57 protein-coding genes (2 of these 57 running past the window's edge) are annotated in these 56547 nt (G+C 57.1%); 19 read left to right on the forward strand and 38 right to left on the reverse strand.

The window, feature by feature from the left end:
* Positions 1–996, reverse strand: partial view of a xylulokinase gene (gene xylB, locus IBT47_RS06800; RefSeq protein ID WP_200559868.1) — the 5' portion only. The gene continues 519 nt to the left of window position 1, outside the view; 996 of the gene's 1515 nt are visible here — the first part of the coding sequence; the start codon lies at positions 994–996; its stop codon lies off the left edge, out of view.
* 3 nt (positions 997–999) lie between these two features.
* Entirely contained in the window at positions 1000–2034 is a 1035-nt protein-coding gene (locus IBT47_RS06805; protein WP_105590991.1) for an NAD(P)-dependent alcohol dehydrogenase, read from the reverse strand.
* Positions 2035–2256: 222 nt separating this feature from the next.
* Here IBT47_RS06805 and IBT47_RS06810 point away from each other — a divergent pair, with 222 nt between their 5' ends.
* The 4 genes from IBT47_RS06810 (at position 2257) to IBT47_RS06820 (ending at position 4511) form a co-directional block, all read left to right on the forward strand.
* Positions 2257–2787 (forward strand): D-lyxose/D-mannose family sugar isomerase, encoded by a 531-nt coding sequence (locus IBT47_RS06810; protein ID WP_200559869.1) that lies wholly within the window; start codon positions 2257–2259, stop codon positions 2785–2787.
* Positions 2788–2896: 109 nt separating this feature from the next.
* Positions 2897–3883, forward strand: coding sequence for a LacI family DNA-binding transcriptional regulator (locus IBT47_RS06815; protein WP_200559870.1), 987 nt, complete (start codon positions 2897–2899; stop codon positions 3881–3883).
* Between the two features lie 39 nt (positions 3884–3922).
* Entirely contained in the window at positions 3923–4048 is a 126-nt protein-coding gene (locus IBT47_RS27225) for a hypothetical protein (RefSeq protein WP_255569889.1), read from the forward strand.
* Positions 4041–4511, forward strand: coding sequence for a pyridoxamine 5-phosphate oxidase (locus tag IBT47_RS06820; RefSeq protein ID WP_200559871.1), 471 nt, complete (start codon positions 4041–4043; stop codon positions 4509–4511). Before IBT47_RS27225 ends, IBT47_RS06820 begins: the two co-directional genes overlap by 8 nt.
* A gap of 1164 nt (positions 4512–5675) precedes the next feature.
* On the opposite strand, the gene IBT47_RS06825 is transcribed toward IBT47_RS06820, so the two are convergent.
* Together IBT47_RS06825 and pqqU are read right to left on the reverse strand one after the other, a co-directional pair.
* Positions 5676–8060 (reverse strand): glucose/quinate/shikimate family membrane-bound PQQ-dependent dehydrogenase, encoded by a 2385-nt coding sequence (locus tag IBT47_RS06825; RefSeq protein WP_200559872.1) that lies wholly within the window; start codon positions 8058–8060, stop codon positions 5676–5678.
* A gap of 168 nt (positions 8061–8228) precedes the next feature.
* Complete coding sequence (gene pqqU, locus IBT47_RS06830) at positions 8229–10337, reverse strand: TonB-dependent receptor PqqU (RefSeq protein WP_200560055.1); 2109 nt, start codon at positions 10335–10337, stop codon at positions 8229–8231.
* 536 nt (positions 10338–10873) lie between these two features.
* Between pqqU and IBT47_RS06835 the strand changes: the two genes are divergently transcribed.
* The 4 genes from IBT47_RS06835 to IBT47_RS06850 all read left to right on the forward strand — a co-directional run bounded on the left by IBT47_RS06835 (position 10874) and on the right by IBT47_RS06850 (position 13836).
* A complete protein-coding gene (locus tag IBT47_RS06835; protein WP_234471760.1) occupies positions 10874–11269 on the forward strand; it encodes a hypothetical protein in 396 nt (131 codons plus the stop codon).
* Between the two features lie 22 nt (positions 11270–11291).
* On the forward strand, positions 11292–12431 hold the full coding sequence (locus IBT47_RS06840; protein WP_200559873.1) for an iron-containing alcohol dehydrogenase: 1140 nt from the start codon (positions 11292–11294) through the stop codon (positions 12429–12431).
* Between the two features lie 63 nt (positions 12432–12494).
* Positions 12495–13271: an SDR family NAD(P)-dependent oxidoreductase gene (locus IBT47_RS06845; RefSeq protein ID WP_105590985.1), complete on the forward strand. Its 777-nt coding sequence runs from the start codon at positions 12495–12497 to the stop codon at positions 13269–13271.
* A gap of 163 nt (positions 13272–13434) precedes the next feature.
* The gene (locus tag IBT47_RS06850) at positions 13435–13836 is read left to right on the forward strand and encodes an RcnB family protein (RefSeq protein WP_200559874.1); all 402 of its coding nucleotides are present in this window, start codon (positions 13435–13437) and stop codon (positions 13834–13836) included.
* 28 nt (positions 13837–13864) lie between these two features.
* Here IBT47_RS06850 and IBT47_RS06855 read toward each other — a convergent pair whose 3' ends face one another.
* The 13 genes from IBT47_RS06855 to IBT47_RS27330 all read right to left on the reverse strand — a co-directional run bounded on the left by IBT47_RS06855 (position 13865) and on the right by IBT47_RS27330 (position 28217).
* Complete coding sequence (locus IBT47_RS06855) at positions 13865–15448, reverse strand: ABC transporter ATP-binding protein (protein WP_200559875.1); 1584 nt, start codon at positions 15446–15448, stop codon at positions 13865–13867.
* 3 nt (positions 15449–15451) lie between these two features.
* Positions 15452–16261, reverse strand: a complete 810-nt coding sequence (locus tag IBT47_RS06860) for an ABC transporter permease (RefSeq protein ID WP_200559876.1) — start codon at positions 16259–16261, stop codon at positions 15452–15454.
* A gap of 74 nt (positions 16262–16335) precedes the next feature.
* Positions 16336–17325: an ABC transporter permease gene (locus IBT47_RS06865; protein WP_200559877.1), complete on the reverse strand. Its 990-nt coding sequence runs from the start codon at positions 17323–17325 to the stop codon at positions 16336–16338.
* A 37-nt stretch (positions 17326–17362) separates the two neighbouring features.
* Entirely contained in the window at positions 17363–18907 is a 1545-nt protein-coding gene (locus tag IBT47_RS06870) for an ABC transporter substrate-binding protein (protein WP_200559878.1), read from the reverse strand.
* 58 nt (positions 18908–18965) lie between these two features.
* Positions 18966–19874: a homocysteine S-methyltransferase family protein gene (locus tag IBT47_RS06875; protein ID WP_200559879.1), complete on the reverse strand. Its 909-nt coding sequence runs from the start codon at positions 19872–19874 to the stop codon at positions 18966–18968.
* 145 nt (positions 19875–20019) lie between these two features.
* Positions 20020–20817, reverse strand: a complete 798-nt coding sequence (locus IBT47_RS27005; protein WP_234471761.1) for a hypothetical protein — start codon at positions 20815–20817, stop codon at positions 20020–20022.
* 322 nt (positions 20818–21139) lie between these two features.
* On the reverse strand, positions 21140–21598 hold the full coding sequence (locus IBT47_RS06885) for an RcnB family protein (protein WP_200559880.1): 459 nt from the start codon (positions 21596–21598) through the stop codon (positions 21140–21142).
* 177 nt (positions 21599–21775) lie between these two features.
* Positions 21776–22207 carry an OsmC family protein gene (locus tag IBT47_RS06890; protein WP_105590976.1) on the reverse strand — a complete coding sequence of 144 codons (432 nt, stop codon included), beginning with the start codon at positions 22205–22207 and terminating at the stop codon, positions 21776–21778.
* 130 nt (positions 22208–22337) lie between these two features.
* Positions 22338–24041, reverse strand: coding sequence for an ABC transporter ATP-binding protein (locus tag IBT47_RS06895; protein WP_200559881.1), 1704 nt, complete (start codon positions 24039–24041; stop codon positions 22338–22340).
* Positions 24028–25791 carry an ABC transporter ATP-binding protein gene (locus IBT47_RS06900; protein ID WP_200559882.1) on the reverse strand — a complete coding sequence of 588 codons (1764 nt, stop codon included), beginning with the start codon at positions 25789–25791 and terminating at the stop codon, positions 24028–24030. Before IBT47_RS06900 ends, IBT47_RS06895 begins: the two co-directional genes overlap by 14 nt.
* An 18-nt stretch (positions 25792–25809) precedes the next feature.
* A complete protein-coding gene (locus tag IBT47_RS06905; protein ID WP_200559883.1) occupies positions 25810–26211 on the reverse strand; it encodes a hypothetical protein in 402 nt (133 codons plus the stop codon).
* 15 nt (positions 26212–26226) lie between these two features.
* A complete protein-coding gene (locus IBT47_RS06910; RefSeq protein ID WP_200559884.1) occupies positions 26227–27282 on the reverse strand; it encodes a hypothetical protein in 1056 nt (351 codons plus the stop codon).
* Positions 27283–27317: 35 nt separating this feature from the next.
* Positions 27318–28217: a helix-turn-helix domain-containing protein gene (locus tag IBT47_RS27330; protein ID WP_146114107.1), complete on the reverse strand. Its 900-nt coding sequence runs from the start codon at positions 28215–28217 to the stop codon at positions 27318–27320.
* Between the two features lie 125 nt (positions 28218–28342).
* Between IBT47_RS27330 and IBT47_RS06920 the strand changes: the two genes are divergently transcribed.
* From IBT47_RS06920 to IBT47_RS06930, 3 genes are all read left to right on the forward strand, one after another.
* Positions 28343–30367 carry a TonB-dependent siderophore receptor gene (locus IBT47_RS06920; protein ID WP_200559885.1) on the forward strand — a complete coding sequence of 675 codons (2025 nt, stop codon included), beginning with the start codon at positions 28343–28345 and terminating at the stop codon, positions 30365–30367.
* A gap of 290 nt (positions 30368–30657) precedes the next feature.
* Entirely contained in the window at positions 30658–31089 is a 432-nt protein-coding gene (locus IBT47_RS06925; protein ID WP_200559887.1) for a hypothetical protein, read from the forward strand.
* Entirely contained in the window at positions 31080–31586 is a 507-nt protein-coding gene (locus IBT47_RS06930; protein ID WP_200559889.1) for an acyl-CoA thioesterase, read from the forward strand. Before IBT47_RS06925 ends, IBT47_RS06930 begins: the two co-directional genes overlap by 10 nt.
* Here IBT47_RS06930 and fabG read toward each other — a convergent pair.
* Positions 31572–32330, reverse strand: coding sequence for a 3-oxoacyl-ACP reductase FabG (gene fabG, locus IBT47_RS06935; protein ID WP_200559891.1), 759 nt, complete (start codon positions 32328–32330; stop codon positions 31572–31574). The two genes, IBT47_RS06930 and fabG, sit on opposite strands and share 15 nt — an antisense overlap.
* A 401-nt stretch (positions 32331–32731) precedes the next feature.
* Between fabG and IBT47_RS06940 the strand changes: the two genes are divergently transcribed.
* From IBT47_RS06940 to IBT47_RS06975, 8 genes are all read left to right on the forward strand, one after another.
* Positions 32732–33949, forward strand: coding sequence for a beta-ketoacyl synthase (locus tag IBT47_RS06940; protein WP_200559893.1), 1218 nt, complete (start codon positions 32732–32734; stop codon positions 33947–33949).
* Position 33950: 1 nt separating this feature from the next.
* Positions 33951–35456 (forward strand): NAD(P)/FAD-dependent oxidoreductase, encoded by a 1506-nt coding sequence (locus IBT47_RS06945; RefSeq protein WP_200559895.1) that lies wholly within the window; start codon positions 33951–33953, stop codon positions 35454–35456.
* Positions 35447–36676 carry a beta-ketoacyl synthase gene (locus tag IBT47_RS06950; RefSeq protein WP_200559897.1) on the forward strand — a complete coding sequence of 410 codons (1230 nt, stop codon included), beginning with the start codon at positions 35447–35449 and terminating at the stop codon, positions 36674–36676. Before IBT47_RS06945 ends, IBT47_RS06950 begins: the two co-directional genes overlap by 10 nt.
* Entirely contained in the window at positions 36676–36933 is a 258-nt protein-coding gene (locus tag IBT47_RS06955) for an acyl carrier protein (protein ID WP_200545495.1), read from the forward strand. The genes IBT47_RS06950 and IBT47_RS06955 overlap by 1 nt, the downstream gene beginning before the upstream one ends.
* A gap of 18 nt (positions 36934–36951) precedes the next feature.
* A complete protein-coding gene (locus IBT47_RS06960; protein WP_200559899.1) occupies positions 36952–37395 on the forward strand; it encodes a hypothetical protein in 444 nt (147 codons plus the stop codon).
* Positions 37392–38276 (forward strand): carboxylesterase, encoded by an 885-nt coding sequence (locus tag IBT47_RS06965; RefSeq protein WP_200559901.1) that lies wholly within the window; start codon positions 37392–37394, stop codon positions 38274–38276. Before IBT47_RS06960 ends, IBT47_RS06965 begins: the two co-directional genes overlap by 4 nt.
* Positions 38277–38391: 115 nt before the next feature.
* On the forward strand, positions 38392–38493 hold the full coding sequence (locus IBT47_RS27335) for a YoaK family small membrane protein (protein ID WP_172606533.1): 102 nt from the start codon (positions 38392–38394) through the stop codon (positions 38491–38493).
* A 461-nt stretch (positions 38494–38954) separates the two neighbouring features.
* Positions 38955–39971: a sensor domain-containing diguanylate cyclase gene (locus IBT47_RS06975; RefSeq protein WP_200559902.1), complete on the forward strand. Its 1017-nt coding sequence runs from the start codon at positions 38955–38957 to the stop codon at positions 39969–39971.
* Positions 39972–40033: 62 nt separating this feature from the next.
* On the opposite strand, the gene lafU is transcribed toward IBT47_RS06975, so the two are convergent.
* From lafU to flgC, 20 genes are all read right to left on the reverse strand, one after another.
* Complete coding sequence (gene lafU, locus IBT47_RS06980; RefSeq protein ID WP_200559903.1) at positions 40034–40927, reverse strand: putative lateral flagellar export/assembly protein LafU; 894 nt, start codon at positions 40925–40927, stop codon at positions 40034–40036.
* Positions 40924–41790, reverse strand: coding sequence for a flagellar motor stator protein MotA (gene motA / locus IBT47_RS06985; protein WP_105590959.1), 867 nt, complete (start codon positions 41788–41790; stop codon positions 40924–40926). Before motA ends, lafU begins: the two co-directional genes overlap by 4 nt.
* 11 nt (positions 41791–41801) lie before the next feature.
* Positions 41802–42497, reverse strand: a complete 696-nt coding sequence (locus IBT47_RS06990; RefSeq protein WP_200559904.1) for a FliA/WhiG family RNA polymerase sigma factor — start codon at positions 42495–42497, stop codon at positions 41802–41804.
* Positions 42498–42506: 9 nt separating this feature from the next.
* Entirely contained in the window at positions 42507–42980 is a 474-nt protein-coding gene (fliL, locus tag IBT47_RS06995; protein ID WP_200559905.1) for a flagellar basal body-associated protein FliL, read from the reverse strand.
* 2 nt (positions 42981–42982) lie between these two features.
* Positions 42983–44128: a flagellar hook-length control protein FliK gene (locus tag IBT47_RS07000; protein ID WP_200559906.1), complete on the reverse strand. Its 1146-nt coding sequence runs from the start codon at positions 44126–44128 to the stop codon at positions 42983–42985.
* Positions 44128–44430, reverse strand: coding sequence for a hypothetical protein (locus IBT47_RS07005; RefSeq protein WP_105590956.1), 303 nt, complete (start codon positions 44428–44430; stop codon positions 44128–44130). The genes IBT47_RS07000 and IBT47_RS07005 overlap by 1 nt, the downstream gene beginning before the upstream one ends.
* The gene (gene fliS / locus IBT47_RS07010; RefSeq protein ID WP_105590955.1) at positions 44430–44813 is read right to left on the reverse strand and encodes a flagellar export chaperone FliS; all 384 of its coding nucleotides are present in this window, start codon (positions 44811–44813) and stop codon (positions 44430–44432) included. Before fliS ends, IBT47_RS07005 begins: the two co-directional genes overlap by 1 nt.
* Positions 44814–44830: 17 nt before the next feature.
* Entirely contained in the window at positions 44831–46147 is a 1317-nt protein-coding gene (gene fliD, locus IBT47_RS07015; RefSeq protein ID WP_105590954.1) for a flagellar filament capping protein FliD, read from the reverse strand.
* A gap of 213 nt (positions 46148–46360) precedes the next feature.
* Positions 46361–47215 carry a flagellin gene (locus tag IBT47_RS07020; protein WP_200559907.1) on the reverse strand — a complete coding sequence of 285 codons (855 nt, stop codon included), beginning with the start codon at positions 47213–47215 and terminating at the stop codon, positions 46361–46363.
* A gap of 182 nt (positions 47216–47397) precedes the next feature.
* Positions 47398–48444, reverse strand: coding sequence for a hypothetical protein (locus IBT47_RS07025; protein WP_200559908.1), 1047 nt, complete (start codon positions 48442–48444; stop codon positions 47398–47400).
* Positions 48445–48453: 9 nt separating this feature from the next.
* Positions 48454–49362: a flagellar hook-associated protein FlgL gene (flgL, locus tag IBT47_RS07030; RefSeq protein WP_200559909.1), complete on the reverse strand. Its 909-nt coding sequence runs from the start codon at positions 49360–49362 to the stop codon at positions 48454–48456.
* A 16-nt stretch (positions 49363–49378) separates the two neighbouring features.
* Positions 49379–50749 carry a flagellar hook-associated protein FlgK gene (gene flgK / locus IBT47_RS07035; RefSeq protein WP_200559910.1) on the reverse strand — a complete coding sequence of 457 codons (1371 nt, stop codon included), beginning with the start codon at positions 50747–50749 and terminating at the stop codon, positions 49379–49381.
* A gap of 2 nt (positions 50750–50751) precedes the next feature.
* Positions 50752–51057 carry a rod-binding protein gene (locus IBT47_RS07040; protein WP_200559912.1) on the reverse strand — a complete coding sequence of 102 codons (306 nt, stop codon included), beginning with the start codon at positions 51055–51057 and terminating at the stop codon, positions 50752–50754.
* Positions 51057–52160 (reverse strand): flagellar basal body P-ring protein FlgI, encoded by a 1104-nt coding sequence (locus IBT47_RS07045; protein WP_200559914.1) that lies wholly within the window; start codon positions 52158–52160, stop codon positions 51057–51059. Before IBT47_RS07045 ends, IBT47_RS07040 begins: the two co-directional genes overlap by 1 nt.
* 10 nt (positions 52161–52170) lie before the next feature.
* Entirely contained in the window at positions 52171–52836 is a 666-nt protein-coding gene (gene flgH / locus IBT47_RS07050; protein ID WP_105590947.1) for a flagellar basal body L-ring protein FlgH, read from the reverse strand.
* 76 nt (positions 52837–52912) lie between these two features.
* Positions 52913–53698 (reverse strand): flagellar basal-body rod protein FlgG, encoded by a 786-nt coding sequence (flgG, locus tag IBT47_RS07055; protein ID WP_200559916.1) that lies wholly within the window; start codon positions 53696–53698, stop codon positions 52913–52915.
* A gap of 21 nt (positions 53699–53719) precedes the next feature.
* Complete coding sequence (locus tag IBT47_RS07060; RefSeq protein ID WP_105590945.1) at positions 53720–54451, reverse strand: flagellar basal body rod protein FlgF; 732 nt, start codon at positions 54449–54451, stop codon at positions 53720–53722.
* Positions 54452–54453: 2 nt separating this feature from the next.
* Positions 54454–55647, reverse strand: a complete 1194-nt coding sequence (gene flgE / locus IBT47_RS07065) for a flagellar hook protein FlgE (RefSeq protein WP_200559918.1) — start codon at positions 55645–55647, stop codon at positions 54454–54456.
* A gap of 11 nt (positions 55648–55658) precedes the next feature.
* Complete coding sequence (gene flgD / locus IBT47_RS07070; RefSeq protein ID WP_200559920.1) at positions 55659–56333, reverse strand: flagellar hook assembly protein FlgD; 675 nt, start codon at positions 56331–56333, stop codon at positions 55659–55661.
* Positions 56333–56547, reverse strand: the 3' portion of a protein-coding gene (gene flgC / locus IBT47_RS07075) for a flagellar basal body rod protein FlgC (RefSeq protein WP_105590942.1). 211 nt of this gene lie beyond the right edge of the window; 215 of the gene's 426 nt are visible here — the last part of the coding sequence; its start codon lies beyond the right edge, outside the window — the gene reads right to left on this strand; the stop codon is at positions 56333–56335. Before flgC ends, flgD begins: the two co-directional genes overlap by 1 nt.

Below are 56547 nucleotides of genomic sequence, written 5' to 3' on the forward strand. Positions count from 1 at the left end.
CGGCTCCGCCTGTTCCAGCGCCTGGTTAAACGATGCCAGGTCCTGATTCAGCAGATGCTGTACGGTGGTCGTCGCCGAGGTCACATTCATGGTACAAATCAGCGGCAGCCAGCCGTTGGTACTGGAGCAGAATCCGGCGATCATCGCGGAATCCGCCACCACGGGGCTGTCAGAACAGGCAAACAGCGTACCGGATGTGCCAAGGCTCATGGTCAGTATCCCGGGCTGGATATTGCCCGTACCGATAGCCGCCATCATATTGTCACCGCCGCCGCTGGCCACCAGCGTACCCGGACGCAGACCCAGTGCAGCCATCGCCCGTTCGCACACTGTGCCCACCGGCCGTTCGGCTGAAATCAGCGGCGGCAGCGCATTCCACAGGCGGCCGCTGTCGTCGATCAGTTCCACCGTGTGGCGATCCCAGCAGCGCTGGCGGATATCAAACAGTCCGCTGCCGGAAGCATCGCCGTACTCGGCGCAGCGCACATCGGTCAGCCAGAAGTTCAGATAATCGTGCGGAAGCAGCACCGTTGCCAGCCGCTGCCACAGTTCAGGATGCTGCTGTTTAAACCAGACGATTTTTGAGGCGGTATAGCCGGTGGCGACCGTCAGTCCAAGCCGATCCAGTGAGCCCTGTTCTCCACCCAGCTGTTCCAGCAGCCAGGCGTTTTCATCGGCGGTACTGGTGTCGCACCACAGTTTGACCGCGTGCAGCACCTCTCCGGCATCATCCAGCGCCACGAAACCGTGCTGCTGGCCGGAAACCGACAGTGCAGCAATCTGCTGCGGGTCCACGCCCGCTGCCACCGTTGCCTGCTTAAAGGCAGCGATCAGTGCGTCAGTCCACCATTCAGCCTGCTGCTCGCGCCGCCCGGATGAATCACTGATCAGCTGATGTGACGCGCTACCGCTACCGAGGAGAGTCCCGCTCTGGTCATCAACAATCACCACTTTGGTACCCTGGGTACCGCAGTCAATGCCCGCATACAGCGCCATGACTTACTCCATTTCCAGCATAATTTTGATGTCGTCAGGGTTACCCGCCGCCGCCCGTTCAAACGCCGCCACGCTGTCGACAAACTTATAGGTTTGTGAAATCAGCGGCTGAACGCGCAGCTTGCCGGAACTGAGCAGGCGCAGGGTGCGCGGATACATATTGGCGTAGCGGAAAATCGTCTTGAAGGTCACTTCTTTGGCCTGGGCCGCCACGATATCCATCGGCGCGGCGTCAATAGGCATGCCAACCAGCACTGCGGTGCCGCCCGGAGCAATATGTTCGCTGATCCCGGCAATCGCTGGCTTCGCGCCGCTGCACTCAAACACCACATCAACGCCGTTGCCGCTGGTCAGGCGCGCCACGGTGGCAGCCAGCTGACCGCTTTTGATATTTACCGCGTGCAGGCCTTCGTAGTTCGCCGCCACCTGGAGTTTTTCATCAAACAGGTCGCAGATAATCACGTCGGAACAGCCGCCCGCCAGCGCCGCCAGCGCGGTCACCACGCCAATAGGACCGGCACCGATCACCAGGGCGATATCGCCCGGCTTGATCGCCGCTTTAGTGGCGGCATGCATACCGATTGCCAGCGGTTCGACCATCGCCCCCTCGGCAAAGCTGACGTTGTCCGGCAGCTTAAAGGTAAATGCCGCAGGGTGGATCACCGTTTCACGCAGGCAGCCGTGGATCGGTGGCGTAGCCCAGAAGCGTACCGCCGGGTCGAGGTTATAGATCCCGGCCCGCGACTGCGCCGACTGCATATCCGGAATGCCCGGTTCCATGCACACGCGATCGCCAGGCTGTAAATGCTTCACGCCTTTGCCGACCGCCAGCACCACACCGGAGGCTTCATGGCCCAGCACCATCGGCGCTTCCACCACGAATGGCCCGATACGTCCGTGCTGGTAGTAGTGCACATCACTGCCGCAGATCCCGACAGAATGGATCTTGATCTCAACATCGGTGTCGCCCAGCTGCTCATCAAACTGACGATCTTCAATGGCAATTTTGCCTGCTTCTGCAAGAACTAACGCTTTCATATTCGGCTCCCGGTGATATCTAAATGGTATCGATAACATTAATATGACAGCGACAATATCGGATTCGGGGTTAAAAATGTGTGACTCCGGTTAAATTTTTGGCTTTTTCATTACTGAAACATCGTTTCGAGGCGGATAATGGCGCATGAGAGGCAATAAAAACGATCCAGGGATCGTTTTTACGATGTTACCGATACCAGTTTTTATCTCCGGAGGAAGATCATGAATACGCGTCAACAGGCCATTGAACAGACCCGCGATTATCTGCAACAGGCCAGCATTCAGCTTACCGAGGCCGAGCAGCAGCAGATTGAAATTGCCACCTTCGGACTGCCGGACTACCCGATATCCGGCCTGCAATTGCTGACCTACATTAATACGCCGCGCTACTGCGCCAAGGAGCTGGTGCTGTTCCCACGCCAGACCTGCCCTGAACATCTGCATCCGCCGTTTGACGGCACGCCGGGCAAACAGGAAACCTTCCGCTGCCGCTGGGGCGAGGTCTGGCTGTTTGTTGACGACGACAGCCTGCCTTCTTCGGCAGGCATCGGCCAGCCGCCGGAAGGTGCGGAACAGTGGTATACAGCAGGAAATTACATTTTGCTGCGACCGGGTGAGCAGTACACTATTGCACCTAATACCCGTCACTGGTTCCAGGCGGGTGAGCGCGGCGCGGTGGTATCTGAATTCTCTTCGGAAAGCCGCGACGATCTGGATGTCTTTACCGATCCCCGGGTAAACCGCCTGGGATAAACGCCTGCAAGGATTGACTCGCTTCAGGTCTGGCGATCTGTCATGATACGGTAATGGTACAAAATGATATTCGAAGAATCAGGAGCACAAATTGCCGCCAGGCCGGAAAATGAAGGCCACGCTGTCGAGCGTTGCCGCACAATCAAACGTCAGTAAAATTACCGTGTCGCGTGCGTTCTCTCATCCGGACAAGGTGCATCCTGAAACGTTGAAGCGGGTACTGGAAACCGCTTCAGAGATGGGGTACGTGGTCAACACCGCCGCGCGTAACCTGCGTGCGCGGGACAGTAAAACCATTGGCATCGTTAACCCGGATATGGGCAATCCGTTCTTTGGCGGGCTGACCCGGATGATGACGCTGGAAGCGGAAAAAGCGGGCTACGATACGCTGATTTTCGATTCCCGTGAGTCGCAAGAGCATGAAAATCGCATCATTGACAAGCTGATTGGCTATAACGTTGATGCGATTGTGCTGTCGGTGATCTCTTCGGATCGCAACTATCAACCTGCCTATATGGCGCAGCTGGAAGCGTTAAATATCCCGGTGATCCTGGTGGATCGCGAACTGGATATCAGTTCGTGCAGCGGGGTGTATATCGATAATCTGGACTGCGGCCTGCAGGCGGGGCGTTATTTACTGGATCGAAAAGCGCAGCGGGTGGTGGTGGTTTCCGGCCCGGAAGATTCCAACGTGGCGCGCGAACGCGTGACCGGGCTGAGCGCCGCGCTGGCGGGTAAAGTCGCCAGCTTCGAGGTGCTGTACGCCGATTTTTATATGGATATCGCCGCCAGCATCACCAGTGATTATCTGCAAAACAACCCACCGCCGGACTTTTTTGTTGGCTGTAACAACCAAATCTCACTGGGGATTATTAAATCCTGCATCGATCGTCAGCTTCAGCCGATGAAAGATGTGTCGCTGTTCAGCATTGATGAGGTTTCCCATGCGGCGATCTACGGCTTTAATTTCCCCTGCATTTCCCACGATCTGCACGAGATGGCCTGGCAGGTGATTAATCTGGCGATTCGCCGCGCGACCGAGAGTGATATCAAGCCCGGCAAGGTGATTGTTCGCGGGAAAATGCTGGCCGGATAAGGACGATATCGGGTTCTTGTCGTCTGCAACGTTAGAGTCATGGCTCATCGCTGGCTTTGGCCGCTGGATGTAAAGAATACGAGTCTTGATGCTGATGCTGATGCTGATGCTGATGCTGATGCTGATGCTGATGCTGAATTTTCACATGGAGTTTTTGATGAGTGACACCTTTTTACCTGAAACGCTGCTGACCCTGCTGGATGGCTCACTGCCGGACAGCCATCTGCATCAGGCGATTCGTCTTTCCAGTGTTGGCAGCAACGGCTGGCCGTATGCGGCGCAGTTGAGCGTGGGGGAGATCATCGCTGTTTCTCCGCAGCAGCTACGTTTCGCCATCTGGCCCGGTTCCACCACCACCGCCAATCTGGCCCGCGACGGGAAAATGACTCTGGCGCTGGTCGATGACGGCGCGGTGATTGAGATTCAGGCGCTGGCGCATAAGCGTGAGGAAACGATTACCGATCTTCAGCTGGCGGTGTTTGATGCCGCCGTACAGCAGGTGGTGATTCACCGTGCGCCCTATGCGACGGTAACCAGCGGGGTGACGTTCAGTCTGAAGGATGAGGCGGGAGCGGTAGCGCGCTGGCGGCAGCAGATTGCGCAGTTGAAGGCGCTGCCTGGTGATTGATTGTCGCTGATGAAATCGGTTCGGTGATATTGTCGCTAATAGGCTGGTGTGGGGTTCCCAGCCTCTGCCGGAGCTTCAGGTCGGGCGGACCTGCGATTTTGTCGCTGATAAATCCGTGCCGGGTTCCCAGCCTCTGCCGGGGCTTCCGGTCGGTCCTCACGTCACGCGCTGCGTGATGCCTTCGGTTACAGCATCTGGCCGGTCGGACCGGCGAAGACGTGTCATCCCTGACCCGACTTCGCCTGACGCCAACGTCCATGTTGGCGTCTCCTGGCCATCTGCTTCCACCTCAGCGCTGCGGATTGCCCGGCATCCCCGGCAGAGGCTGTGCACCTTCATTTCATTGTTATCGCCGCCCGGTAAACGGTTCAGGCTAGGATATTCAGCATTGCAGTTCAGCGACCATGAGGTGAAAGGAGACCAAAGAGTTTCAGCAAATACCTTCTGGCCAGAATGCAACCAAGAGCCGCATCACCGATTTTCGTCTGAACACATCAATGCACAAAACAGATGCTTTCCTATATGAAGACAGCACCAAAGTCACGGCGCTGACGGGTTACTGCCACAACGGGTAAGCCGCAGCTCCGAACGTAGAGAAAAAACCGGGACTCATCCTTCAAAAAACACAGAAGTCAGCAAGCAGGCTGGTTGTGCCACCGATCGGGCAATCCGCAACACTGAACGCAGAGAAAAATCAGGACTCATCCTTCAGAAAACACAGAAGTCAGCAAGCAGGCTGGCTGTGCCCCCGGGCGGGCAATCCGCAGCGCTGAACGCAGAGAGGAAAGCCAGGACTCATCCTTCAGAAAACACAGAAGTCAGCAAGCAGGCTGGTTGTTCCCTCGGGCGGGCAATCCGCAGCGCTGAACGCAGAGAGGAAAGCCAGGATTCGCCCACATGGACGTGGGCGAAAGGCACAGCCGCGCAGGACGCGCGTCTGTGCCGGTCCGGTAGGCTGACGAACGAAGTGAAGGAACCGCAACGCGGCGCGAGGACCGCCCGACCGGGGGCACAACCAGCCAGCGTAGTCACAGCAGTCACCGTCAGCACAGTCACAACGGCACCGATTTTCCAAAACCGCAGATAAAAAAAGGCGACCGTAAAAACGGCCGCCCTCAACGCTATCTCAGAAGCGAACCCTCAGGCCCGCCCCGAATAACACGCTTACTTACTGTCCGGCAAAGCATAAGCAATCACATGATCGCCCATCTTCGTACCAAACGAACCGTGACCACCGGCCACAATCACCACGTACTGCTTACCGTTCACTTCATACGTCATCGGTGTAGCCTGGCCGCCCGCTGGCAGACGCGCCTGCCACAGCTGCTCGCCGTTAGACACGTTAAACGCACGCAGATAGTTATCGGCAGTCGCCGCAATGAAGAACACGTTGCCGGCAGTAGAAACCGGGCCGCCCAGCATTGGCATACCCATTTTAAACGGCAGCGGAATCGGTGAACTATCGCGCACCGTACCGATACGTTTTTTCCACACGATATCGTTAGTCTTCAGGTCAATCGCTGAAATGTAGCCCCATGAAGGCTGCTTGCACGGGAAGCCCAGCGGAGACAGGAACGGATTCAGCGTCACGCCGTACGGTACACCGTACTGTGGCTGAATACCGGACTCGCTGCCGGTGCCGCCTTTATCGTTCTCGTCCGGCTCCATCGGATTACCCGGACCGCGCGGTACCAGACGGGAAACGAACGGCAGCGCCATTGGGTTTGCCACGGCAACCTGACGGTCGGTGTCAACGGAAATACCGCCCCACTCGAACATCCCCAGGTTACCCGGGAACACCAGCGTACCCTGCTCGGATGGCGGGGTGAACGGGCCTTCATAACGCAGCTGATGGAACATCACGCGGCAGATCAGCTGATCGTAGATAGTGGCACCCCACATATCTTTACCGGCCAGATGCTCTTTCGGACGGAAGCTCAGCTCAGAGTAAGGCTGGGTTGGAGAAAGGCGATCGCCCTTCGCCGGGCCACCCGGCACTTTCATCTCAGGAGCAGGAACTACCGGCTTACCGTTACGGCGATCCAGTACGAACAGGTCACCGGTTTTAGTCGGCACATAGATAACCGGAACTTTGTTGCCGTTCTTATCATCAATGTCCGCCAGCGTTGGCTGAGCCGGAACGTCCATATCCCACAGATCGTGATGCACGGTCTGGTAGAACCAGGCCAGCTTGCCGGTAGTCGCATTCAGCGCCAGCAGACCGGTAGCAAAACGTTCCATTTCCGGGGTACGGTTACCGCCCCAGATATCCGGGGTAGACACGCCAATCGGCAGATACACCAGGTCCAGCGAGGCATCATACGCCGCCGGTGCCCAGGAGTTTGGCGAGTTCGGCGTGTAGTGCTGATCCGCTTCCGGCAGCAGGTTTGGATCTTTAGCACCGGTATCGAAGGCCCACAGCAGCTTACCGGTCTTCACGTCAAAACCACGGACAACGCCGGACGGTTCTTTGGTGGAGTAGTTATCGGTCACTGCACCGGCCATCACGATGGTGGTTGGTGTCACAATCGGTGGTGAGGTTGGCTCATAGCCGCCCACTTTGTTGAACGGCATATTGCTCTGCAGGTTCAGCTTGCCGTTGTCACCAAATTCCGCACACAGTTCACCGGTTTCGGCATCCAGCGCGTACAGGTTACCGTCGTTCACCGGCAGCAGGATGCGGCGTGCGCACAGCGCAGGCTTGGCACCCGCTGGCAGCGCGGCGGCTTCCGGGGTCTGGTAGTAAGACACACCGCGACAGGTCACGTGCTGGAACGTCGGGTCAGTCTTCATTTTCGGATCGAAACGCCACTTCTCTTTACCGGTCGCGGCATCCAGCGCAAACAGCTTCTGGTGCGCAGTACACAGGTAAAGGGCATCACCGATTTTGATCGGCGTTGCTTCGTTAGTGATTTCACCCGGATCGGTTGCGGTTTTCAAATCGCCGGTCTGGAAGTCCCACGCCTGCTGCAGCTCGCCGACGTTCTTATCGGTGATCTGCTTCAGCGGAGAGTAACGGGTACCGCCCTGGGTGCGGCCATAGGCAGGCCAGTCACCGGCAGCAACGCCGTCAGCGGAAGGCGCAGGCTGTTCAACCTGGTCAGCGCTCAGCGTGCCGTTCACTTCCTGCGGATCGTTAAATACCGAGTAGGCCAGCACGATAACCACAAACACCAGCACGCCAGCCAGCGCCGTGCGCGGGAAGGCGCCTTCGCTGCTCAGGCCACGCCAGATAAACGGCAGAACCAACCACAGGCCGAAGAAGAAGGTCACATCCAGACGCGGAGTCAGCGCCCAGAAATCCGATCCCACTTCCCACAGCGACCAAATGGTGGTGCCGAGCAGGAACAGTGCGTACAACAGTAACGCTGCGCCACGGCGGCGGAACAGCAAAAAGGCGGTGATCAGCTGAATCACACCGGCAATAATGTAGTAGAGCGAACCGCCCAGTTTAGCTAACCAGATACCGCCAATTAACAGATACAGGCCGCTGAGTACGGCAAATATCGTCGTCAACAGGATCAGGATCCTTGATGCTTTACTTTGCATAATTTGAACCTTACCAATATTTAAAGTCGTCGATTAAGCGTAAGCCTAATCTTTAAAAACACCCGGTTATTGTTTAGCCATCCATCCGGTGTGTTCTGACCCGCCGCTGCCGGTGGCATTAGCGGGCCGTTTTGGATCCGTTGCCGTTAAACTTCCGGCGTTAAATCATCAGAACTGATAAGCCAGCGTCGCGCCACCGCCCCAGTTGCGTCCGGGGGCCGGTTCGAAGTAACGACCGTTGCCTTCGTTAACAATCACCGACCCGACGTACTGGCGATCGAACAGGTTATCCACCCGGCCGAACAGGTCCAGCGACCAGCGGCTCCAGTTAAAGCGATAGCCGGTGTTCAGGCTGGTTACCGCATAGGACGGTGCCTGAGCATCGTTGGCGTCATCGGCCTGGATATTGCTTAAATAGCGAATATCCGCGCCGGCGTGCCAGCCGCTTTCTGGTGCATATTCCAGCGAGGCGTAGCCCATATTGCGGGCGATACCCGGTAAGCGATTACCCGCCGGGGTGCAGCTGCCGCTGGCAGAACAGGTTTCGTTGCGGTAGGTGGCATCCAGCAGCGTCCACGCCATTTTCAAACGCCAGTCCTGGGCGAACTGCTGATCGAAGCCCAGCTCCAGGCCACGGCGGCGAGTTTCCCCGGCATTTTTATACACCGCACGACCGTACTGGCTCTTATCCACCACCAGCTCGTTGTCGGTGTTGGTCTGGAAGATGGCGGCGGTCAGCAGGCCGTAACCGATGCGGGTTTTGCTGCCGATTTCAAAGGTATCGCTGGTGGCCGGTTTCAGCCCAAGGTTCAGGCCGGTTTCGCTACCGGACGTTGAGCGATAGGAAAGCTCGTTGATGGTCGGCGTTTCAAAACCACGACCGGCGGAAGCATAAAGATTCCACGCATCGGTCACCGCATAGTTGATCGAACCCATCGGCAGCAGCTTGTGATAGCGCGCGCTGCCGCTGTCGTCACCGTTGCCCTGAGTAATATAGTAGTCGGTAGAATCAAAACTGACCGTGCTGTAACGCAGACCGGCATCCAGCGTCCAAGCGGAAGAGAGCTGCCAGCTGGTTTGCAGATAGGGGTCGAGATTCCACATGGTGTTTTTCTCGTTGCGGCGCTGATCCCCTTTCTCACCGAACTGCGGCACGTTGTTCACCAGGTTGTAGTTCTGGAAGCCCTGACGGCGCTCGGTCATGGTTTCATAATCCAGGCCGGCAATCAGCGAAACCGGCATCGATCCCAGCTGGTCGTCATGCTTCCAGCGGGTATCAATCCCCTGGTATTTACGTTCCAGCACGATCACGCCGCCCGGATAAGCCGCGTTCTGCTGCGTCGCGTAAGGAATGGACTGATACTGCGTGGTGTGGCGTTCGCCGTGCCACGTGGTCAACGTCAGCTCGTCGTTATCGCTCATCTGGCGCTGGTAGCGCAGGCCAATCTGAGTCTGGTCAAGGCTCTTGCGCGTGTTGTACTGATCGCCGCGAGGCGACTGCTTCGGATTGGCTTTGTATTCGGCCTCGCTCAGTCCGCCGGGATCGTTAGCATCAACCGATACGCTGTTAAACATCAGCGTCAGGGTGCTGACATCGTCCAGCCGCACGCCGAGTTTGCCGTTACCGAGGCTTTTCTGCGTACCGCTATGGTCGCGGAAGCCATGGGTGGTAAAACGGGAACCGGAAATGGTGTAGTTGACGTCACCGGCCTGAGTACCGTCGCCGGTTGCACCGCTGGCCTTAACGCTGTTGCGCCAGGTGCCGTAACTGCCGAAGTAAGTGCCTGCTTCCAGCGTGGCGGGCTGGCTGCCGGTGGTGGTGTCAATATTCACCACGCCGCCGGAGGCGTTGCCGTAGAGCGCCGAATACGGGCCGCGCAGCACTTCCACTTTGCCAATGGAATTGATATCGATATTCGAGGTCTGGCCCTGGCCGTCCGGCATGGTAGCAGGAATGCCATCAACGTAGATGCGCACGCCGCGTACGCCGTACATCGAGCGGCTGCCGAAGCCACGCACTGATAATTGCAGATCCTGTGCGTAGTTCTGGCGGTTCTGAATTTGCAGGCCCGGCACGCTGCCCAGGCTTTCAGACAGGTTCACCTGCGCCGTGCTGTGGCGCAGATCGTCGCCCTCCACCACGCTGACGGCGGCAGGGGTGTCCAGTTCGGACAGACCATTACGGTGTTTGATGACCATCAGGGTGGAATCCTGTCCCTGAGCGGCCGTTGCAGAGGTTTGCGCAAAGCTGACGGCTGTAGGAGCGATGAAGAACATCGGCGTCAGCAGCAATACAGAGGTTTTATTTTTATTCACTGGAAAGATTCGGAGTTAACAAGCACCAAAAAACGCTCAATCCCATACCAGAATCCCCACGCCGCAAATTGGATGCGGCCAATGAGATCAGCCCGGTATTCCCGGAATAAGCACCTGCCTTCCCTGACGCGCTGATGCACAGCCACCACAGAGAAGACTCGCCAAAAAGTATATAACTCCTTGCGCAATCTGCCCGTAAACCGTGCCGTGCTGCTTTCCCTGCCCTCCGTCCGGAGGGATATGTGACAGTAAGAGGGGGATTACATCGCCATCAATGTGATATCCGTCACAAAAATCGCAAGGATTGTAGCACTCATTAATTCTTTTGCGAACTATTGTTAACAAAATCACAGAATCGATTCCGCATATTGTTACATAGTGGAGGGTTATTCAGCGGAAAGTGTAAATTTACCGTCGTGCGCAATGGCTTTCGCCCGGTACAACTGCCGCGCTATACTCGCGCTATACTAAGGATCCCCCAACCGACAGGATGCGTAATGCCGTACTCATGTCTCAGGCCGATGCCACTGCGCCTTTCCGCTGTTCCGTTTTTACGTCCGCTGCCTGCCGTACTGGTTCTGCTGCTTGCCGCCTGCTCTTCTGACTATAAAGGGGTGGAATGTAACGGCCAGCGTCAGAGCCTTGAAGGCCAGCCGCTGGGTAATGTGCAGGGATTAGTCGTTGACCGCTTCAACTCTTTTTCCGTCACCCTGCCCGATTTAACGCTGGACAGCGGCATGCTGCAGTCCACCAATCGCGAGCTGTATATTCCCTCCGCCGTCACCCGCGACGGCTGGCTGGCGCAGCGTATTTCCGATCGGCAATTCAGTATTATCAATTCACCGCAAAATCAGATGATCACCTTCAACTGCCCGGCACCCGGGCAGCTGTAACCCTAAAGGCCCCAGTCCGTTTATGAATACCAGCCAACTGATCGCCAATCGTCAGACCTTCTTCGGCAGCGGCAGCCTGCAACAGCTACCGCGCCTGCTGACTGAAACACCTTTACCTACCCTGCTGTTCTGCGGCAGTTCTTTCTTGCGTAGCGATGCCTGGAAAAACCTGGAGCATCAGGTACAACCGCTGCTGGTCGGGATTGAAATTGTGCCGCACGAAGCATCACCCGGTGAGATCGACAGCTGGGTGGCGCGCTGGCGCGGCAAAATCCAGCGCGTCGTCGCAATTGGTGGCGGCAGCGTGCTGGATGCGGCGAAAGCGGTGGCGGCGCTGAGCCAGCATCCGCTAAATACGCTGCGCTATCTGGAGAAAGTCGGCGACACGACGGTCAGTGGCGCAACCCTGCCGCTGATCGCCGTACCGACCACGGCAGGAACCGGCAGCGAAGTGACGCAAAATGCGGTTATTACGGATAAAGCAGAGATCAAAGTAAAAGCCTCGCTGCGCCATCCCGAATTTGTTCCGCAGGTGGCCATTCTCGATCCCGACCTGCTGCGTGGCGCGCCGGATAACGTGCTGGTTTGCTGCGCGGTGGATGCTTTCACCCACCTGTTCGAGGCGTATCTGTCATCAAAGGGTAATGCGTTTACCCGTCAGACCGCCATCAGCGGCATGCAGGCCTTCGTGCGCGGCTGGCCGCAGCTGACCGAAAGCGGTTCTCAGGGCGATAGAGCACGTGAGCAAATGATGCTGGCCTCCTGGCTTGGCGGCCAGAGCCTGAGCATGGCGGGGCTGGGGGTGATCCACGGTATTGCCGGGGAGCTGGGTGCCATCAAAGATTACCACCACGGCAAGGTCTGCGGCCGTCTGCTGCTGCCGTTCCTGACTCTACTGGACGAAAACCCGCATCCGCAGCAGGCGGTATTGATGCAGGAGCTTAACTTCGCGCTATTCCAGCAGAACAGCGAACAGCCCGCAGAGCAGCTAAAGCAGTGGCTAATGGCTAACGCAGGCCTGGCGTTCTGGCAGGATCTTCAGCCCCTCTCGGTGGATGAGGTTGACTGGATTCTTTCGCGTTCCAATAGCAAGAATTCCCTGGTCAGCTACAGCCGCGAACAACAGCACTGGATGCTGGAACAGGCTTATCGCATCGGGTAATTCACAGAGCCGCTGAATCGTGTCTACACTTATTCTCCTGACCTAACCGCACAGGAGATTGTGATGAAGATTGATTTAAGCGGCAAAACCGCCATCGTCACCGGTTCAACGAAAGGTATCGGTAAAGGTATTGCTCAGGGGCTGGCAAAAGCCGGAGCACGAGTGGTGATCACCGGGCGTCATCAGCAGCAGGTGGATGAGCTGGTCAAAGAACTGGGCAATGGGGCACGAGGCCATGCTCTGGATCTGGGTACCGCCGACGGATGCAGCGCGCTGCTGAACGCCGAACCGCAGTGCGATATCCTGGTCAATAATGTCGGCATTTTCCCCGGTGGCGACTTCTTTGAAACCGACGATGCGCTATGGCAGAACATCTGGGATATCAACGTCATGTCGGCGGTGCGCCTGAGCCGCGCGTACATGCCGAAAATGATCCAATCCGGCTGGGGACGGGTGGTGTTCCTCTCCTCTGAATCCGCCATCAATATTCCGGCAGATATGATCCACTATGGCGTTAGCAAAACCGCTTTGCTTGCGCTGTCTCGCGGTCTGGCAAAAGCCGCCGCAGGCACGGGTGTGACAGTCAATGCGGTGCTGCCCGGGCCAACCCTGTCCGATGGTTTCGCCGAAATGTTTAAGCAGGAAGTGGCCAACGGCGCGAAGCTGGAAGATCTGGGCGTAGAGTTTGTGAAGGCCAATCGTCCAACGTCAGTTATCCAGCGAGCCGCCAGCGTGGAAGAGGTGAGTAACATGGTGACTTACGTCTGCTCACCGCTCTCCTCCGCCACTTCCGGTGCCGCATTACGGGTGGATGGCGGCGTGGTCGAAACACCGTTTTAACCCCTCTTGCAACGCTGCCGGTGGTGGCGTTGCAGTTTTGCGTAAAGACGAATTAAAAAAACCGTTAAACCCACACTCTTCAGATTTTTACCCTTGTTAGCGACCCGCCCGAAGGCCACATTCCTTTTGTCTGAACACTGATTCAACCGAAAGGAATAACAAGATGAAAAAGACCCTGATTATGGCTTTATCCGTAATGATGATTGCCAGCAGCAGTCTGAGCGCCTTTGCCCAGGGGCCGGACAACGGCCGCGACGCACAGCAGCAGCCAATAAAGCACCAGCAGCAGAAACAACAGCAGGGCAATGGCGGGCAGCCGCAGCAGAATCAGCACGCCAACGGCGGCCAACCTCAGCGCGAAAACAACGCGCGCCAGCAGCCTGACTTCCGTAAGGGACGCCCTCTGCCGCAGCAGTATCGCGGTGCAGGCTATCAGGTTAACGACTGGAAAAAACACGGTCTGAAAGCACCACCGTCAGGTCATCGCTGGATGAACGTGAACGGCAACTACGTGCTGATTGCTATCGCTACTGGCGTGATTGCTTCGGTGATTGCCCACCAGTAACGACCATAGGCTGCGCCGGACAGCGGAGCTATGCCACCGCACCAGCCTCTTCCAGCCAGCCCACGCGCATTTCAGGCACCGCCCGCAGCAGTCGGGCGGTGTACTCGTCCAGCGGCGCGGTAAACACCTGATCCAGCCGCCCCTGGCGCACCACCTTGCCGTGGCGCAGCACCATCACCTCATCGGCCACCGCCTGAACCACATGCAGATCGTGGGTGATAAACAGCATCGACACGCCGGTTTCTTCCTGTAGCGATTTCAGCAGGGCCAGCACTTCGCGACCGACCAGCGGATCGAGTGCGGAAGTCGGCTCATCGCAGACAATCAGTGCCGGATCGACCGCCAGTGCGCGCGCGATACAGACGCGCTGCTTCTGACCACCGGACAGCGCGTGCGGATAGCGATCCGCCAGCTGCGGCGGCAGGCCGACCTTTTCCAGCAGTTCGCTGACTCGCGCCTGCCGCTGCAGCGGCGTCAGCGTGGTCAGACAGACCATCGAGCGCGCAATCTGCACGCCGATGGTGAGCCGCGGATTCAGCGCGGTGTCCGGGTGCTGATGGATCATCTGTACCGACTGGAGCTGCTGGCGGGAACGCTGGCGCAGTGCAGCAGGCAGCAGCTGGCCGTTAAAGCGCACACTGCCGTGCGCGGGGGCAACCAGCCCGCAAATCAACCTGCCCAGCGTCGATTTCCCGGCACCCGACTCGCCAATCAGCGCCAGAGTCCGGCCCCGCCCGATGGTCAACGAGACGTCGTCCAGCACGCGGTTGGCCTGATAATCAACGGAAATCTGCTCGGCGGTCAGCAACGGCAGCGTGGTACTGCGCGGTTGATGCGGTTCTCCGTGGCTGTGCAGCAGATCGCGGGTATAGGCCTGCTCAGGCGCGGCCAGCAGCTCGGCGGTGTTGCCGCACTCCACCTCACGCCCGTGGCGCAGCACCATAATGCGCTGGCTGATTTGCGCCACCACCGCCAAATCGTGGCTGATATACAGCGCAGCGACTCCGGTCAGGCGGATCACTTCGCGGATCGCCTTCAGCACTTCCAGCTGGGTGGTCACATCCAGCGCGGTGGTCGGTTCATCAAAGATAATCAACTCAGGGCCGGCGCAGATCGCCATTGCGATCATCGCACGCTGCAGCTGCCCGCCCGACACCTGATGCGGATAGCGGTGGAAAAAATCCTGCGGCTGCGGCAACTGTAGCTGACTGAAAATCTCAATCGCCCGCACTATCGCCTGCTGACGATTCAGTATCCGATGGCGAATAGCCGCTTCGATCACCTGCTCGCCGATCTTTTTCGCCGGGTTAAACGCCGCGCTGGCCGACTGCGCCACGTAGGCAATTTTCGCGCCGCGCACGCCGCGTAGCTGGCGTTCGGAAAGCCCGGTCAGCTCGCGCCCGGCAAAATGGATTTTGCCGCCGCCGAGCTTCATGCCAAAACGGAAATGGCCGAGGATCGCCTGACCGATGGTGGATTTCCCCGCGCCCGACTCTCCGATCAGCCCCAGCACCTCGCCCTTTTTCAGGGTGAAGGAGATATCCTGCACCAGCACGGCATTCCCGGCGGTGACCCGCAGCTGCTCAACGCGTAAAAGTGGTTGTTGGCTCATGATTTACTCCTGCCAGCTGCGGGTGTGGTGGCTTAACAGCCAGTCGGCAACGCTGTTCAGCGCGATCGCCAGCAGCGCGATGGCCGCACCGGGGATCAGCGCGGCCCAGACGCCAAACAGAATGCCGTCTTTATTATCCCGTGCCAGCCCGCCCCAGTCGGCGGTCGGCGGCTGAATACCCATGCCCAGGAACGACAGCGCAGAAAGGAACAGCAGGATAAAGATAAAGCGCAGCGCAAACTCCGCGATCAGCGTGGTAAGCGCATTTGGCAGGATCTCGCGCCACAGCACCCAGCTCAGGCGCTCACCGCGCAGCCGGGCAACTTCAATAAACTCCTGCGCCGCAATATCCACCGCCAGCGAACGCGCCACGCGCAGCACCCGAGTGGATTCAAGGAAACCCAGCACCAGCACGATCACCGGAATGGTTTTCGGCAGCATCGCCAGCACCACCAGTGCAAGAATAAGCGTGGGGATCGCCATCAGAATATCGTTCAGCCTGGAGATCAGCTGGTCAACCCAGCCACGGCAGAAACCGGCCAGAAAGCCGAGAAACGTCCCGATGGCAAAGGCCAGCAGCGTTGCTACGGCGCTGACGCTCAGCGAAGTACGGGTGCCCCAGATCAGTCGGGAAAGCAGATCGCGCCCCAGGTTATCGGTCCCCAGCCAGTTTTCCGCCGTGACCCCGCTCCATGCGCTGCCCACTACCTGGTCTGGCGCATACGGCGACAGCCAGGGGGCGAAAATCGCCACCAGAATAAACAGGCCCAGCCCGATCACACCGGGCAGCACCGCAAATTTCAGCCTAAACATCCACATCAATTCCTGGTTAGCCCCGGCAGTGTGCACCTTGCTGCACCACCGGGGGTAAAAATTATACCTGCCGCTTAGCGGCTGTGGCGCAGGCGCGGGTTAGCCAGCAGCGCGACGACATCGGCCAGCAGATTCAGCAAAATATAGATCCCCGCCAGTAGCAGGGCACAGTCCTGAATCACCGGGATATCACGCTTGCTGATACTGTCGACCATATACTGCCCCAGGCCAGGGTAAACAAACACGTTTTCAACAATCACTACGCCGACCATCAGCCAGGCAAGGTTTAACACGATAACGTTAATTATCGGCCCCCAAGCGTTTGGCAGCACGTGTCGGAACAGGATCGCTGAAGGCGACAGCCCCTTCATCAGCGCCGTATCTACCCAGGCTGCATTCTGCGCACTAACCAGCGCGGCCCGGGTCATATTGCTCATATGGCCAAGGATCGCCAGAATCAGCGTCATGCACGGCAGTGCGATGGCCAGCAGTCGGTCGCCAAGCGGCATATCGTCGGAGATGCTGCTGTTGCTGGGCAGCCAGAACAGCGTGATGGAAAATATCAGAATCAGCAGATAGCCGGAGAAAAACTCCGGCAGCGATACGGCAGCGCGGGTAAACAGGCTCAGCAGCCGGTCCAGCCAGCTGCCCTGGTAACGGGCGGACAGAAAGCCGATCACCAGCGCCAGCGGTACGGCGACGATGGCGGTGAAGAAGGCCAGCGACAGCGTGTTACCGAGCCGATCCAGCAGCACCGGAGCAATTGCCTCCCGGCTGGTAAAGCTGTGGCCAAAATCACCTTGCAGCACGCCGCCCAGCCAGCCCAGATAGCGGCCCAGCGCGGGCTGGTCGAGGCCCAGCTGCTCGTTCAGCGCTGCCACCGCCTGTGGCGTTGCGGTCTGGCCGAGGATCGCCGTTGCCGCGTTGCCGGGCAGCAGCTGGATGCCGATAAAGATCAGCGCCGATACCACCAGCAGCATCACCACACCGGCCAACAGCCGCAGCCCGATTAGTTTTAACAGGGGAAGGTGCCCCTTCCCCTTTGTCTCACGCAAATTACTCAAAAGATATCCTGCAACCTGAAGCTGAACCGGGAAGCCGTTAGGCGAACCACACTTTTTCCGCCGCGCGGTTGCCGCTCATAGTGAAGCCCGGAATCGCGACAAACCCGTTGATTTTGTTACTGCTGGCGTCCAGCGAGTCGGCATACAGCGGAATGATTTCGCTGCCCTGCTCCACCAGCATCAGCTGAATGTCGTGGTAAATCTGACGGCGCTTCTGCTCGTCCTGCTCGCCACGGGCAGCGTTAACCAGCTGGTCAAACTTAGGCTCTTTCCACTGCGACTCATTCCACGGTGCGTTACTGGTAAACACCAGCGACAGCAGCGCATCCGCCGTCGGGCGCAGCGACCAGTTTGAGGAAACAAACGGTTTCTTCATCCAGACGTTATCCCAGAAGGCATCATCCGGCACGCGCTCAACCTTCAGAGGAATACCGGCACGAGTGGCCGAGTTTTGGTACAGCTGGCCGGCATCTACTGCCCCAGGAAAGCCGGATTCGGCGACCGACAGCACCAGCGGGCCGGAGAAACCGGTTTTCTGCCAGTGGAATTTGGCTTTTTCCGGGTCGTAAGGGCGCTGGGGAATGTCTTTCGCAAAATACTGGCTGGACGGGAAGATCGGGTTGTCGTTAGCCACGGTGCCGTAGCCGCCCAGCACGGTTTTGATAATCTGCTCGCGGTCGATGGCGTATTTCAGTGCCAGACGCCCGTCAAGGGTATTAAACGGTGCCGCCGTTGCCAGCCCCGGGAAAGTGAAGATCTGGCTGTCGCGCGAGCGCTGCAGCTGGATGTTCGGCATATTCTTCAGGCGGTCAACAATACGTGGGTTAACGCGGTTGATAATATGCGCCGAGCCGCTGGCCAGCGCCGCAACGCGCGCGGTGGAATCATTCATCGCCAGCGTTTCCACGGAATCCACGTGGCCGCGAGCCGGGTTCCAGTGGTTCGGATTACGCTTCACCAGCGTACGCACGCCCGGCTTGAAGCTTTCCAGAATAAAAGCACCGGTCCCGATGCCTTTATCAAAATTCTCGTTTTCTGCGGTAATGGCGAAGTGAACGTCGCTGAGCAGCGCAATAAATTCCACGTTCGGCTCTTTCAGCTTGATCGTCACCTGATTTGGGCTGGTGGCTTCCAGCGACACAACCGGATCGAGATAGCCTTTCACCGACGAACTGGATTTTTCATCGCGATGGTGGTTCAGCGAATAAATCACGTCTTTCGCCGTCAGCGTGCGGCCATCGTGGAACTGCACGCCCTGACGGATATTGAGCACCCAGGTTTTGCTGCCGTCGCTGGTTTCCCAGCTCTCCGCCAGCGAGGGAACAATCTTGCCGTTTTCATCGACTTCCGCCAGGCAGTTAAACAGCTGGGAACCGACGAAATACATATAGGATTCGAACCAGAACGCCGGATCGAGGCGGTCGGTGCTGGAAGCATTATCCATACCGACAATCAGATGGCCGCCTTTTTTCGGCGTGGTGGACGGCGCTTCAGCCGCCGTTGCAGCAGTAAATGGCCAGCTGGTGCAGGCCGCAGCCACCGAAAGCGCTCCGGTGGTTTTAATAAAGTCGCGACGATTCATATTGTGTTTCCTGGTTTTAATTTGTTTTTATTGGTTTTATCTGTCGTTGCCGTAGAGATTACTTCAGCGACGCGGCCAGTCGACCGATATGCTCGGGACCGATACCGCAGCAGCCACCGACCAGCGTCGCGCCAGCCGCCACCCACTCCTGCGCCCAGTTCAGGTAGCCTTCAGGGTGCGTATCCTTGCGCAGGGCGCTCAGCCCTTCATTAGCGCCGCCGCTGTTGCTGCCGTGGTCAAAGGCGTTAGCGTAAACGCCAATGCCGATATCCGCACCCAGCTGCTCACGCACGGCTGCCGCCTGCTTCACCGCAGAAGACATCACCTCAGGGTGGCTGCAGTTGAACAGCACATTTTCTACGCCCAGCTCAATCGCCCTGCTCACCGCCGCGCCCACGCTCTCACCGGAGCGTAAGGTGCTGACGGCATCGTACAGCTCAGGCTCGTCCTGCAGGGTAAATGAAAGCCACAGCGGCTGGGGCTGACCGGCAAGCACGGCATGGATGGATTCTGCTTCCGCAATCGAGCTAATCGTTTCACCCAGCCAGAGATCAACGTAAGGTGCCTGAGCGGCGACCAGCACACGATGGATCGCCTGCGCCTGCTGCTCATTAAACAGATCGGGACGATAAGAACCCAGCGCAGGGGGGAGGCTTCCGGCAACACGCACCGGGGTAATGATATCGGCAGAATCAGCAGCCTCACGGGCCAGCTGGCCGGCAAGTGCAGCCAGGCGAGCACCATCATTTGCAAAGCGCTCTTCACCAATATGGAAGGGGACAACTGCGTAGCTGTTAGTGGTGATCGTTTCAGCCCCGGCCGCGATATAGCTGTTATGGACCTCACGGACGCGCTCCGGCGCTTCATACAGCGCCAGTGCAGACCATTCCGGCTGGCGGAAAGGTGCACCGATGCGCGCCAGTTCACGCCCCATGCCCCCGTCCAGAATTTTTACCCGCTGCGACATTCGGTTGTTCCCGTTAGCAAATTTCGAATGACAGCATGCTACATAAGTTGATGGCTACATGTCCAGACGTCTATACGCTGAAGTACGGGAAAGTTAAGTATTAAATGCGCTCAAAGCGGTTCTCAACCCGTATCCGCCACGCTTGTTAAAAAAGGAGTTTCGCCAGCCCCAGCCCCAGGCCAAGAACGCCAACCTGCGAAGCCACGACCCATTTGGTTTGCGTCGCCAGCGAACGGTGAAGCTCCGTCCGTAAACCCTCAAACTTGTTTTCCAGGTTCAGCAGATCCGCTTTGGTGGTGTAGTTAGATTTAATCACCGCCACATCCGATTTTAGCTCCGCCATATCAGTCTGCAGCACGTTGACATCCGCCTGCAGTACGCCAACGTCTTTCTTCAGACCCATCATATCCGTTTGCAGGACAGCGACATCTTTCTTCAGTCCCGTCATGTCCGTCTGCAGCGCACTAACATCTTGCTTCAGCACTTGCATATCCGTCTGCAACACAGCCACGTCCGTTTTTAATCCGGTCATATCCTCCTGCAGTACGCCAACATCTTTCTTCAAACCCGTCATATCCGTTTGCAGCACAGCCACGTCCGTTTTTAATCCGGTCATATCCGCCTGCAGTACGCCAACATCTTTCTTCAACCCCGTCATGTCCGTCTGCAGCACGGCGACATCCGTCTTGAGCACAGCCACATCCGTCTTTAATCCGGTCATATCCGCCTGCAGCACGTCAACATCTTTCTTCAGCCCCGTCATATCCGTCTGCAACACAGTGGCATCCGTCTTTAACTCTTTTACATCCACCTTCAGCACGTTCACATCGCTTTTTAGCGTGCTGACATCCGCCTTAATAACCGTTACGACCTCTTTCACCGCGGTCACATCCTGCTGCAGCGTATCGGTGTTTTTTTCCAGCTTAACTACGCGCTCAACCATGGCATGTCCCTTTTCCGGTTGGTGATAATTTCATCTGTGGGGATCGTAAGGTAAGCAAATATCGGCTGGCAATATGCCAAAAGGGAATTTTCTGCGGGCCGTCTCGGGAAATCGGGATGTAACGATATGCAATCCATCATTTTGAAAAATATGAATAAGATGAGCCTGTAACATGTTTCTGTATCAAGTGTGGCAGACGTTTTTTTGTCGTCGGTGCGGGATGAAAGACTGGGGTTGGCGATAACGCAAAGCGTCTTTTGTCACAGAAATGATGCCCCGGAAAGTAAAAAACCGGCGGCAGCGGCCGCCGGTCAGAATCAGCTTAGTAGTGGCCTAAGGCACTGCCCAGAATGATCGAGGTGATCACGCCGGTAGCGGCGGCAATCAGCACATAGTTGCCGTCAATGTAGCCCCAGTACGCGCCGCGCGGCGGCTCATACAAACCGCGGCGATGCCAGTCATCCACCCGGTAGTCGTTACCGCGGAAATGTGGCGGCAGCGGCTGTCCGCGACGGAAGTCGTGGCCGTTCCAGGCAAAACGATCGCGCTCTGCCGGGCGGAAACGCTCATGATTATCGCGATCGGGTCCACGATTGTCATGACGATCCGGGCCGCCGCGATCGCTGCGATCGTGACGATCGCCCCGGTCAGGCTGGCCCCCACCCTGCTGATGCCACTGACGTTCCGGACCATTTCCCGGGCCGTCAGCGTGCGAGAAGGTGGAAAAGAAGCTGCTTGCGGTTAATACGCTAAGAACCAGTGCCAGTGTTGTTTTTTTCATCTTGATGCCCTCAATTTGCTCACGACCTGCATACTGTCGTTACCCAGCAATATCGGGCATCCGTCAACACTTCCCTATCTCCCGAACTCCTAATTCCGCCGGATTAGCGGATCTTTTTCTCGGGGCTTACGCATTCTTAACACTGTGGATAAATTATGGATAAGCCCCGTATCCAGACTAGTTTTCCAACTGATAATCGAGGGTGATTTCGGTACTCAGCAGCTTAGAAATCGGGCAGCCCGCTTTGGCCTGCTGAATGATTTTATCAAATTCATCTTTCGCGATACCCGGCAGCTTCACCTTGCTTTGCAGCGCCACTTTGGTAATGCCAAAACCGCCATCGACTTTATCCAGTGAAACGTCGGCCACGGTATCAATACTCTCAGGCGTAAACCCGGCCTCGCCCAGCATCAGCGACAACGCCATTGAGAAGCATGCCGAGTGCGCGGCCCCGATCAGCTCTTCGGGGTTGGTGCCGGGTTTGCCTTCGAAACGGGTATTAAAACCATAGGGCTGATTATCCAGCGCCCCACTCTCCGTTGAGATAGTACCTTTACCGCGCTTGATATCGCCTTCCCAGTGCGCCTGTCCTTTCTTATGAATGGTCATCGTTATCCTCCGGTTGGTTTTCACAGCTACCAGTATAGTCACTGACTCAGCACCCGCCGAGAATCGATCCGCTTACAGAACATTCTGGTGTGGAAAATCACCTGATTTTCCCGCACGCTAACGAGCCGGTTTACTCCTGCTCCTGCCACATGCGCCGATAGATCCCCCCCTGTGCCAACAGTTGCTGATGGCTACCGCGTTCGACAATCTGCCCATGTTCCATGACCAGAATCTGGCTGGCGTACTCCACGGTGCGCAGGCGATGCGCGATGATCAACACCGTGCGGCCGCGTGCCAGACGGGTCAGCGCCTGCTGAATATCCGCCTGCGAAAGCGGGTCGAGCAGCGCCGTCACTTCATCCAGCAGGATCACCGGCGGGTCTTTCAGCATCATGCGGGCAATCGAAAGACGCTGCCGTTCACCACCCGACAAACGCTGTGCCCCTTCTCCCAAACGCGTGTGATATCCCTGCGGCAGCTGTTGGATAAATCCGTCGCAGCACGCCTCACGGCAGGCGGCCATCACGTCGTCTTCGCTGGCATCCGGCCTGCCAAGACGGACGTTATCCAGCACCGAGCCGTCGAACAGCTGCACATCCTGGAAGACGTAGCCGATACGCTGATACAGTGCCCGGGTGCCGATCTGCGCCAGTGGCACGCCGCCGAGCGAAATTTCCCCCCTTTGAGGTTCATAGAAGCGCCCCAGCAGATGCAGCAGCGTGCTTTTACCGCTGCCAGACGGACCAACCAGCGCGGTGACGCTACCTTCAGGCACAGCAAATGAAACACCCTGAATTGCCGGCTGCCGGTCGTAGCTAAAATGCACATCGGTAAAATCGATCGCATTGCTTTCCGGCAGCGGCACGCTGTTCTCTTCATTCAGCACCGGTTCGTCCATCAGCGCGTCCAGTCGCTGCTGCGACTGCCGCATCACGCTCATCAACGTGAAGTAGGCGGCAGCATCCAGCAGCGGCTCCAGCACTTTGATCGACACCAGTATAAACAGCAGCCAGGTCAGCGGATCGAGTGCCTGCTGTTGCAGCAGTCCTCCCGCCACGATAAACAGCACCACCAGTCCCAGTTCGGTAAACAGGCGGAACAGCTGCACCGCCCCGGCCCCCCAGGCTTCCAGCCCCATGCTGGCGCGGCGGATTTCACCGAACGCGTCGTCGAGCTTCGCCAGCATGCCCTGATGACGGTGGAACAGCCGCAGCGTTTTAATTCCGCCGATAAACTCGATCAGCAGCCCGGACACCCGCAGCAGCCGCTCGCTCTGCCGATGAGTGCCGCGCAGTAAGAACCGCGATCCGCCCCACAACAGCAGTACTGCCAGCGGCAGCGGGGCAATCAGCGCCAGCGTTAGCGGCACGTTGATCGTCAGCAGGATCAAGACAAAAATCAGCGCGGTGCCGATCCCGGTCACCACTTCCGGCAGCAGATGAGAAAAAATCTGCTCGACCCGCATCATATGGTCGGTCAGTAGCTGAGTGGTGGCCCCGAGCCGGTGGCGCTGAAAGTAACCCAGCGGCAGCCGACGCAGCTGTTCCGCCGCCGCTTCGCGATAGCGCTGCATCACCTCGTAACTGCCAATAAAACAGTAAAGCTGACCAAAGTGGGAACACAACAGCTGAACCAGCAGGCAGGCCAGCAGTGTCGTCAGCAGCTGCGGCCAGTACTGCCAATTGCCTGCTCCGGGACTTATGTCGCTAAGCGCCAGCCAGGCAATAAACAGTGGCGCAACGGTACACAGCTGGGCTATCAGCCGCAGCAGCATTCCGGTCAGCACCTGACGGCGGCCTTCCGCACTGCGCTGAAGCGGACTAAGCATTGACATGGGTATCTTCCTCACGGCGGATTTGCCACTGTGCCAGCTGAGACTGGCTGTGCCACATCTGTTGATAAATCCGGTGCTCACTAAGCAGTTGCTGATGCGTTCCGCATCCGGTTAACCGCCCCGCCTCCATCACCAGCAGACAGTCGGCCTGCTGAACGGCGAACAGCCGGTGAGCGATGGTCAGTACGGTAACCGTCGGGCGCTGATGGCGTAGTTCCCGATAGAAGGCGGCCTCGGTGAGCAGATCGGCAAAAGCGGTGGCCTCGTCAAGGATCAGCAGCGGCGTCTCCGCCAGCAGAGCGCGCGCGATGGCGATACGCTGGCGTTCACCGCCGGAAAGCCGCGCCCCGCCCTCGCCGATTGTTGTCGCCAGCCCCTGCGGTAATGCCTCAACAAAGGCTCGCCCCTGAGCAATTTCCAGCGCCTGCCACAGCTGTTCATCGCTGGCCTGCGGCTGAGCCAGGCGCAGGTTGTCGGCCAGCGAACCTTTGAACAGAAACACCTGCTGGCTGACCACCGCCAGCAGCGAGGCACGTGTAGCATCATCGATATCATCCAGCGCCATGCCGCCCAGCGTGACCGTCCCGCTCGTTGGCGGCAGCATCCCCGAGAGCAGCCCTGCAAGCGTCGATTTTCCTGCGCCGGATGGCCCCACCAGCGCATAGAAACCGCCGGGTTGCAGCGTCATATTCAGCGTATCAATCACCGTGCGCTGCTCGTAGCTGAAGCTCAAATCGCGGGCGATTAGCGTAATACCGCTCTGCGAAGTCACCGTGGCGGCGGAATGTCCCTCTGAGGCATCATCAAGAAACGGTGCCATCCGGCTCAGACCGGCGAACAGTTCACGGATCAGCGAACCAAAAAAGGTCACGCGCAGCAGCGGTTTCAGCAGCCCGCTGCCGAGCATCAGGATCAGCAGCAGCGCAGAAACCGACAGTGTTCCCTGGCTCACGCGCCACAATCCCAGCGGCAGCAAAATAAAGATGCTGGCATTCAGCAGCACCACAAACAGCGACCAGGCAGGAACCGCTCGGCGGGTGAAACGTACCACCAGTTGGTGATAGTCTCGCAGGCTGTCGTCCAGCAGGCGGAAAGAACGCGCATCCTGGCTAAACGCCTTCATCACCGGGATACCACGCACATACTCCACAATCGCCGAATTCAGGCGCTCGGTCGCCAGGTGATAGTCCCGGCTACGCTCGGCCATACCGCGCAGGCACAGACGCTGGGCGACAATTGCCAGCGGCACGGTCAGCAGCGCCGCCAGCGCCATTTTCCAGTCCAGCCAGAACAGAAAAAGTGCGGCAATCAGCGGACTGAATAACGCAGAGATCAGATCGACGGTGTGGTGGGCAATAAAGTCCTCCAGCCGCTGCACGTCGTTCATGATGATTTTGCGCAGGCTGCCTGCGCTGAAGGGGGCCAGCTGCATCAGCGGCAATCGTGTCAGAGCTCGGGCGATGCGCAGGCGGGTGTGATGCAGAACGCGGAAGGCGGCCAGATGGCTGAAATAGCCCGCCAGCGAAGCCAGCAGATATTTACACACCAGCGCCAGCGCCAGCCAGCCTCCCAGATGCAGCAGCGAACCGCCCTGCTCCAGCACGCCCACCGCCCGCCACAGCAGATACCAGGGCAGTAGCTCCAGCAATACGCTGCTGGCAGAGATCGTCAACGCCAGCAGCAGCGTTGATTTTTCAGCAGCAAGAAGCCGCCGCAGCGTCAGCAGCGGTGATACCGTTTCAACCGTCATAGTCTGTCCGAAGTGGGGTTAATTAAGATCCTGCAGCCAGCGTTGCGCCTGCTGTTCCGCCTGCTGCCCGCTGGCAACAACTTCGTAGGGATAGGGTATGGTGCGGGTGGTCAGATAGCGCAGCGCTTTACGCCACAGCGAACGGCGCTTAGCCTCATCCGGTTCGACCCGAACCGCGCCCCGGCAGTAGCGCTGCTGGGCAGCGCGCGTTTCGCTGCCCCATTTCTTATACAGGCGAAAGAAGTGGGCGGAATCTTTCGGCAGCTCCACGCCGCTGAAAATCAGCACGAACGGCTGCTGACGATCGAGCACCGCCTGCAGCGCCGCGATGTGCTGCGGTGCATCCTCATCCGCCACGCGCTCGGGCATCACATAGTGCACCAGCGGCCAGGCGTGCGTATCAATAACAGGTTCAGACATCTCAGACCTCTGCAGCTAACGAAAAGAAGAAGGATCGTAACGAGCGACAAACAGCCGCTGACCGGTGAACGCCATCGGTGAATCCGTCTGCGGCCAGCTTTGCAGCAGCGCAAAGCCCGCCTGGCTCAACATCTGCTGACAGCGATGCTCACAGTGCGCTTCCAGCTGTCCGACACGTGCGTGAGCCTGGACCGCCGCAGGTGTCACCCAGTGCAGCGGCCGCTCTGCGGTATTCTGTAGCAGCATCAGCACCGCACCCGGAGCCAGCCAGGACCGCAGCTCGGCCAGCAGATGATCAGGAGAAGGCTGATTGAGCAGGTCGCTCAGCACCACCGCATCATGCAGGCTGTCGCCGGGCAGCTGGTCTGCCAGTGAGCGTTCGCTATCCAGCGGCACCACCGAGGCGGCGACGCGGGTAAAGCAGTCCTGCAGGCGCGGCGGCGTATGGCCCAGAGCCAGCAGGCTGGGAACGTCGATGCGACTCTCGTCCAGCAGCAGGGGCAGCACGCTGACGGCGATTCCGGCAAAATAGTCGCTGATAATTCCCGGCAGATGCAGCAGCTGATGCAGATTCAGATCCGGCCGCCAATCCTTCGCCAGCGACGGCGCGCGAAGCCAGTCTTCCATCTGCATTGAACGACTGAAGAGCGCATCCGCCAGCGGCGTTGCATCGTCCAGCCAGTTCATTAGCTGCCGCAGGCGATGCCGTGCATCATCAATGCGCTGTTCCAGCTGGTGCTCTGCGGGCGCACACGGTGACAGCGTCCAGATGTCATCGTCGTGGCTGTCCAGCAGCCCCTCATCAAGTAAGTGCAGATGCCAGCGCTGTAGCAGTTCGTCGAAGCAGGGGGCAATCCGCAGCTGCTGACGGCGATCGGCAATCTGCCAGCGATCTTCTGCACAAAATTCCAGCCGCATCAGACTGTGCAGCATCAGCAGCGGAGCCAGGCTTTCGCTTTCGGCGAGAAACGCCGCCAGCGCGGCGCGGCGGCGATCGTCAGGCAGCTGCCCGGCAGCATGGCTTCCGGCACGCAGCCATGCGGGCTGCGGTTGATTGATCTGGCTGTTCATCTCTACTCCCGTGCGGCTAAATGTGTCGTGGCGGTTCAGCCCGCCATGCGGACCTGCTGACAGCTGCTGCGATAGCGCCCCGGCGGCTGACCATACTGACGCTGGAAAAATCGCGTCAGGTGGCTGGCGTGGGCGAAGCCGCAGCGCAGGGCGATATCGCTCAGCGGCAGCGCGCTCTCTTCCAGCAGGTTTTGCGCCAGCTTTAGCCGACACTCAATCACGTAGTTCCATGGCGTGATGCCAAACATGGCGCGGAAGCCGCGTTTAAACGCCATCAGGCTCAGCCCGGCGGTGCGCGCCATTTCTTCAATCGACAACGGTTCGCTGGCCTGCTGGCGGATGACATCGCGGGCGGCAATCAGCCGCTTACGCTCGCGGCTGGGCAGCCGGGATGCCGTCGGTAGCGGACGCGCTTCCTGCTGCGTTTGCAGCTGCCCTAACGCCAGCCACAGCGCGTTCAGCGCCAGGCTTTCAAGATGCAGTGCAGCCAGCGGCGAAGCTTCATTCCATCCCTGCTGAATCGCCATCATCGTCGCCTTCAGCGGTTCGGTTAGCGCTGCGCTAAACACCTTCGGCTCATCACCGGGCACTCGCAGGCCGCACTCTTCCACCAGCGAGAGCAGCTCCGGCGAGAAGTCGACGATCAGCAAATGGTAAAAGTGATGCCGTGGGAAAAAATCATAGCCCTGGCAGCGGCCGCTGGCGCAGGAGAGCCAGAAGCTGTCCGCGCAGTAGTGCTGAATCGCCTGCCGGTTGAGGCGGAACCATCCGGCCCCCTCGCACATCATCACCAGCGACAGGTGAGCATCGCCCTCCCCGCGCAGTTCCAGATCGTCGGCCAGCGTGGCCTGTACCGAGGTTAAACGGATCTTCGGCGTCAGCTGCCAGCGCCGCATTCCCGACGTTGGCAGTTTAGCCAGCTGTGAATCAGACACAAGGCCCTCCGAGTGATAATGATTTTTATTTAGCTTTATCGTGCAATGTTCGTCCGTACTGTGCAACCGTTTTTCGGCGGCGCTCACGTAAGCTCGATTTTTTCTTTACTCACCGGGATGCCTCTATGCTTGTCTTGCGCCTTACTCCTTTGGTCATCAGCAGCCTGCTGCTCAGCCCCCTCGCGCTGGCCGCAGGTGCCAACGACTCACCGTCAGATACGATGCTGGTCAACGCCAGTAAACAGTCACCGGACTCGGCTTCCGCAAAGAACGTTTCCTCGGTGAAGGTCAGTGCGGAAGAGCTGGCGCAGGCCAACGTGACGCGCACCGACGAGCTACCCAAAGTGCTGCCGGGCCTGACGATGGGCAACAGCGGCAGCCTGATTTTCCAGTCGGTGTCGCTGCGCGGCATCTCGTCGGCGCAGGACTTCTATAATCCGGCGGTCAGCATTTACGTGGACGGCGTTCCGCAGCTGTCGACCTATGCCATGCAGGCGCTGGGCGATGTGGAAAGCGTGGAGATGCTGCGCGGCCCGCAGGGAACGCTGTACGGCAAAAGCGCGCAGGGCGGGATTATCAACATCGTCACCCGAAAACCGGATGACACACCGCGCGGCTATGTGGAAGGCGGCATCGCCAGCCGGGACGGCTATCACACCAAAGTGAATATGAGCGGCCCGCTCGCCCCCGGCCTGCTCTACGGCAGCGCCACTCTGCTGCGCCAGGTGGATAACGGATCGATGACCAACCCGGCGACCGACAGCGATAATCTGGGCGGCTCGCGTACCAATCTGGGCGATTTCCGACTGCGTCTGGCACCGGAAGACCAGCCGTGGGAAGCCAGCGTGGCGGTTAGCGAAGAGTGCACCCACGCCACCCAGGACACCTATCTGCCGTACGATAATGAAAAGAGCCGCACGCTGGAAATCAGCGACGGCAGCGGCGATCCCCATCTGCGCCGCTGCACGCATAGCCAGTCGCTGAGCACACAGTACCGTACCGACGGCTGGCTGTTCAGTCTGATCGGTGCCTGGCAGCAGCAAAACTATCAGCGTGAATTCCCCTATTCGGCCTATAACGCCAGCCTGCCGGAACGCTGGAATCAGGACACCCAGGAGCTGCGCGCGGCCACCTTCGGCGGTAACACGCCGGTGGATATGGTGTTTGGCCTTTACCGCCAGAACAGCCGGGAAACGGTGGACTCCGCCTACACTTACAGCGGCGTTCCAATCAGCAGCACCCGTGGCTGGACCGCCAACGAAACGCTGGCCGCCTATAGCGATCTGACGTGGCACCTGACCGACCGCTTCGACCTCGGCGGCGGTCTGCGTTACTCCCACGATAAATCCAAAACGGATTATAACGGCAGCAGCATGGGCTACGGCTGGGGTGACAAAGGGAAAACCCGCGACGACAATCTGCTCGGCCAGGTATCGGCAGGCTGGCAGTTTACCCCGGAACTGCGTGGCTATGTGCGCGTGGCCCAGGGCTATAAACCGGCCGGGTTCAGCATCCAGCCGACGCCGTTAGTCAGCGCCGCGCCTTACGATGCAGAGAAGTCGATTAACTATGAAATCGGCTCCCGCTACGAAGGCGACGCTCTGCGGGTTCAGGGCGCGCTGTTCTACACCCACACCAAAAATCTACAGCTCTATTCCGGCCCGGTGGGCTATCAGAGCCTGAGCAACGCCGGTGCCGCCGATGCGACAGGGGCTGAACTGAGCGCGAGCTGGACGTTCACACCGGGATGGTCCTGGGATGTTAACGGCAACTGGGTGCGTTCCGAGTTTACCGGCGACAGCGAACTGTATGCCGATAACCGCGTGCCGTTCGTGCCGCGCTTCAGCGCCGGAACCAGCCTGAACGGTATTGTTGATACGCCGTGGGGCGCGCTGACACCGCGCCTGGCGCTGAATCTGGTCGGCGAGCACTATTTTGACGGTGATAACACCCTGCGCCAGGGCAGCTATGCCACTACTGATATTCGCCTCGGCTGGCAGGCGACCGAGCTGGTGAATATTGCCGCTTATATCGACAACCTGATGGATCGCCGCTACCGCACTTACGGCATCGTGCAGAACGGTTCGGCCTACGCCCAGGTAAACAATGGACGTACTGCGGGTCTGGATGTCCGGGTCGATCTGTTCTGATTGATAACTCACGGGGTGGTGATGTGTCCACCCCGTATTATCTCATCATTAATTTCAACCCCAATTCCAATTCCAATCCCAACATTTATTATCATTTACTTATAATTAGAATTACGCATTAAATATCAAACAACTCCAGCAATCACACCGCTTCCTAAAAAATGATTCACACTTAGTTTCCAAAGAAAATATCCAACCCTTACAAAATAATGAAATCTCACCACATGACATAGGGCAATAGCCTAATATAGATATCCGACGCCATTTCACGACAAAAAACAGATTATCTGATGAGTATCATTGACAAGACTGTCTGCACCCAAAGGGAGAAGAAGATGCCCGGATTATCCGAAGAATTATCCCGCTTTGTCGTTTCACCGCCGCAATTAATTTGCCGGGAAGGCGAGCCGGATAAAATGTACTGTAGTTTTATTTTAACGGCTGAATTTTCCGGCTTTTGCGGCCATTTTCCCGATAACCCGCTACTGCCAGGAATCGTACAAATTATGCTGGCCCGCTACACCGCTGCCGCAGGAAAAAGTGCGCAGCTGGCCGGTGTTAAACGCTGCAAGTTTTTACATCCAATAAAACCGGGTGAAACGGTGTCCGTTGCCGTTAAACCAGGCCGCCATACTGGCGAATACCAGGCGGTGATTTCCAGTAATGAGATAGATTGCACAAGCCTCGTTTTCGAACTGGAGCATACCGAGGCATGGCAATGACGCGATATCCCTATTTTGCTTCATCGCACTGCCTTGACGGCAGTGCGGCACCTGCACCGATTGAATACAGCGTGAAACGCATCGTACGTTTTGACGAAGTGGACTCGCTGGAAATTGTCTGGCACGGGCACTATGCCAGCTACTTCGAAGATGCGCGCGTCGCGCTGGGGGAACATTTGGGTATTGGGTATTCCACGCTTTATCGGGAGCAGGTTCCTGCGCCGATTAAACAACTTTTTGTTAACTATCATCGCCCGCTGGCGTTTGCAGAACGCTGCCGGATAGTCGCTCGCCTGCACTGGAGTGAAGCGGCACGGATGAACATGTCTTATAAAATTATTAACACGCAGGGCGAGACGGTCGCAACGGGCTTTAGCGTGCAGATGTTTACATTAAAATCGGGAGAGTATCTGACCCAGCAGCCCGACTTCTATGCCGCATTTTGTCAGCGCTGGAAGCAGGGTCAGATCCCTCCGATGCTATCAGCCGGTAAATAATCCACCGTTAACGCCAATCACCTGGCCAGTAATATAGCTGGCCCCTTCAGAAGCGAAAAAGCTGACAACGGACGCCACCTCCTCGGGTTCGCCAACGCGGCGCAGTGGAATCGTACTGCTAATGCTTTCCAGCGGCAGCGCCGATGTCATATCGGTACTGATAAACCCCGGGGCCACGGCGTTAACCAGAATATTGCGGCGCGCCAGCTCAACCGCCAGTGAGCGAGTAGCACCAATTAACCCGGCCTTCGCAGCCGAATAGTTGACCTGGCCCGCAACGCCGGTTTGCCCGGCGGTGGAGGCGATATTGATAATACGGCCCCCCCGCCTGCGCTGCATTGCCGGCAGCACGGTCGAGGTCACATTGTAAAAGCCCCCCAGATGCACCTGCAACACACGGTCCCACTCCTCACGCGTCATCATCGCCAGGACCTTATCGCAGGCGAAACCGGCATTATTCACCAGCACCGCAGGCGCGCCGAACTGCTCGATCAGCGGCTCCAGCACCTCACGGCATTGTTTGGCGTCAGAGACGTCAAAAGGCAGTAATCGACACTCCCCCCCGGCAGCGACGATTTCATCACGCAGCGCTTCGGCAGCAGCGTGCTCACGGCGGTAGTTCAACCAGAGTGAAAAACCCTCTCCGGCCAGCCTGCGCGCAACTGCAGCGCCAATTCCCCTACTCGCTCCGGTCACCAGAGCGACGTGGCACTCTGGCCTCTGTCGTGTTGCCGTTGTATCCATGTTAACTATCCCCTTCGTATATAAACCAGGGCCTATAAGCTACTCGATAATCATTTTAACTCTATTTAAAATTAAAAAATTATTACATTAGAATAATAATATTCATTAATTAAACACCACGGAAACATAAAAAATCACTTTTAATAAACGTAGCATTAATAATTAAAATGAAAAACGGCATCAAACGGTAAGATGCCAAAACAATATCTATTAATGATAAAGCACTTTAAACGATAACGAAATAGAGCCTTTTTAACATCTGGCACTTAAGAGCATATTGCCAGTACGGATTACTTGCAGACGTAAGCATATCCCCACGTCGGATTGCGGGGGTTCTATTGTGAATAGAATGATGCCTTGCGCATCGTATTAATATTCCATCATTCGAACAGGGAGTGGATATGTTACACCGTGTTGCTATTACAGGATTAGGTATTGTTTCCAGTATTGGAACCTCAGTCAGTGAAGTCACTGATGCGTTGTATCACGGCCGTTCTGGCATCGTCATCGATCCTGTACGGCAGGATTTAGGCTTTAATTCACCGTTAACCGGTGCAATAAAAAACTTCTCTCCCCGTTTTCCGCTAAACCGTAAACAACGTAAAACCACGCCGCAGTTCGTTGAATGGGCTGCTGAAGCCGCATTTTGCGCTCTGGATGATTCCGGCCTGTCACCCGATGACATTCGTAACGACCGAAGTGGATTGATTTTTGGCTGTGACTCCAGCGTCCTGGCCGGTATTGAACAGGCCAACCGCCTTGAAGAGGTGCGTGATACGTCACGACTGGGCAGTGGCCTGGTATTTCAATCGATGACCTCCACCACCACCATAAATCTCAATGCCATTCTGGGTACGCAGGGAGCAAGTTGGTCAATCAGCGGTGCCTGTGCCAGTAGCGGACACGCGGTGGGCCAGGCCGCAGACCTGATTATGCTTGGGCGCCAGGATCGCATCATTTGCGGCGGGGCGCAGGAAATCAACTGGCAGGCCACCTGTAGCTTTGATGGACTGGGCGCGTTTTCAACCCGCGTTGATAGCCCGCAGTCAGCCAGTCGGCCGTTTGCTAAAAGCCGCGACGGGCTTGTACCCGGCGGCGGTGCCGCCGTTTTAATGCTGGAACGCTACGATCTTGCCGTTGCACGCAGAGCACCGATCTGGGGAGAAATTCTCGGTTACGGCTTCTCCTCCGATGGTGAAAATATCGTCGCGCCGAGCCGAACCGGGCTGGGCCGCGCGATGCGTATGGCGCTGAAAAATGCCGAACTGATGCCGCAGGATATTTCCTATCTTTGCGCGCACGCCACATCGACCCCTCTGGGGGATGCGATGGAAGCCGGCAATATTCTTGATATTTTCGGCGAGCGCGGCGTGCCGGTTTCTTCAACCAAATCCATGACCGGGCACGAATTATGGATGAGCGGGGCCGCACAGGTGGTGTACAGCTGTCTGATGGCAAGGAACGATTTTATGGCCGCCAACATTAACTTTGATGGCGGCGATGAAGCGACCTCGCATCTCGACATAATCACTGAAACCCGCCAGCAGCCGTTGACTTCAGCACTGTGTAATTCGGCAGGCTTTGGCGGCACCAACTCCAGCCTGGTAATAGGTTTTTAATATGGCCACCAGACCTTCAGCCGTGATTATCGGGGCGGGCGCTTCAGGAATGGTGTCTGCGCTGCTACTCGCCATGCATGGTTATCGCGTGTCAATCGTCGAGCGAGCGAAAGAACCGGGCGTCACTATGCGCGGCTTTCTGAAAAGCCGAGTCTACTTCGAAAGCGGCGTTCATTTTGTCGGTGAACTGTCGCCACACGGCGTGTTAACCGCCTATCTGCGTTACCTGGGCATACGCGATCTGCCCAGTGTCGAGTTCGATCGTAACTGCTTTGAAACCGTGCGTTTTTCCGATCGCGGTGACTTTTCGCTGGCTGCCGATTACGACAAAATGCTGGCCGGACTCTGTGCCGATTTCCCGGCAGAAAAAGAGGGAATTCATCGCTATATGGCCAACGTTAAGGCCGCCTATTATTCCTCTGCTTTTCACACGCTACAGGGCTCCCCCATCAGGGATGAAACCGATCCTCGATGGCATATCTCACTCCAGGACTATATTGCCGGCTATATCCGCGATCCCTGGTTACAGGCCCTGCTGGCGATCCCCTGCCTGTACCATGGCGTTTCTCCTGAAAACGTCTCCTTCCTGCAGCACGCCCGCGTGGCAGGGACGCATTTTGGCGGCGTTCGTACCTTTACACAGGGTGGGCTGTCGCTGGTTAAGGCGTTCGAACAGCGCCTGGCTGAAGAAGGCGTAGTGCTGCACTGTAACCATAGTGTCGTGCAGATCCACTGCAAATCCGACGGTACGCTGAGCGAGGTCGAACTGGATAATGGTGAGCGTCTGGGCTGCTCTGTCGTTATTTACACCGGGCACCCCGGTTTTCTGCCGCAGATGCTGCCAGAAAAAGCGCTGCGCCCGACGGCAGTGAATCGCATGCATCAGCTCTACGATGGGATGTCGGCACACCTGCTGTATCTTTCCGGTGGAACCGAGCCGCCGCTGCTGCTCGACAAAAAGAATTTCCTTTACTGTCAGCACGCCCGGTCATTTACCGAGGCTTTTAAACCTCTCCATCGGGGTACTGCAGGGCCTTTTTATATTATGCCGGGTCCGTCAGTGCTTAACCGCGAGAGTGGACAATTTGATTCCGTTGATTTTGTCGCGGCGATCCCCTGCGACGCAGCGGAATACCGCGCGTTTTATGGTACCGGCAGCGGCAAGCGCCCTTCCGCCTACCGGGCGCAGAAAAAGCAGCGTCTCAAAGAGCTTTACGCCTCATTGTGTCGGACTGTCCCAGAAATCGAGGGATTGAGGCTGGTAGACGGTGCCACTCCCGCAACATTACAAAAGTATCTCTATTCACCGGGCGCGGGAATGTACGGCGTAGCACACGATGTAACGCAGTTTAATCCGCTGCCGGTGACTCGCGTTGCTGGCCTGTTCGTGGCTGGCCAGGCGGTGACCGGCCCGGGGGTGATGGGCGCGACGATTTCAGCGTTTCTCGCCTGTGGCTATTTGCTGGATCACCAGAATCTACTGAACGGAGTCAGAGCATGCCGTTAAGAAGAGTCGTTATCACCGGTGTGGGTGCCGTATCTCCTTTCGGTGCCGGTGCTGAGAAAATGATGGCCGCCTTAACCCGTGGTGAATCGGGGATCGGCCGCCTGCCGCAGCACGATTACAGCGATACACAGGACGTGCCGCAAGTTGCCGGGCGCGTCCCGCGCCTGGACACAACCAGTATTCCACGCCGTCATCGTCGCACGATGTCCCCGATGTCCTGCTGGAGCCTGCTGGCCGCAGAGGAAGCGTTGGCACAGGCTGCCTTTCCTCGCGAACGACTGTCCGATCCGCGCTTTGGCGTTATCGTGGGTTCAACAATGGGCAGCATTGATACCTGGCGTTCTATTTTTGAAAACTACCTGGTTGCCCGTCAGTTTGCCGCCGTTAAAGCGCGCGACTTCTTCCGCATTATGGGCCATTCCGTCGCGTCAAATCTGGCGCAGGCACTGGATATTACCGGCCGGGTGATGGCAGTAACATCAGCCTGCGCCTCCAGCGCCCAGTCGATCGGTATGGCCTATGAGGCGATTGCCTGCGGCCTGCAGGATGCGATGCTGTGCGGCGGAGCCGATGAATTCCATCCGCTGACGATTGCAACATTCGATCATATGGCTGCCGCTTCAAGAGGCTTCAACGAGCATCCTCACGCCACGCCACGTCCGTTTGATCAACAGCGTGACGGCGTGGTCTGTGCAGAAGGCGCCGGGATACTGCTGCTGGAATCCCGCTCAAGGGCCCTGGCGCGAGGCGCGACGATTCTGGCAGAAATTACCGGATTTGCCTCCGCCAGCGATGTGTCGAGTATTGCTAATCCTGACCCGTTCCCGCTTCGCCGCTGCATGCAGCAGGCACTGAACAACGCCCAGATCCCGGTAGATGCCTTGAGCTACATTAACGCCCACGCCACCGGCACACGGTTAGGCGATATCGCCGAAAGCGAGGCGATTGCCGGGCTGTGCGGAAAACTGGTCCCGGTGTCCAGCCTGAAGGGGCATCTGGGGCACACCATGGCGGCCAGTGGCGCACTGGAGCTTATCGCCTGCATCGGCATGCTTCAGCAGGGGGTACTGATCCCTACTCTCAATCTTGATAATCCCGATGATCAATGCGACAGCATTCGACACGTCAACGGGCTCACCACTACGCCGGTGCAACACGTACTGAAAAACAGTTTTGCCCTTGGGGGCATTATTTCAACCCTGATATTAAGGAAAATATGATGGATAAGAACGCACTGAAGGAAAAAGTTAATCAGATCCTGGCTGAGGAATTTGAACTGGAGCTGAGCGATCTGCATCCGGAAGCAAAGCTGTACGAAGATCTGGGACTGGACAGCCTGGACGCTGTGGATATGGTCGTCGCCTTCGAAAAAGCGTTTGCTATCAATATTGGTAAGAATACCGAGCTGGTTAGCATTAAAACGCTCGGTGAACTTCAGGAGTTTATCTTAAAAACTTCAATGGCTCAGGCAGTCTGATTATTACGAGGAGCACGGATGATATTCCCCTTATCGGCGCAGAGCCTGATCCCTCATCGCGAAGGAATGTGTTGTATCGACAGTATTCTCAGTATCGAGGGGCCGCGAGTACAGGCATCCGTAAAACTGCACGCCGATCATCTGTTGTTAGATGAAAACGGTACGCTCGACCGCTGCGGTTACATTGAACTTGCGGCTCAGGCAGCCTGTGCGTTAAAGGGTGTCGACGCCGCCAAAGGCCGGGAGTCTGCAACTGCACTGCTGGCCTCGGTCAATAATTTTCAGCTCTTTGACGATGCAGGAACAGGAGAAACGCTGCTGATTTCTGTCGCCATTACGACTGAACTTGCTGACCTGTCCATGCTGGAATTCAACGTTGCCTGCGGGCAACGTTTACTGGCCCGTGGAGAATTAAAAGTGTTTTATCAGGCAGATAATGAACGGAGTATCACTGCACAATGACCACTGCTATTTTTCACCGGGGAAGCCGTATCGCCGTGCTGTTAATTCACGGTCTTACCGGTACGCCAAAAGAAATGGACTCCATCGCGATGCGCCTGCATCGCTATGGATTTACCGTTTCTATTCCCGTGCTGCCGGGCCACTGCTCGGATATGAACGCGTTGTTAAAAACGACCCGGCTGGACTGGCTACGGGAAATCGCCGCTGAATATAAGCGGCTGACTGGCGAAGGCTACCAGGTTTTCGCCGGTGGCCTGTCTGCCGGAGCATCGATGGGGATTATTCTTGCCCATCACTTTCCTGATATGCGCGGGCTGGCGCTCTACGCCATCACGCTGAAATGTAACGGCTGGGCGGTATCAAAATTCTCATTTATGCTGCCGCTGTTACTTAAAATCCCGCTGTTCCGCAACAACTATCACTTTCAGGAAGCACCGCCGTATGGCATCAAAAACGAACAGCTGCGCGAGCGTATCGTTCTGAAACTGCAAAGCGGGGACAGTTCGGCCGCCGGCCACACCAACACACCCGGAGTGATGCTGCGCGAGGTGTTGCGCCTTGCCGGTGAGGCAAAAAAAGTGATGCCGACAACCCGAGTACCGGCCCTGTTAATCCACGCACGTGAGGACGACGTGACAGATATTTCCAATTCCCGTTACGTTGAACGGCACTACGGTGGTAAAACCGAATTTATCCAACTGGAGGAAAGTTATCATCTGGTGACCATCGATCAGGAGCGTCAGCAGGTAGCAGAGGCCACCGCGCGCTTCTTTTATCAGCAGTTGGACGAGCATGAACGCCAGCAGCTTGCCGCGTCCGCACGCAAGAAAATCCCGGGTATCGAATCGCAGCCGGAACCGGGGGGTAATCTGAAAAAGTAAGCGGTCAGGCTGTTTTCAACGATCGTCAGCAGCGGCGCCTGTGCTATCATCGCCGCCAGCGCGCCGTTTCACGAACGGTGCAACTCTCTTTCAGCCCCTTCAAAGGTATGCAGCCGTGAATAAAAGAGCGATAGCCCCTACCGTTATCTTTATTGCCGCAATGGCGTTTTTGGTATGGTTTATCGCTTCCGGCGCGGCAATGCCCGGCAGTCAGTAAGCAGGATCGGCAAGCTGGTTGGACCAATATTGAATGGCACAAATCTGATAACGCCATTAATTAACACAATATATCTGCGTTGATACCTGTACGTATTGATCATTGCGTGTATAAATTGCATAATTTTTTTCATCTGTAATTATGCATTTCTGAATGCGTTTACGCTTTTTTTACCAAATAAAGTCGATTTGCTCCGGCAGTTGAGCTGGAAAATCATAACACTGATGTTTATCACGTGCAGATTGCCCCGCTATCAGGACAGCAGGCGCTTACGGGTCGTTATAATTACGCCTGTCATTATTTGCCGTTTTATAACAAAACTTACTGAATTTAGTGAATTTAATAACGTTATACGCTTCCGCATATTCATATATATAGCGAGAAGGCAGCACGTTTTCTATTTGTAAATTTAGCCTCTGCTTTCAGGGGCATGCTTGACCTCACTACCAGGAAAAAGATCTATGTCCGAAAACTTGATTGAACGTATTTCAACGGCGCTGGGATCGGAAAGAACGCTGGAAGGTTTTGTGCGCCAGCTGCTGGAAATGCTCGAACTGGTTACCGATATGGAATCAACCTACCTGACGCATATTGATGATGCCGAAGGGCTTCAGCATATCCTGTATGCCCGTAACACGCAGAAAATGCAGATCCCCGAAGGTCTGTCGGTGCCGTGGCAGGATACGTTGTGCAAACGCGCGATGGAAGATGGCCGCAGCTTCACCAACGATGTACCCGGCGTTTGGCCCGATTCTGAAGCCGCCAAAGCGCTGGGTATCACCACCTACCTCAGTACGCCAGTCATGCTGGGCGACGGCTTGTTATACGGCACGCTCTGCGCCGCCAGTGCGCAAAGCCACCCCCTGTCCGATCGTGCGGAACAGATTATCCACCTGTTTGCCGAACTGATCGGCCAGTACATTCGTAAAGAGCAGCTGCTGCAGGAGCTGCGCGAAGCCAACGATGCGCTGACCGCCGTCAGTATGACCGATGAACTGACCGGGCTACCCAATCGTCGCTCGGTCTTCAACCATCTGCCAAAACTGTTTGCCGCAGCGGCCATTGAGGAACGATCGGTACTGGTGGCCTTTGTCGATCTCGACGGTTTTAAAGCCATTAACGACAGCTACGGCCATGAAAGCGGCGATCGGTTCCTGCAGTCTATTGCCCAGCGGCTACGCCAGTTTGCCGGGCCGGAAGATATCATTGGTCGCCTGGGCGGGGATGAATTTATCATCGCCAGTCTGGGGCCGCAGATCGACGCCGTCAGCGACGATCACGTGCAGACGTTTAAAGCACAGCTGGCTGAGAAAATAACAGGAAGGTATGAGCTTCGCGGCAATCTGATTGATTACGGCGGGGCCAGTCTGGGGGTCATCGCGGCAAATCCGCTGGCCTGTACGCCGGACCTGGCGGTCCACGATGCGGACAGCAGCATGTATCAGGATAAAATACGCCGCAGACACGTACAGCATTAAAAAAACCGGCGGCAAATTGCCGCCGGCTGAGCCCAGCTTTCTGACTCAAGGCACTGACAGAATCACTGCAGGCGTTCGGCAATCGGTTTAACTACCTTGACGCCGTTACGCCCGTAAAATTGATACAGCGTGTCCGATGCCGACTGGGTCAGCACCATGATTTCGATACGGCGGTTACGGGCCGACAGCGGGTTCTTCGGGTCCAGCAGCATGCGATCCGCCATCGCGTTCACCTGTAGTACTCGCTTCGCCTCCAGCCCTCCTTTTTCCAGCACCGTTCTGGCCGCCAGCGCGCGATCGCCGGACAGATTCCAGTTGTTGTATCCGGCGTTATCACGGTAGTTAGCCGCGTCGGTATGGCCGTTGATGATCACTTTGTTATCAATACGGTTAAATACCGGGGCCAGCTCGCTAAGCAGCCGAGTAAAGAAAGGGGTCATCTGCGCACTCCCGCGTTCGAACATCACCCGATCGTCGTCGTCCTGCAGCAGAATACGCAGGCCCTGCGGGACTTTTTCCAGCGACAGATTACCCTGCGCGTTTAACTCCGCCGTGATACGGGCTATCGCCTCACCCAGTTCATTGAGCTCGCGATCCGAACGCGACAACACATTTTCCAGCGACTCCGGCTGCGACGCTTCCTGCTCCGCGGATTCGTTCGCCTCGGCGGCTTGTACAGGCAGGCTGGTCATAATGGGCGCAGGACCGGCAATCGCCGTCGGATCGCTAATCGGGCTGAATACCGTGCCGTCAAAAATCGAGGTCCCGTTCAGGTTAGCGACAATCTCCTGCCGCTCCTCTTTTGACACCGCGCCCACAATCCACAGCACCATAAACAGCGCCATCATCGCCAGCGTAAAGTCAGCGAAGGCGACCTTCCACGCACCGGTATGCACGCCGTGATGGGCCTTTTTGCCACCGCGCTTAATAATGGTGGTATGCGATCCCTTCTTCATTCTTCAGTCTCGTTCATGGCGTTCACCCAGCCGTCCAGCGTGGCAAAGGTCGGCTTACTCTCCAGCGACAGCAGCTTACGCCCGGCGTCAACCGCCAGCAGAGTGGGTTTACCGGCCACGTGGCTGACCAGCACAGTACGAATACAGGAGAAAATGGTCATACGTTTACGCATGCACTGCTCCATCGCGTTAGCCAGCGGGTCCATCAGGCAATAGCAGAAGAATACCCCGAGGAACGTCCCCACCAGCGCGGCGGCCACCTTCAGACCGATCAGCGCAATCGAGCCGTCAATCGACTGCATGGTAATAATGATCCCCAGTACCGCCGCACAAATACCGAATCCCGGCATCGCTTCCGCCGTACGCTGTAGCGAACGCGAAGGCACCAGCATCTCCTCTTCCACCGCTTCTATTTCCGCTTCCAGAAGCCCTTCCATTTCATGCTCGTTGATTTTTCCCATAGCCATCAGCCGGAAGTTATCGGAAATAAAAGTAATAAAGTCTCGGTTCTTTAAGATCAGCGGATACTTCTGAAACAGTGAACTGTTTTCCGGAATATCAATATGCTCATCCAGCGCCTTCAGGCCGCCGTCCTGCACCAGCTCCAGCAGTTCGTACATCAGCATTAATAGCTGACGCTGAAATTCCGCATCCTGCTCATCTTTTCCTACGGCAGATTTAATCTGCACCCACATGGCTTTTAATACATGCTTCGGGTTGGCAATAACCATCGCCCCCACTCCGGCCCCGAGAATAATAATTAATTCACCTGGCTGCCAGAATGCGGAAATACGTCCGCCGGACATCATGTAGCCGCCAACCACGCAGCCTAAAACCACGATTAATCCCAATAGTTTCTGCATTTTATTTTCCTTTAAAAAAAGGCTTTAATTTTTTCACTCATCTTTTTATTCAACTGGCAGACCCGTGCTTCGGTTAAATCAAGAACTAAAGCGATCTCTTTCAGGCTGATTCCCTGCTGGTAATAAAGATTGAGAATAATACGTTCGCGCTCATCAAGACTGGTTAACGCCAGCGTCAGCGTTCGCTGAATATTCACCTCGTCTTCCAGTTCACGCCCGGCGAACGCGGCGGTCTGACCACCACCCTCGACGGAGAGGATCTCGTCCAGGCTTTCCAGCGCACAGGCCGAGTCCAGCTGCTGATGTTCCAGCCAGGCTTCGGGGCTCAGTGCAAGCTGCTGACAGATTTCCTCATCCGTCGGCTCCCGTCCCAGACTGCGGGTGATGGCGCGGATACCGTCATTGATTTTGTGCGTTTTCTGCCTCAGCGTACGAGGGCGCCAGTCGTGTAAACGGAACTGATCGAGTACCGCACCGCGTACACGCTGCATGGCGTAACCTGCAAACTGTTCGTCCGGCTGGCCGTAACGCCGCAGCGATTCCAGCAGCCCCATCAGCGCCACCTGTTCGATATCTTCACGATCCATCATACCGTTAGCCTGAGGGGACAGCTGACGAACGACTTTCTTCACCAGAGGCAGCCACTGCTGCATAAAGCGGCTCTCTTCGACGGGTGACAGCGCCGTAATATCAGTAAAAGTACTCATGGCGGTTTATCACTGGAAGACCATTTTAGAAATGGTCACGTCGTCAAAAGGAATGGTGACATTGATGTTATGGAAAGCGGACTGATAGCGTTCCATCATCAGCGATCGGAGTTCCATCACCGTCATACTGCGCACCTCGCTGTAGTCCATCGACGTCAGCACATCTACCGCGATACCTTTAATTTTCGGCAACAGGTTTTCCGCTCTTTGCGACTGTGCTTCATCGTGCGTAGTCAGTGCCAAATCCAGCAGCAGATAGCGCTCTTTAACGCTGTTGCTTTTCAGGGTGATGACCAGATTTTTAATTTCAACGAACTGTAGATTTTTCTTATCGTCTGCCGGTTTTGAAGAAAAGAAAGAACTGCTTTCGCTGTTATCAGATTTATTATCCAGATACCTTGAGCCAGCCAGAACCAGCAGCGCGGTGATAATTGCCGCGACCAGCATCAGAATAAAATTCAGTATTAACGTCTTTATATTCATAATTAAACCATTGTCAGTATTGTGCCGTCGGTGCCACGCTGCTGCGGGGTCACCTCTTCGTTATTATTTGCAATCGCCGTTTCCGGCCGATCGCGGTGTCGCTGTTGCTGGCGGCTATCACCGCTCTGGGTCGACACCTGTACGTTCACCTGAACGTTGTTCTGCTCACTGAGACTGGCGCGCATTTCATGGCTGACCTGCTGCAGTAAGCGAGTAACTTCAGGCTGTGCTGCCTGAATCTGAACCTGTAGTTTTCCCGACTCGAAATGAATTGAGATATCCATCTTCCCCAGGTTAGGGGGATCGAGGCGGATCGTCGCTTTCTGAACGCGCCTGTCGATCTGCATTTCCAGTCGTTCGGCCAGCGCCTTTTGTAACGCTTCAGCCTGCTGTTCGGGGGCAGACGGTAAAGCGATCGTCGGGAGTTTTGTGCCGTTTACCTCCCCTTTCAGCAGCGTATTGACCAGCGGCGGAGCAGCAGGTAGCAGCGTGCTTTCTGCCACAGAAGGCTCGCGATCGACACGCAGCATCTGCTGTACCGATTTACTGGCCAGCATCGCATCGGCGGATGTGACCAGCTTTTTCGGTATGTTATGCAGCGCGAACTCCGCCACATCGGCCTCTGAGCCTGCGGTTTGCACCGAGGAGGATGGCGTAGCGAATGACGGCATGACCGTTGAAGTACCGCGGCCCGCTGCCGGTAACGGTGCCAGCACCATCGCTTTCGCTTCCGGCTGCGCCAGGCCGCTTAACGGTGTTCCTCCCGCCAGCAGATTGTTTCTCAGCAGTCCGGCGCTCCCCGCCTGCAAGTTCAGCGTGGAAATATCGCCGCCGTCACGCGGCGAAGCGGCTGCCGCAAAACGCACAGACAGAACCGCGCCGTCTTCCACCGTCTGGGCAACCGGCGCTGCCAGCAGCAGATCCAGCAGCTGCTGCGGGTCGCTGTCGGCAGCCGCAGGCCGGGTATCCTTGTCAGCCGACGGTTCGACGATCTCACCCTGCGGCGGGAACGACGGCATCGTCATCGGTGGCAGACTTGCCGCCAGCGATGCGCCAGGCCGAGCTGAAACAGCAGGCTGCGGCGCGATGCCGGTTAACGGCGTGCTGGCCAGCATTGATGCCCCCGCAGCGGCAGAGATCGTCGACATTATTCATTCTCCTCATGGCTTTCTGAGAACAGCGCGTAGGCCTGCAGCCGCTCCCGGTTTTGCTGAAACTGCTGAATTTTCATTTGCAGCAGGTCATGCTGTTCACGGCAGGTTTTGGCTACCCGCAGGTGGCTGCGGCGAAGCTGATCCAGATCGTCACGCAGCGCATCCTGCAATCCCTGCTCGCGAATCGCGACCAGCAGCTGGCTAATCCGCGCATCAATGCGACGGATCTCATCCCAGCTTTCATCGGCCGCCGCCTGCTCCAGCGCCTGCCCCAGTTGAAGAATGCGCCGATCCATCACGCCCCCATCCCTTCCCAGCCTTCCTGGATATTGCGCAGAATGGTCTCCACCTCGGTTATCTGTTCGACGGAAAGATGGTGGCTGGCGTCATACAGGCGATACACGCAGTAGTCGTAAAGCCCGGCCAGGCGCAGAGCCAGATCGCCGCCTCGCTCGTAGTCGAGGGCGCTGGTTAACGCGTTGAGAATATCGATGCACTTGTTGATGCTCTCCGCCTTGCGCTCAAAGCGGCGCGCCTGGATATGGCCTTTGGCGCGAGTCAGCTCATCCATCAGGCCGCTGAACAGCATCACCACCAGCTGGTGCGGGGTCGCTGCGGCGGTACGGATTGCCAGATCCGCATCCTGATACTGCGTAAAGTCGTTAGAATTTCCGTACATAACTGTCTGTCAAACTCCTAGAAAAATTGCCCCATCGTCTGGTTCATTTGCGCGATGATGGTTTTCATATTGGTGAATTCCTTCACATAACGATTGAAGGTGGTCTCGTAGCGCGTCTGGATCTGCGCATCCTTGCGGCTCAGCTGTTCGCTTTTACGATCCAGACTTTCCTGGCGCTGCTTCAGGGTTCCCTTAGTCCCGCTGAGGAAAGTGTCCAGCGCCTCTTTTTCTACCCGCTTCAACAGGCCGGTATTGCCGTCGAACAGCGCATTAAACGCATCCGGTTTCTCTTTCAGCGCCTCTTCGAACAGCTTGCCGTCCAGCTTGAGCTGTCCCGATTTGTCCGGCGTAATGCCGAAATCCGCCAGCTTCGCGCCGTTAAATTCGGTGCGCAGCAGGGAGTTCAGTTTGCTTTCCAGCGCGTTGATCCCGGAGTCACCGGCCAGCGCGCCGCGAGCGACGGTACCGTCGCTGTTGCCGCTTTTGGTCAGCTCGTCCAGCTGCTTGCGCAGCTTGTTGTAGGCATCAACAAAGGTATTGGCCTGTTCGCGGGTGCCGGTCGCATCGTTATCAACGTTGATAATCAGCGGCTCGTCATCGGCGGTTTTGCGGATCACCGTCAGCTCAACCCCGGGAATGGTGTCCTTAAAGGTATTGGTGCTGCTGGTGAAGGTCATCGCGCCGTCGCCCATGGTGATCACCGCATCCTTCGCCGTTGAAATCTGCGTGGCCTGAGTGGTCAGTTGACCGTGCAGCGCGGCATCATCGGCGGTCAGGGTGACGGCGTTGTCAGCCCCGGTTTTATCGCTGCTGATCATCAGAATGTTCTTGCCGTTCTGCTTCACCAGCGACGCCGTTGCGCCCGAGTTACCGCTGTCCGCGTTGATTTTGTCGCGCAGTTCCGCCAGGTTGCTGACGGAGGACATATCAATGTCGACCTCTTTCTCACCAACGCTGATTTTCAGGTTACCGCTGGCGGCGGCGATATCCGCATCGGTCAGGCTTTCGAACGCTTTCTGGTCGGCACTGGCCGTCTCTTTAACGTTGATGTTGTACAACCCTTTTTTTGCGCTGCTGCTGGCGCTGAGCGAAACGTAACCTTCCTGGCTGGCAGTGGCGCTGTTTTTCACCATGCCGCCGCTGCTGCCGCTCACCGCCAGCCCTTTCAGCGCCGACTGAAAATCGGTCAGGGCGGTCTTCAGCGTGGTCAGCGCTTTCTGCTGCTCTGAAACCCGGTTCTGCTGATTCTTCAGCTGCGACTGCTGTGCGCTGATGCTGGCCATCGCCAGCTGCTGGGCGATGGTTTGCGGATCAAAACTGTCTAGCCAACTCATTCTTGCCTCTCGTCGCCAGCTCTGCGGCTGACAAAAAAATCGTGTTTATACGCAGTTAATAGCAAACTGCGTGCCAACTTTTAAATTTGTTATTTTTCATAATGTTAAAAAGAAAGGAGGAAGAATTATTTCCGCAAACAGCGGTACATAATTTCCGCCAGAGGAAACAAAAACACCGCTACGTGAGCGGTGTTTTTGATTATCAGGAGGGGATTAGCCCAGCATGCCCAGAACCATCTGGCTCATGCCGTTAGCCTGCTTCAGCATCGCCTGGCTTGACTGCGTCAGCATCTGGTTACGCGTCATGTTAGTGGCTTCGGTGGCGAAGTCCGCATCACGGATAATGCCCAGGTTGACGTTGGTGTTGTCCTGCATGTTGGCCAGGTTAGCCGCGGTGTGACCCAGACGGTTAATGTTGGCACCCAGAGAAGAACGCATTGAACCGACTTCTTTAATGGCGGTGTTCAGTTCGTCAATCGCCGTGTTACCACCGGTTGCCGAGCTCAGATCGGAAGAGAGCAGCGTTTTCAGTGAATCAGTCACTTTGGTCATATCAGCACCGAAATCCACTTTCAGTGTTTCGTCAGTGCTGGCACCGATCTGGAACTGCAGTTCCTGGGTCAGCTTGCCGGAAACGTTGCCGCTTACGGAAGAGAGCAGTTTCTCGGTGCCGTAAGAGGTGTTGCTCATGATGTTTTCCAGTTCTGAGTTCAGTTCACCGAACTCAGAGGTGATCGCCGCGCGGTCGTCATCGCTGTTGGTGTCATCCGCAGCCTGGGTAGCCAGATCTTTCATGCGGTACAGGATGTTGTTCACTTCATCAAATGCACCTTCTGCGGTCTGCATCATCGCAGTAGCTTTGGCGATGTTCTGCTTAGCCACGCCCATACCGTTTGACTGCGCCTGCAGACGGGTTGCGATTTGCAGGCCCGCTGCGTCATCGGCCGCTGAGTTGATGCGCTTGCCGGTACCCAGGCGCTGCATTGCAACGTTCAGGCTGCCGGTGGCTTTGTTCATTGCGTTGGTCGAGCTCATTGAGGCTGCGTTGGTGAAAATAGAAAGTGCCATGATTTTTTTCTCCTTGAGGAATCACCGTGATTCCGTTTCCAGTACCTGAGATAAGCGGCAGGCCCGTGGAGATAATTAAGCGCGAGGGGAAAAAAAAGTGAAAAAAACCGGAAGTACCAAATTATTTTCACAAAAACATAAGGTTATAAGAAACCGGGGCCGGTAACGACCCCGTAGTGAAGTCAGGCCGCCGCCAGTACGTTACGAACCCGCGCACCCTGAACGTTGGCCTGGCCCGCCAGCGCCTGCGATACGCTGCTAAAATCCGCCTTGCGCAGCCGGGCGGCAACGTCTTCCGCTGCCTGCAATGCCGAAGACGGACCGTTAAAGGTTGCCATGCTGTCAATCCGCTGCTGAACCCGGCCACGTGTTCCCTGTAGCGTACGGCGCTGGCGGGTGACGGTTTCCAGCGACTGCTCAAGACTGCCGAGCAACGCGCTGCCGCTACCGGGTACGCGCACGAGCTGCTGCAACGTCTCCTCCAGTCCGTTTTCCGCCTGCGGCTTCAACGGGTAAAACTGCCCCTGCGGATAGCGTTCGCCGCTACCCTGCACGCTGAGATGCTGGCTGACCTCCGGCCAGCGCTGCTCACCCACTTCAAAATTGAGCTGGCCGCCGCTGAGCTGTCCATGTATACCCCACTTACCCAGCGCCTGATTCAGCCGCAGCAGATTTTGCTGCGGCGAGCTGCCGTCCAGTTCCGCAGCGCTGATCGCCCGCTGGCGGCCTGCGAGGGAAAAAGTCAGCACTTCCGGGCGCTCGTCGTGCAGCAGCGCAGCGCCGTCCTGCAGGTTGAAATTGACCTTTGGCTGGCTTTGCAGGCTCAGCTGAAGCTGGCGATCGACTGCGCCCCCAGAAAGCGATTCGCGCTTCGCCATCAGCTGTTGCAGTGTTTCCGCCTGCTTCACCACTTCCTCCGCCGGTACCCGGCGGGTAATCAGATGATTAAGCTGGAGCAGCTTTTTTTCCATCTCCAGCAGGAAACCGTCCGCCTGCTGCACGGCGGTAAGCTGCTGGTTAAGCTGCACGTTATAGCGCAGCGGCTCCGAGGAGATTAACGGCCGGTCGGGATACGCCAATGCCGCCGCTTTCTGCGCGGACTGACCAACCGGACTGACGGCCGCTGCCGCCGATGAACGGGTTGTAAGCTCGGCTTTCCCGGCGGTGGCGGCAGCGGTGCTGAGCGTTGTCGGGGCTGCGGCCCCGGAACGAGGATTTACCTGGATCATGTGGCTGTCTTAAATCAGTGAGAACAGCGAAAGCTGTTGGATTTTAGTGTAGCTTTTCTGCGCGCCGACCGTGGCGTTGTACAGGCTGCTCAGTTCAATGCTCGCCTCATACATATCCAGCTGCGTCAGGCTTCTCATCACCGTATCGGTGACCACGTTATTGTCGTCGTGGATATCCTTCAGCAGGCTCAGCCGGTTCTGCCGACCACCCAGCTCGGTATACAGCGCGCCGACGTTTCCGTGCGTCTTCTCAATGGCGTTAAATGCCGACTGCATGTCCCCGAAATAATCCGCGGGAGCCAACGTGCCGTCCTGCATTTTCGTCACAACGTCCTGCAGAGTGTTCAGCATGGCGAGATCGTCGCCGAAAGCGGCGGCCAGCGCTGTCGTCACCTGGATTTCCTGTCCGCTGGAAACCAGCGTGCTGGCGGTGTCATCGTTGCCCTGATAAGACCATGTTTTACTCTCTTCATTAAACACCACCGGTTGCTGGCCGGTTTTGGTGCCGGAATACAGGTAACGGCCATCCTCATCGCGGGTATTCACCAGGGTGATGGTGGCTTCCAGCATCGATTCCAGCTCTTTACCGTAGGCGCTGATTTCTTCCACCGACAGCGTACCGCCCATCGCTTCCTGGAGTTTATCTTTCATCGCCAGCAGCTGCTGCTCGCAGCCCTTAATGCTGCTCTCCTGGGTGGCCAGATTACCTGACAAACGCTGAATATTGGTCTGATACTGGCTAATTGCCGACTGCTCCCGCCGCAGCTGCGCCAGTTGAGAACTGGCGATCGGATCGTCGGACGGTTTCAGAATGCGCGTTTGTAAACTGATCTTGTTACGCACGTCAAACAACTTGCTGTTGTTGCGGCTAAGATTCAGTATGACGCTGTTAGAAAAACTCTGACTGCTGATACGCATAATCGCTCCCTCTGAATCAGAACAGTGCCAGCAGATCGCTGAAGATCCGATCGCCGGTTGAAATGACTTTCATGTTGGACTGATAGTTTTTGGTGTAGACGATCAGATTGATCGCTTCCTCGTCTTCCAGCACGCTGCTGTAGTTACTGCGGTCATTTTCCGTCTGGGTTAACAGTGAAGATGCGGCATCCAGCGCCGCCTGATTATCCCGGCTTTTTGTCGCGACAGTACCGACCAGTGTGGCGCTGGCGTTGGAGAGCGTCGTCTCGCCCATTCCCGGGATGTCCATCGCCATGTTGCCGATTTCAATCAGCTTCTTCAGGTTGTCGTTGTTACCATCAGCGTCCGGCAGGCTTGAGAACGCCAGCTCATCCCAGCTGATGTCGGTCAGCTGCAACATACCGTTCTGGTTAGCCGGATCGAAGCTGAAAAGCGGTTTGCCCGGATTGCCGTTGCGATCGAACCCTGCCGCAAGCTGGCTGTTAAACGCCTCGGCCAGCGACTGCGCCATGCCCTGCACTGAGTTTTCCATTCCGGCCAGCGTTTCAGTTTCATAGTGATGTAGACCGCCCAGCGCGCCGCCACAGTTCATATCGACCGGGAAAGTGGTATTGGAAAACGCCAGCGACAGGCTGTGACTGCCGTTGCTTTGTTTCATCTCCAGCTTACCCGCCGTGCTGCCGCTGACTAACGGCTGCCCGCTGTTCAGCGCGACGGTGTAGCTACCGTCGCTGGTTTCATTAACACGCACGTCAACGAAGCTGCTGAGCTGCTTAACCAGCTCATCGCGCTGGTCGCGCAAAATGCTGGTATCACCGCCCACCGCTTCGGATTCGGTGATTTTCTTGTTGTAGTCGGCAATATTACCGCTCAGCGTGTTGATGCTACCGATGCTGCTCTGCTGCTGGCTGCGGATATCGCTGTGCTGCTTGTTGATAAACTCCTGCAGCTTATTAAAACGGGTCGCCAGCAGCTGCGCATTGGACAATACATCCTGACGCATTGCCTGACTTTCCGGCCTTTCCGTTGCACCGCTTAAAGCACCGAACAAATTATCCAGTCCGTCGCCCAGTCCGGAGGTTTCCGAACCGATCATGGTTTCCAGCTGGCTGAGGTAATTCTGCGAGGTGGCATAAAAGTTGCCGCCGCTGGTCGCCCGCCACACCTGGCCGGTCAGAAACGGATCGGCCATGCGGCGGATGCTGGTCACCTCCACGCCGCTGCCGCTGTCAAAGCGCGACTGGCCCATTGGACCTATCGCCATCTGTTCAACACGCTGGCGGGTGTAGCCCGGCGTGGCGAGGTTGGCGGTGTTCAGCGCGGAGACGTTCAGCTGAGTTTGTGCGGCCCGCATCCCGCTGTAGCCAATATTGAATAGAGAGTTCATCGTTACCCCGTGGTGATGTTGTCTGAAAGCTGCTGAATTAACAGCCCGGCAATACCAGTTGTACGCTGGCTGGCCAGCTCCTGCGCCAGCGCATCGTCATAGAAATCACGCAGCGTGCGTGCTTCCCGACTGTTGAACAGGCCGTCTTCTCCGGCGAGCGCGTCCACGCTTTTACGCATCTCCTGCAGCATCTGGCGCAGAAACATCGCTTCAAATTCGCCTGCAGCCTCTTCCAGGTTTTTCGGTTTAACCCGTGCGGTAAAATCACCCGCGCCCCGCGGCAGCGGTGTGCTGATTGCATTCACCATCAGATCACCACCAGTTCGGCGTCCAGCGCCCCGGCTTCATGCAGCGCCTGCAAAATCGCGATGGTGTCATCCGGGGATGCGCCCAGGCTGTTAATGGTATTCACAATGCTGCGCAGGCTGGTGCCCGCCGGAACCATCACCATCTGTCCCTCGCCGCGACTGACGCCGATATCACTTTCCGGCGTGACTGCCGTTCTGCCGCCGCTGAGCGCACCGGGCTGGCTGACATTTTTTGACTCGCTGATGGTGACGGTCAGCGAACCGTGCGATACCGCCGCCGCACGTACCACGATGCCTTCGCCCATCACGACGGTGCCGGTACGGGCGTTGAATACCACGCGGGCAGGCTGTTTCCCGGCGTCGATCTGCACTTCCTCCAGCATCGACATAAAGGCGACGCGGGCGCTGGCCTCTTTCGGCGCGTTCACCGACACATTGGTGGCGCTTTTGGCCTGAGCGGTGCCGTTACCAAAGCGCTGGTTCAACGCAACGGCAATATTGTTGGCGGTCTTAAAGCTCGGGCGCTTGAGGTTAAGGTAAACCTCGTTGCTTTCAACGAAATCGCTGGGGATCTCGCGCTCCACCGTTGCGCCGTTGGGAACGGTGCCGACGGTCGGCGTATTAATGGTAATACTGGAACCGCTGTCGCCGCTGGCTTTAACGCCGCCAACCACCACGTTGCCCTGTGCCAGCGCATAGACTTCACCATCCGCACCGCGCAGCTGAGTCAGCAGCAGCGTGCCGCCGCGCAGGCTTTTGGCATCGCCCATTGATGAGACGGTGACGTTAATGGTCTGGCCGCGCGCGTACATCGGCGGCAGCGTAGCGCTCAGCGCCACGGCAGCCACGTTCTTCACCTTCGGATCAATTTTCGTCGGCATCTGCACGCCGAACTGGCGCAGCATATTGGTGACCGACTGGTTGGTGAACTTCACCTGGTTGCGATCGCCGGTGCCGTCCAGCCCGACCACCAGGCTGTAGCCCACCAGCTGGTTGCCACGAACGCCCTGCACATCGACCAGCTGGTTCAGCGGCTGCGCCAGAAGCGGTGCTGTTACGCCGAACAGGCCGGTCAGCAGCAGAGGTAATAAATAACGAAACATAATCAAAACCTTAAATCGGGAATAGCGGATGGTTGAAGAAGCGCGTCAGCCATCCGGCGGAGTTCGCGTCGCTCAGCGCGCCGCGACCGGCATAGGAGATACGCGCGTTGGCGATACGCTGTGAAGAAACGGTGTTATCACGGCTGATATCTTCGGAACGCACCAGGCCGGAGACGCGCATATATTCGTCCCCCTGGTTCAGCGTCAGCCATTTTTCACCGCGCACCACCAGTACGCCGTTGGGCAGCACCTGATGTACCGCCACGGTTATCGATCCGCGCAGCATGTTTTGCTGGGCAGAGGTGGCGTTGCCGTTGAAATTGCGATTGCCGGAGAGCGAACCGCTGAGCTTATCCAGCGTTTTACCGGCCACGGAGGGCGCGCCCAGCTCCACATCGTTCTTTTTGCCGAAGTTGGTTTTCGCCTGTTTGCTCGACTGGGTGGACTCGTCCAGCAGCAGGGTCAGAATGTCGCCCACGCGGTAGGCCCGGCGATCCTGAGTCAGCGACCAGTTGTAGCTACTTTGATAAAGTCCACCGCCGCGCACGGTGGCGGCTGGCTGGCTGAAATCTGACGGCGGCGCAAACTCGGCGTCATCTTTCTGCACCAGATACGGCGAACTTTCACAGCCGCTCAGCAGCAGTAACGCCGCCAGCAGCAGAAGATTCTTGTTCATTTTTTTTCCTGTCAACGCAGATATTTTTCTTTTAATTGCGGGCGGAAAGCGCCTTTCCGCACCGTGTGATTACGGGTTACACCTGCTGGTTAAGGAACTTCAGCATGTCGTCAGCGGCCGAGATCATTTTTGCGTTCATCTCATAGGCACGCTGTACGGTGATCATATCGACCATCTCTTCCACCACCTGCACGTTGGAGCCTTCCAGCGCCCCCTGCTCCAGTTCGCCAAACGCCTCTTCACCCGGCACGCCTTCAAAGGCTTCGCCGCTGGCGGTGGTTTCGCGGTAGAGGTTACCGCCCGTCGCTTCCAGCCCGGCCGGATTGATGAAGTTCACCAGCGTGATCTGCCCCAGCTCGGCGGGTTCGCTTTCACCGCCGACCTGCGCGGTCACCGTGCCGTCTTTAGCAATACCGATGCTCTTGGTGCCCTGCGGCAGCTCGATGCCCGGTATCAGCGGCAGCCCCTGAGCGTTGGTCAGCACGCCGTCGGCATTGATGCGCAGGTTTCCGGCGCGGGTGTAGGCAATATCACCGTCCGCCGTTTCCACCTGGAAAAAGCCCTGACCGGTAATCGCCACGTCCAGCTCTTTCGAGGTCACCTGGATGGAGCCGGTGGTAAAGGATTTCTCGGTGCCGAGGATCTTCACCCCGCTGCCGAACTGGATACCGCCGGGAGTGTTGTTGTTCTGATCCAGCGCCACGCCCGGCGCACGCTGGGTCTGATAGAACAGATCTTCAAAGACCACGCGATCGCGCTTAAAGCCGGTGGTATTGACGTTCGCCAGGTTGTTGGAGATGGCGCCCATCTTGGCGTCCTGCGCCGCCAGCCCGGTTTTACTGACCCATAATGCGGGATTCATAATTGTCGTTCCTTCTTCTGATTAGCTGCCGCGGATCAGTCGGTTGCCCGCCTGTGCCAGGGTTTCAGCCGCTTTCATCATTTTGATTTGTGCTTCAAACTGGCGGCTGAGCGATACCGTGGCCACCATTTCGTTGATCGCCGAGACGTTGCTGGTTTCCAGATGTTCACTGGCGACCTGCACACTCTCACTGCGCGGTTCCGTACGACGGGTGCTGACCAGCAGACCGTCATCGTTTTTACGCAGGCGGTTGGCGGGAACATCCACCAGCTTGATGCGATCCACATCCATCGCCGCATCCAGATCGCCGCTTTCGGGGATCACCGAGATCGTGCCGTCATCGCCAATTGCCACTTCGGAAAATGGCGGCAGCTGGATCGGACCGGCTTCGCCCAGCAGGGGTTTACCGTTGACCGACAGGTTGCCCATCTCATCAATATCGATATGGCCGTTGCGGGTATACACCTCACGACGCCCTTCGCGCAGGGCGATAAGTCCATCACCGCGAATACCGATATCCAGCTCGCGCCCGGTTTCTTTCAGTGCACCGTTGGCCATATTGATGCCGCCGTTGGCGCTGTTGACCTGGTAGCGGCTGTTGTAGCCGTAGCCCGCAACCTGCTGGCTGTTGGCCCGTTCCAGATCGGCGCGGAAGCCTTCGGTATTGGCGTTAGCCAGGTTGTTGGCGTGGATCATCTGCTGGTTCAAGCTGCGATTGGCACCGCTGACCGCGGTATAAATAAGACGATCCATAATTACAGCGCCTGGAACAGGGCGTTCATCATCTGATCGTTGGTCGAGATGACTTTGGTGTTCGCCTGATAGTTACGCTGTGCGGACATCAGCCCCACCAGCTCGGCGGTCAGATCGACGTTGGATGACTCCAGCGCGGCGGATTTAATGGTGCCGTACATGCCTGACTTTGGCGTCCCCAGCAGCGGTGCACCGGATGCGTTGGTCTGCTGCCAGGTGGTGCCGTCGGTGGCCTGCAGGCCGTCCGGGTTGGTGAAGTTCGCCAGTACCATCTGCCCCTGCAGTAAACGCTGACCGTTGCTGAAGGTGGCATACACCATGCCGTCTTCATCGATCTGCTGGCCGGTCTTCTCACCCGATTTATAGCCGTCGGCTTTGTTTTTACTCACCGAGAAGTCTGAGCCGTACTGGCTGCTGCCGCCGTAGTTGATGTTGATATTGAGATCGTCAGCGCCGGTGGTCGGTGCGGTAACATTGACCGGGCCACTCGGGCTGGTCAGTAAACCGTTGGTATCGAACTCCAGCGGGGAAGAGGTCGCGTTGGCCTTATCGCCGTCAACCACGTAGTAAGCCGTCCACGTGTTTTCGTCATTTTTCACGAAGTACTGCGTCAGGGTGTGCTCGCGGCCCAGCGAGTCGTACACCTGAGAGGTGTAGCTGTTGTTAAAGGTGTCGTTATTGTCCGGATCGAAGGCCGGATCGGCCGGTTTCACCTCAGCACGGGCATCCAGATTGGCGACAAAATCCAGCGTCGACGAACTTTTAGCCGGCAGACCGCTGGCGTTGATTTGCAGATCGCCAATCGTACCGCTCTGCAGTTTGCCTTCACCGTTCACAGGATAGCCCTGCAGCTTGCTGCCCATATTGTTGACCAGATAGCCGTCGTTATCGGTACCAAAATAGCCGGCTCGCGTGTAGTTGGTGCTGCCGTTGGTATCGCGGACCACAAAGAAACCGTTGCCGTTGATCGCCAGGTCAAGGTTACGGCCGGTACCCGAGATACCGCCGCCGGTGGAGATGCTCTGTGACAGGCTACTGACGCCTACGCCCAGCGGGGCACTGCCGGCGTAAAGCGCGGAGAACTCGGCACGCATCGACTTATAGCCGGTAGTACCGCTGTTGGCGATATTATTGCTGATGGCGTTCATCTGCTGGGTAATGGCGTTCAGGCCGGAAGTGGCAATGTTAAAACTCATAACTAGAATCCTTACGCTTTGGCAGTCGCGGACTGGCCGCCAAACTGACTGATATTGAAGAAAGGTATTTCACCCAAACCTGGAATATTGAGCAGCGCCGAGCCGTCCGGCCCGATGCGCACGCTGTTAACGGTACCGGCAATCTCGATCGGCACTTTTACGCCGCCCTCATCCGTCACCACCGACAGGGTGTATTCACCTTGTTCCAGTCCCAGGGCTTCCGGATCGATGGTGAAGTCCACCAGGCCTTTTTCCTGTTTGCCCAGTTCCAGCGTGGTTTCATTTCCGGCGGCGTCTTTGATATGCACGGTCACATTGCTCGACGGGTGATCCAACGTCAGGCGGCCATCAACAGGCTGCCCGTCCAGACTGATTTTGTCGGAACGCACCATCACCGTCTGACCGGCCAGATTACCGATCGCCAGCACCTGCAGGTTGTCCACCAGCGTGGCGGCGGTTTGCATCATGCCGGTCATGTTTTGCATCGACTGGACCTGGGTCATCTGCGCCAGCTGGCCGACATACTCCGTACCGTCGGTGGGATTAAGCGGGTCCTGATTCTGGATCTGCGCCACCAACAGCTTCATAAACATATCGTTGAGATCGTTACCGCCATTGCCCGCTGGCGCGCGTGACGCATTGATGTCGTCGCTGTGATAGCCACTCTCTACATTGCGCACGCTCATCAGGCTTCTCCCAGTCTCAGCAGGCTCTGCTGCATACTTTTCACGCTGTTCAATACCTCAACGTTGGTTTCAAAATTGCGCGACGCCGACATCATGTCGGCCATCTCCTCGACGGTGTTGATATCCGGGTAGAACACCTGGCCGTCGGCGTTTGCCAGCGGGTTGCCCGGCTCATAGCGGCGGATCGCCGAACCGGTTTCCACCACGTCCAGCA

It is taken from the genome of Erwinia sp. S43, assembly GCF_016624745.1.
Taxonomy (GTDB): Bacteria; Pseudomonadota; Gammaproteobacteria; order Enterobacterales; family Enterobacteriaceae; genus Erwinia; species Erwinia coffeiphila.

Excerpts from the sequence above, each read along its gene's own strand:
- IBT47_RS06860 (WP_200559876.1), bottom strand. The coding sequence starts at position 16,261 with ATGTTTAGGCTGAAATTTGCGGTGCTGCCCGGTGTGATCGGGCTGGGC.
- IBT47_RS06845 (WP_105590985.1), top strand. The coding sequence starts at position 12,495 with ATGAAGATTGATTTAAGCGGCAAAACCGCCATCGTCACCGGTTCAACG.
- IBT47_RS06870 (WP_200559878.1), bottom strand. The coding sequence starts at position 18,907 with ATGAATCGTCGCGACTTTATTAAAACCACCGGAGCGCTTTCGGTGGCT.
- IBT47_RS06990 (WP_200559904.1), bottom strand. The coding sequence starts at position 42,497 with ATGAGTACTTTTACTGATATTACGGCGCTGTCACCCGTCGAAGAGAGC.
- IBT47_RS27225 (WP_255569889.1), top strand. The coding sequence starts at position 3,923 with ATGGCTCATCGCTGGCTTTGGCCGCTGGATGTAAAGAATACGAGTCTT.
- IBT47_RS06840 (WP_200559873.1), top strand. The coding sequence starts at position 11,292 with ATGAATACCAGCCAACTGATCGCCAATCGTCAGACCTTCTTCGGCAGC.
- IBT47_RS06855 (WP_200559875.1), bottom strand. The coding sequence starts at position 15,448 with ATGAGCCAACAACCACTTTTACGCGTTGAGCAGCTGCGGGTCACCGCC.
- IBT47_RS06890 (WP_105590976.1), bottom strand. The coding sequence starts at position 22,207 with ATGACCATTCATAAGAAAGGACAGGCGCACTGGGAAGGCGATATCAAG.
- motA (WP_105590959.1), bottom strand. The coding sequence starts at position 41,790 with ATGCAGAAACTATTGGGATTAATCGTGGTTTTAGGCTGCGTGGTTGGC.
- IBT47_RS07045 (WP_200559914.1), bottom strand. The coding sequence starts at position 52,160 with ATGTTTCGTTATTTATTACCTCTGCTGCTGACCGGCCTGTTCGGCGTA.
- IBT47_RS06825 (WP_200559872.1), bottom strand. The coding sequence starts at position 8,060 with ATGCAAAGTAAAGCATCAAGGATCCTGATCCTGTTGACGACGATATTT.
- IBT47_RS07025 (WP_200559908.1), bottom strand. The coding sequence starts at position 48,444 with ATGATCCAGGTAAATCCTCGTTCCGGGGCCGCAGCCCCGACAACGCTC.
- IBT47_RS07005 (WP_105590956.1), bottom strand. The coding sequence starts at position 44,430 with ATGGATCGGCGCATTCTTCAACTGGGGCAGGCGCTGGAGCAGGCGGCG.
- IBT47_RS06895 (WP_200559881.1), bottom strand. The coding sequence starts at position 24,041 with ATGTCAATGCTTAGTCCGCTTCAGCGCAGTGCGGAAGGCCGCCGTCAG.
- flgD (WP_200559920.1), bottom strand. The coding sequence starts at position 56,333 with ATGAGCGTGCGCAATGTAGAGAGTGGCTATCACAGCGACGACATCAAT.
- IBT47_RS27005 (WP_234471761.1), bottom strand. The coding sequence starts at position 20,817 with ATGGTTGAGCGCGTAGTTAAGCTGGAAAAAAACACCGATACGCTGCAG.
- IBT47_RS06960 (WP_200559899.1), top strand. The coding sequence starts at position 36,952 with ATGATATTCCCCTTATCGGCGCAGAGCCTGATCCCTCATCGCGAAGGA.
- IBT47_RS06950 (WP_200559897.1), top strand. The coding sequence starts at position 35,447 with ATGCCGTTAAGAAGAGTCGTTATCACCGGTGTGGGTGCCGTATCTCCT.
- lafU (WP_200559903.1), bottom strand. The coding sequence starts at position 40,927 with ATGAAGAAGGGATCGCATACCACCATTATTAAGCGCGGTGGCAAAAAG.
- IBT47_RS06910 (WP_200559884.1), bottom strand. The coding sequence starts at position 27,282 with ATGAACAGCCAGATCAATCAACCGCAGCCCGCATGGCTGCGTGCCGGA.
- IBT47_RS07020 (WP_200559907.1), bottom strand. The coding sequence starts at position 47,215 with ATGGCACTTTCTATTTTCACCAACGCAGCCTCAATGAGCTCGACCAAC.
- pqqU (WP_200560055.1), bottom strand. The coding sequence starts at position 10,337 with ATGTTCTTCATCGCTCCTACAGCCGTCAGCTTTGCGCAAACCTCTGCA.
- flgE (WP_200559918.1), bottom strand. The coding sequence starts at position 55,647 with ATGAGTTTTAACATTGCCACTTCCGGCCTGAACGCCATTACCCAGCAG.
- flgH (WP_105590947.1), bottom strand. The coding sequence starts at position 52,836 with ATGAACAAGAATCTTCTGCTGCTGGCGGCGTTACTGCTGCTGAGCGGC.
- IBT47_RS06835 (WP_234471760.1), top strand. The coding sequence starts at position 10,874 with ATGCCGTACTCATGTCTCAGGCCGATGCCACTGCGCCTTTCCGCTGTT.
- flgL (WP_200559909.1), bottom strand. The coding sequence starts at position 49,362 with ATGCGTATCAGCAGTCAGAGTTTTTCTAACAGCGTCATACTGAATCTT.
- flgK (WP_200559910.1), bottom strand. The coding sequence starts at position 50,749 with ATGAACTCTCTATTCAATATTGGCTACAGCGGGATGCGGGCCGCACAA.
- IBT47_RS06920 (WP_200559885.1), top strand. The coding sequence starts at position 28,343 with ATGCTTGTCTTGCGCCTTACTCCTTTGGTCATCAGCAGCCTGCTGCTC.
- IBT47_RS06930 (WP_200559889.1), top strand. The coding sequence starts at position 31,080 with ATGGCAATGACGCGATATCCCTATTTTGCTTCATCGCACTGCCTTGAC.
- IBT47_RS07060 (WP_105590945.1), bottom strand. The coding sequence starts at position 54,451 with ATGGATCGTCTTATTTATACCGCGGTCAGCGGTGCCAATCGCAGCTTG.
- flgG (WP_200559916.1), bottom strand. The coding sequence starts at position 53,698 with ATGAATCCCGCATTATGGGTCAGTAAAACCGGGCTGGCGGCGCAGGAC.
- IBT47_RS06875 (WP_200559879.1), bottom strand. The coding sequence starts at position 19,874 with ATGTCGCAGCGGGTAAAAATTCTGGACGGGGGCATGGGGCGTGAACTG.
- IBT47_RS07040 (WP_200559912.1), bottom strand. The coding sequence starts at position 51,057 with ATGGTGAATGCAATCAGCACACCGCTGCCGCGGGGCGCGGGTGATTTT.
- IBT47_RS06905 (WP_200559883.1), bottom strand. The coding sequence starts at position 26,211 with ATGTCTGAACCTGTTATTGATACGCACGCCTGGCCGCTGGTGCACTAT.
- IBT47_RS06885 (WP_200559880.1), bottom strand. The coding sequence starts at position 21,598 with ATGAAAAAAACAACACTGGCACTGGTTCTTAGCGTATTAACCGCAAGC.
- IBT47_RS06820 (WP_200559871.1), top strand. The coding sequence starts at position 4,041 with ATGAGTGACACCTTTTTACCTGAAACGCTGCTGACCCTGCTGGATGGC.
- IBT47_RS06900 (WP_200559882.1), bottom strand. The coding sequence starts at position 25,791 with ATGACGGTTGAAACGGTATCACCGCTGCTGACGCTGCGGCGGCTTCTT.
- fabG (WP_200559891.1), bottom strand. The coding sequence starts at position 32,330 with ATGGATACAACGGCAACACGACAGAGGCCAGAGTGCCACGTCGCTCTG.
- IBT47_RS06955 (WP_200545495.1), top strand. The coding sequence starts at position 36,676 with ATGGATAAGAACGCACTGAAGGAAAAAGTTAATCAGATCCTGGCTGAG.
- IBT47_RS06975 (WP_200559902.1), top strand. The coding sequence starts at position 38,955 with ATGTCCGAAAACTTGATTGAACGTATTTCAACGGCGCTGGGATCGGAA.
- IBT47_RS06925 (WP_200559887.1), top strand. The coding sequence starts at position 30,658 with ATGAGTATCATTGACAAGACTGTCTGCACCCAAAGGGAGAAGAAGATG.
- IBT47_RS06815 (WP_200559870.1), top strand. The coding sequence starts at position 2,897 with ATGAAGGCCACGCTGTCGAGCGTTGCCGCACAATCAAACGTCAGTAAA.
- IBT47_RS07000 (WP_200559906.1), bottom strand. The coding sequence starts at position 44,128 with ATGTCGACGATCTCTGCCGCTGCGGGGGCATCAATGCTGGCCAGCACG.
- fliD (WP_105590954.1), bottom strand. The coding sequence starts at position 46,147 with ATGAGTTGGCTAGACAGTTTTGATCCGCAAACCATCGCCCAGCAGCTG.
- IBT47_RS06965 (WP_200559901.1), top strand. The coding sequence starts at position 37,392 with ATGACCACTGCTATTTTTCACCGGGGAAGCCGTATCGCCGTGCTGTTA.
- fliS (WP_105590955.1), bottom strand. The coding sequence starts at position 44,813 with ATGTACGGAAATTCTAACGACTTTACGCAGTATCAGGATGCGGATCTG.
- IBT47_RS06810 (WP_200559869.1), top strand. The coding sequence starts at position 2,257 with ATGAATACGCGTCAACAGGCCATTGAACAGACCCGCGATTATCTGCAA.
- IBT47_RS06805 (WP_105590991.1), bottom strand. The coding sequence starts at position 2,034 with ATGAAAGCGTTAGTTCTTGCAGAAGCAGGCAAAATTGCCATTGAAGAT.
- IBT47_RS06850 (WP_200559874.1), top strand. The coding sequence starts at position 13,435 with ATGAAAAAGACCCTGATTATGGCTTTATCCGTAATGATGATTGCCAGC.
- IBT47_RS06940 (WP_200559893.1), top strand. The coding sequence starts at position 32,732 with ATGTTACACCGTGTTGCTATTACAGGATTAGGTATTGTTTCCAGTATT.
- IBT47_RS06945 (WP_200559895.1), top strand. The coding sequence starts at position 33,951 with ATGGCCACCAGACCTTCAGCCGTGATTATCGGGGCGGGCGCTTCAGGA.
- fliL (WP_200559905.1), bottom strand. The coding sequence starts at position 42,980 with ATGAATATAAAGACGTTAATACTGAATTTTATTCTGATGCTGGTCGCG.